Origin of the sequence: Sphingobacterium paucimobilis HER1398 (genome assembly GCF_000416985.1) — a bacterium.
Taxonomy (GTDB): domain Bacteria; phylum Bacteroidota; class Bacteroidia; order Sphingobacteriales; family Sphingobacteriaceae; genus Sphingobacterium; species Sphingobacterium paucimobilis.
On the sequence record NZ_ATDL01000006.1, the window covers coordinates 1 to 57,671 of the forward strand.

At 40.8% G+C, this 57,671-nt stretch carries 59 protein-coding genes, 3 tRNA genes and 1 other RNA gene (1 of these 63 running past the window's edge); 41 read left to right on the top strand and 22 right to left on the bottom strand.

Annotated features, from left to right (window positions below; translation table 11 throughout):
- The coding region (locus M472_RS45865; RefSeq protein ID WP_200859600.1) for a LuxR C-terminal-related transcriptional regulator at window positions 1–172 on the bottom strand (172 nt) is incomplete at its 3' end.
- A gap of 114 nt (window positions 173–286) precedes the next feature.
- Between M472_RS45865 and M472_RS28350 the strand changes: the two genes are divergently transcribed.
- Window positions 287–652, top strand: a complete 366-nt coding sequence (locus tag M472_RS28350; protein ID WP_144062642.1) for a site-specific integrase — start codon at window positions 287–289, stop codon at window positions 650–652.
- A gap of 47 nt (window positions 653–699) precedes the next feature.
- Here the strand turns inward: M472_RS28350 and M472_RS28355 are convergent, their stop codons facing one another.
- On the bottom strand, window positions 700–2,553 hold the full coding sequence (locus M472_RS28355; protein ID WP_021069229.1) for a hypothetical protein: 1,854 nt from the start codon (window positions 2,551–2,553) through the stop codon (window positions 700–702).
- A 422-nt stretch (window positions 2,554–2,975) separates the two neighbouring features.
- Between M472_RS28355 and M472_RS28360 the strand changes: the two genes are divergently transcribed.
- The 5 genes from M472_RS28360 to M472_RS28385 all read left to right on the top strand — a co-directional run bounded on the left by M472_RS28360 (window position 2,976) and on the right by M472_RS28385 (window position 7,159).
- Window positions 2,976–3,320, top strand: coding sequence for a hypothetical protein (locus M472_RS28360; protein WP_021069230.1), 345 nt, complete (start codon window positions 2,976–2,978; stop codon window positions 3,318–3,320).
- Between the two features lie 800 nt (window positions 3,321–4,120).
- Window positions 4,121–4,732, top strand: a complete 612-nt coding sequence (locus M472_RS28370) for a hypothetical protein (protein WP_144062643.1) — start codon at window positions 4,121–4,123, stop codon at window positions 4,730–4,732.
- Between the two features lie 127 nt (window positions 4,733–4,859).
- Window positions 4,860–5,615, top strand: coding sequence for a hypothetical protein (locus M472_RS28375; RefSeq protein ID WP_021069233.1), 756 nt, complete (start codon window positions 4,860–4,862; stop codon window positions 5,613–5,615).
- Between the two features lie 408 nt (window positions 5,616–6,023).
- Window positions 6,024–6,632: a DUF3885 domain-containing protein gene (locus tag M472_RS28380; RefSeq protein ID WP_021069234.1), complete on the top strand. Its 609-nt coding sequence runs from the start codon at window positions 6,024–6,026 to the stop codon at window positions 6,630–6,632.
- Between the two features lie 149 nt (window positions 6,633–6,781).
- On the top strand, window positions 6,782–7,159 hold the full coding sequence (locus tag M472_RS28385; RefSeq protein ID WP_081643102.1) for a JAB domain-containing protein: 378 nt from the start codon (window positions 6,782–6,784) through the stop codon (window positions 7,157–7,159).
- 156 nt (window positions 7,160–7,315) lie between these two features.
- Here M472_RS28385 and M472_RS28390 read toward each other — a convergent pair.
- A tRNA-Ile gene (locus M472_RS28390) sits at window positions 7,316–7,389 on the bottom strand.
- Between the two features lie 86 nt (window positions 7,390–7,475).
- Here M472_RS28390 and M472_RS0122440 point away from each other — a divergent pair.
- The 3 genes from M472_RS0122440 (at window position 7,476) to M472_RS28400 (ending at window position 8,643) form a co-directional block, all read left to right on the top strand.
- Window positions 7,476–8,108, top strand: a complete 633-nt coding sequence (locus tag M472_RS0122440; RefSeq protein WP_031301424.1) for an HAD family hydrolase — start codon at window positions 7,476–7,478, stop codon at window positions 8,106–8,108.
- Between the two features lie 80 nt (window positions 8,109–8,188).
- Complete coding sequence (gene rpsU / locus M472_RS28395) at window positions 8,189–8,380, top strand: 30S ribosomal protein S21 (RefSeq protein ID WP_021069236.1); 192 nt, start codon at window positions 8,189–8,191, stop codon at window positions 8,378–8,380.
- A gap of 175 nt (window positions 8,381–8,555) precedes the next feature.
- Window positions 8,556–8,643: transfer RNA gene (locus M472_RS28400), tRNA-Ser, on the top strand.
- A 262-nt stretch (window positions 8,644–8,905) separates the two neighbouring features.
- Here the strand turns inward: M472_RS28400 and M472_RS28405 are convergent.
- Window positions 8,906–9,943 (bottom strand): hypothetical protein, encoded by a 1,038-nt coding sequence (locus M472_RS28405; RefSeq protein WP_021069237.1) that lies wholly within the window; start codon window positions 9,941–9,943, stop codon window positions 8,906–8,908.
- Between the two features lie 136 nt (window positions 9,944–10,079).
- On the opposite strand from M472_RS28405, the gene M472_RS28410 reads away from it, so the two are divergent.
- The 3 genes from M472_RS28410 to M472_RS28420 all read left to right on the top strand — a co-directional run bounded on the left by M472_RS28410 (window position 10,080) and on the right by M472_RS28420 (window position 15,469).
- Complete coding sequence (locus tag M472_RS28410) at window positions 10,080–11,213, top strand: NAD(P)-binding domain-containing protein (protein WP_021069238.1); 1,134 nt, start codon at window positions 10,080–10,082, stop codon at window positions 11,211–11,213.
- A 170-nt stretch (window positions 11,214–11,383) separates the two neighbouring features.
- Entirely contained in the window at window positions 11,384–12,832 is a 1,449-nt protein-coding gene (locus tag M472_RS28415) for an FAD-dependent oxidoreductase (RefSeq protein ID WP_021069239.1), read from the top strand.
- A gap of 138 nt (window positions 12,833–12,970) precedes the next feature.
- Window positions 12,971–15,469: a cation-translocating P-type ATPase gene (locus M472_RS28420; protein ID WP_021069240.1), complete on the top strand. Its 2,499-nt coding sequence runs from the start codon at window positions 12,971–12,973 to the stop codon at window positions 15,467–15,469.
- 43 nt (window positions 15,470–15,512) lie between these two features.
- Here M472_RS28420 and M472_RS28425 read toward each other — a convergent pair whose 3' ends face one another.
- From M472_RS28425 to M472_RS45150, 3 genes are all read right to left on the bottom strand, one after another.
- A complete protein-coding gene (locus tag M472_RS28425; RefSeq protein WP_021069241.1) occupies window positions 15,513–16,079 on the bottom strand; it encodes a dihydrofolate reductase family protein in 567 nt (188 codons plus the stop codon).
- A 77-nt stretch (window positions 16,080–16,156) separates the two neighbouring features.
- Window positions 16,157–16,524: a transfer-messenger RNA gene (gene ssrA, locus M472_RS44875) on the bottom strand.
- A gap of 126 nt (window positions 16,525–16,650) precedes the next feature.
- Complete coding sequence (locus tag M472_RS45150; protein ID WP_144062644.1) at window positions 16,651–17,076, bottom strand: hypothetical protein; 426 nt, start codon at window positions 17,074–17,076, stop codon at window positions 16,651–16,653.
- Between the two features lie 4 nt (window positions 17,077–17,080).
- Here M472_RS45150 and M472_RS45155 point away from each other — a divergent pair, with 4 nt between their 5' ends.
- Window positions 17,081–17,527, top strand: coding sequence for a hypothetical protein (locus tag M472_RS45155; RefSeq protein ID WP_144062645.1), 447 nt, complete (start codon window positions 17,081–17,083; stop codon window positions 17,525–17,527).
- Between the two features lie 123 nt (window positions 17,528–17,650).
- Window positions 17,651–18,379: a nitroreductase family protein gene (locus M472_RS28435; protein WP_021069244.1), complete on the top strand. Its 729-nt coding sequence runs from the start codon at window positions 17,651–17,653 to the stop codon at window positions 18,377–18,379.
- Between the two features lie 39 nt (window positions 18,380–18,418).
- On the opposite strand, the gene M472_RS28440 is transcribed toward M472_RS28435, so the two are convergent.
- Window positions 18,419–19,417: a beta-ketoacyl-ACP synthase III gene (locus M472_RS28440; RefSeq protein ID WP_021069245.1), complete on the bottom strand. Its 999-nt coding sequence runs from the start codon at window positions 19,415–19,417 to the stop codon at window positions 18,419–18,421.
- A gap of 341 nt (window positions 19,418–19,758) precedes the next feature.
- On the opposite strand from M472_RS28440, the gene M472_RS28445 reads away from it, so the two are divergent.
- From M472_RS28445 to M472_RS28455, 3 genes are all read left to right on the top strand, one after another.
- A tRNA-Pro gene (locus tag M472_RS28445) sits at window positions 19,759–19,832 on the top strand.
- A 98-nt stretch (window positions 19,833–19,930) separates the two neighbouring features.
- Complete coding sequence (locus tag M472_RS28450) at window positions 19,931–20,347, top strand: hypothetical protein (RefSeq protein ID WP_021069246.1); 417 nt, start codon at window positions 19,931–19,933, stop codon at window positions 20,345–20,347.
- Window positions 20,348–20,412: 65 nt separating this feature from the next.
- Window positions 20,413–20,607, top strand: coding sequence for a hypothetical protein (locus M472_RS28455; RefSeq protein WP_021069247.1), 195 nt, complete (start codon window positions 20,413–20,415; stop codon window positions 20,605–20,607).
- Window positions 20,608–20,672: 65 nt separating this feature from the next.
- Here the strand turns inward: M472_RS28455 and M472_RS28460 are convergent, their stop codons facing one another.
- Together M472_RS28460 and M472_RS28465 are read right to left on the bottom strand one after the other, a co-directional pair.
- Entirely contained in the window at window positions 20,673–22,436 is a 1,764-nt protein-coding gene (locus M472_RS28460) for a DKNYY domain-containing protein (protein WP_021069248.1), read from the bottom strand.
- A 13-nt stretch (window positions 22,437–22,449) separates the two neighbouring features.
- Window positions 22,450–23,247 carry a hypothetical protein gene (locus tag M472_RS28465; protein WP_144062646.1) on the bottom strand — a complete coding sequence of 266 codons (798 nt, stop codon included), beginning with the start codon at window positions 23,245–23,247 and terminating at the stop codon, window positions 22,450–22,452.
- Window positions 23,248–23,466: 219 nt separating this feature from the next.
- Between M472_RS28465 and M472_RS28470 the strand changes: the two genes are divergently transcribed.
- The 4 genes from M472_RS28470 to M472_RS28480 all read left to right on the top strand — a co-directional run bounded on the left by M472_RS28470 (window position 23,467) and on the right by M472_RS28480 (window position 27,570).
- Window positions 23,467–24,021, top strand: a complete 555-nt coding sequence (locus M472_RS28470) for a hypothetical protein (protein WP_021069250.1) — start codon at window positions 23,467–23,469, stop codon at window positions 24,019–24,021.
- Window positions 24,022–24,218: 197 nt separating this feature from the next.
- A complete protein-coding gene (locus M472_RS0122450) occupies window positions 24,219–24,764 on the top strand; it encodes a hypothetical protein (RefSeq protein WP_021069251.1) in 546 nt (181 codons plus the stop codon).
- A 149-nt stretch (window positions 24,765–24,913) separates the two neighbouring features.
- Window positions 24,914–25,660 (top strand): LytR/AlgR family response regulator transcription factor, encoded by a 747-nt coding sequence (locus M472_RS28475; RefSeq protein WP_021069252.1) that lies wholly within the window; start codon window positions 24,914–24,916, stop codon window positions 25,658–25,660.
- Complete coding sequence (locus M472_RS28480) at window positions 25,657–27,570, top strand: sensor histidine kinase (RefSeq protein WP_021069253.1); 1,914 nt, start codon at window positions 25,657–25,659, stop codon at window positions 27,568–27,570. The genes M472_RS28475 and M472_RS28480 overlap by 4 nt, the downstream gene beginning before the upstream one ends.
- A 35-nt stretch (window positions 27,571–27,605) precedes the next feature.
- Here M472_RS28480 and M472_RS28485 read toward each other — a convergent pair whose 3' ends face one another.
- Window positions 27,606–27,980: a hypothetical protein gene (locus M472_RS28485; protein WP_021069254.1), complete on the bottom strand. Its 375-nt coding sequence runs from the start codon at window positions 27,978–27,980 to the stop codon at window positions 27,606–27,608.
- A 179-nt stretch (window positions 27,981–28,159) separates the two neighbouring features.
- Between M472_RS28485 and M472_RS28490 the strand changes: the two genes are divergently transcribed.
- A complete protein-coding gene (locus tag M472_RS28490; protein ID WP_031301431.1) occupies window positions 28,160–28,540 on the top strand; it encodes a single-stranded DNA-binding protein in 381 nt (126 codons plus the stop codon).
- Between the two features lie 90 nt (window positions 28,541–28,630).
- Here M472_RS28490 and M472_RS28495 read toward each other — a convergent pair whose 3' ends face one another.
- Window positions 28,631–30,040 carry an alkaline phosphatase gene (locus M472_RS28495; protein ID WP_144062647.1) on the bottom strand — a complete coding sequence of 470 codons (1,410 nt, stop codon included), beginning with the start codon at window positions 30,038–30,040 and terminating at the stop codon, window positions 28,631–28,633.
- Window positions 30,041–30,173: 133 nt separating this feature from the next.
- Between M472_RS28495 and M472_RS28500 the strand changes: the two genes are divergently transcribed.
- Both M472_RS28500 and M472_RS28505 read left to right on the top strand, forming a co-directional pair.
- Entirely contained in the window at window positions 30,174–31,445 is a 1,272-nt protein-coding gene (locus M472_RS28500; RefSeq protein WP_021069257.1) for an OmpA family protein, read from the top strand.
- 115 nt (window positions 31,446–31,560) lie between these two features.
- Entirely contained in the window at window positions 31,561–31,863 is a 303-nt protein-coding gene (locus tag M472_RS28505) for a hypothetical protein (RefSeq protein WP_021069258.1), read from the top strand.
- Here M472_RS28505 and M472_RS28510 read toward each other — a convergent pair.
- Window positions 31,855–32,412 carry a lipocalin family protein gene (locus M472_RS28510; RefSeq protein ID WP_021069259.1) on the bottom strand — a complete coding sequence of 186 codons (558 nt, stop codon included), beginning with the start codon at window positions 32,410–32,412 and terminating at the stop codon, window positions 31,855–31,857. The two genes, M472_RS28505 and M472_RS28510, sit on opposite strands and share 9 nt — an antisense overlap.
- Before the next feature lie 68 nt (window positions 32,413–32,480).
- Here M472_RS28510 and M472_RS28515 point away from each other — a divergent pair, with 68 nt between their 5' ends.
- The 5 genes from M472_RS28515 (at window position 32,481) to M472_RS28535 (ending at window position 37,925) form a co-directional block, all read left to right on the top strand.
- Window positions 32,481–32,942, top strand: a complete 462-nt coding sequence (locus M472_RS28515; protein ID WP_021069260.1) for a DUF4268 domain-containing protein — start codon at window positions 32,481–32,483, stop codon at window positions 32,940–32,942.
- Window positions 32,943–32,953: 11 nt separating this feature from the next.
- Window positions 32,954–33,760, top strand: coding sequence for a S1/P1 nuclease (locus M472_RS28520; RefSeq protein WP_021069261.1), 807 nt, complete (start codon window positions 32,954–32,956; stop codon window positions 33,758–33,760).
- Between the two features lie 154 nt (window positions 33,761–33,914).
- Window positions 33,915–35,465 (top strand): glutamine-hydrolyzing GMP synthase, encoded by a 1,551-nt coding sequence (guaA, locus tag M472_RS28525; protein ID WP_021069262.1) that lies wholly within the window; start codon window positions 33,915–33,917, stop codon window positions 35,463–35,465.
- A 4-nt stretch (window positions 35,466–35,469) separates the two neighbouring features.
- Complete coding sequence (locus M472_RS28530; protein WP_031301433.1) at window positions 35,470–36,732, top strand: ABC transporter substrate-binding protein; 1,263 nt, start codon at window positions 35,470–35,472, stop codon at window positions 36,730–36,732.
- 11 nt (window positions 36,733–36,743) lie between these two features.
- Window positions 36,744–37,925, top strand: a complete 1,182-nt coding sequence (locus M472_RS28535) for an RsmB/NOP family class I SAM-dependent RNA methyltransferase (protein WP_021069264.1) — start codon at window positions 36,744–36,746, stop codon at window positions 37,923–37,925.
- An 11-nt stretch (window positions 37,926–37,936) separates the two neighbouring features.
- Here the strand turns inward: M472_RS28535 and M472_RS28540 are convergent, their stop codons facing one another.
- Complete coding sequence (locus M472_RS28540) at window positions 37,937–38,404, bottom strand: universal stress protein (protein ID WP_021069265.1); 468 nt, start codon at window positions 38,402–38,404, stop codon at window positions 37,937–37,939.
- A gap of 80 nt (window positions 38,405–38,484) precedes the next feature.
- Here M472_RS28540 and M472_RS28545 point away from each other — a divergent pair, with 80 nt between their 5' ends.
- From M472_RS28545 to M472_RS28560, 4 genes are read left to right on the top strand one after another with little or no spacing between them, the layout of a single operon-like run.
- Window positions 38,485–39,231 (top strand): C40 family peptidase, encoded by a 747-nt coding sequence (locus tag M472_RS28545; RefSeq protein ID WP_021069266.1) that lies wholly within the window; start codon window positions 38,485–38,487, stop codon window positions 39,229–39,231.
- An 18-nt stretch (window positions 39,232–39,249) separates the two neighbouring features.
- Complete coding sequence (locus M472_RS28550) at window positions 39,250–40,248, top strand: tetratricopeptide repeat protein (protein WP_021069267.1); 999 nt, start codon at window positions 39,250–39,252, stop codon at window positions 40,246–40,248.
- Window positions 40,249–40,251: 3 nt separating this feature from the next.
- On the top strand, window positions 40,252–40,686 hold the full coding sequence (locus M472_RS28555; RefSeq protein ID WP_021069268.1) for an FKBP-type peptidyl-prolyl cis-trans isomerase: 435 nt from the start codon (window positions 40,252–40,254) through the stop codon (window positions 40,684–40,686).
- Between the two features lie 3 nt (window positions 40,687–40,689).
- Entirely contained in the window at window positions 40,690–41,793 is a 1,104-nt protein-coding gene (locus M472_RS28560) for a serine hydrolase domain-containing protein (RefSeq protein WP_081643100.1), read from the top strand.
- 4 nt (window positions 41,794–41,797) lie between these two features.
- Here M472_RS28560 and M472_RS28565 read toward each other — a convergent pair whose 3' ends face one another.
- Genes M472_RS28565 through M472_RS28580 form a run of 4 tightly spaced genes read right to left on the bottom strand, consistent with a single transcriptional unit; the run spans window position 41,798 to window position 46,302 of the window.
- A complete protein-coding gene (locus M472_RS28565) occupies window positions 41,798–42,631 on the bottom strand; it encodes an MBL fold metallo-hydrolase (RefSeq protein WP_021069270.1) in 834 nt (277 codons plus the stop codon).
- A gap of 51 nt (window positions 42,632–42,682) precedes the next feature.
- On the bottom strand, window positions 42,683–43,687 hold the full coding sequence (locus M472_RS28570) for an ATP-grasp domain-containing protein (protein ID WP_021069271.1): 1,005 nt from the start codon (window positions 43,685–43,687) through the stop codon (window positions 42,683–42,685).
- A gap of 10 nt (window positions 43,688–43,697) precedes the next feature.
- Window positions 43,698–45,530: a flavohemoglobin expression-modulating QEGLA motif protein gene (locus tag M472_RS28575; RefSeq protein WP_021069272.1), complete on the bottom strand. Its 1,833-nt coding sequence runs from the start codon at window positions 45,528–45,530 to the stop codon at window positions 43,698–43,700.
- Window positions 45,520–46,302 carry an N-formylglutamate amidohydrolase gene (locus tag M472_RS28580; protein WP_021069273.1) on the bottom strand — a complete coding sequence of 261 codons (783 nt, stop codon included), beginning with the start codon at window positions 46,300–46,302 and terminating at the stop codon, window positions 45,520–45,522. The genes M472_RS28575 and M472_RS28580 overlap by 11 nt, the downstream gene beginning before the upstream one ends.
- Window positions 46,303–46,421: 119 nt before the next feature.
- Between M472_RS28580 and M472_RS28585 the strand changes: the two genes are divergently transcribed.
- From M472_RS28585 to M472_RS28595, 3 genes are read left to right on the top strand one after another with little or no spacing between them, the layout of a single operon-like run.
- Window positions 46,422–46,745, top strand: coding sequence for a hypothetical protein (locus tag M472_RS28585; protein ID WP_022829279.1), 324 nt, complete (start codon window positions 46,422–46,424; stop codon window positions 46,743–46,745).
- A gap of 2 nt (window positions 46,746–46,747) precedes the next feature.
- Window positions 46,748–47,299, top strand: a complete 552-nt coding sequence (locus M472_RS28590) for an RNA polymerase sigma factor (protein ID WP_021069275.1) — start codon at window positions 46,748–46,750, stop codon at window positions 47,297–47,299.
- Window positions 47,289–47,645, top strand: a complete 357-nt coding sequence (locus tag M472_RS28595) for a hypothetical protein (RefSeq protein ID WP_021069276.1) — start codon at window positions 47,289–47,291, stop codon at window positions 47,643–47,645. The genes M472_RS28590 and M472_RS28595 overlap by 11 nt, the downstream gene beginning before the upstream one ends.
- On the opposite strand, the gene M472_RS28600 is transcribed toward M472_RS28595, so the two are convergent.
- Entirely contained in the window at window positions 47,629–49,704 is a 2,076-nt protein-coding gene (locus tag M472_RS28600) for a TonB-dependent receptor (RefSeq protein WP_021069277.1), read from the bottom strand. The two genes, M472_RS28595 and M472_RS28600, sit on opposite strands and share 17 nt — an antisense overlap.
- 27 nt (window positions 49,705–49,731) lie before the next feature.
- Window positions 49,732–51,027: a BamA/TamA family outer membrane protein gene (locus M472_RS28605; RefSeq protein ID WP_021069278.1), complete on the bottom strand. Its 1,296-nt coding sequence runs from the start codon at window positions 51,025–51,027 to the stop codon at window positions 49,732–49,734.
- 170 nt (window positions 51,028–51,197) lie between these two features.
- Between M472_RS28605 and M472_RS28610 the strand changes: the two genes are divergently transcribed.
- The gene (locus M472_RS28610) at window positions 51,198–51,479 is read left to right on the top strand and encodes a GNAT family N-acetyltransferase (protein ID WP_021069279.1); all 282 of its coding nucleotides are present in this window, start codon (window positions 51,198–51,200) and stop codon (window positions 51,477–51,479) included.
- A 54-nt stretch (window positions 51,480–51,533) separates the two neighbouring features.
- Here the strand turns inward: M472_RS28610 and M472_RS28615 are convergent, their stop codons facing one another.
- A complete protein-coding gene (locus tag M472_RS28615; RefSeq protein WP_022829280.1) occupies window positions 51,534–52,412 on the bottom strand; it encodes a 1-aminocyclopropane-1-carboxylate deaminase/D-cysteine desulfhydrase in 879 nt (292 codons plus the stop codon).
- Window positions 52,413–52,503: 91 nt separating this feature from the next.
- Here M472_RS28615 and M472_RS28620 point away from each other — a divergent pair, with 91 nt between their 5' ends.
- From M472_RS28620 to mnmE, 3 genes are all read left to right on the top strand, one after another.
- On the top strand, window positions 52,504–53,541 hold the full coding sequence (locus tag M472_RS28620) for an RluA family pseudouridine synthase (RefSeq protein WP_021069281.1): 1,038 nt from the start codon (window positions 52,504–52,506) through the stop codon (window positions 53,539–53,541).
- 35 nt (window positions 53,542–53,576) lie between these two features.
- The gene (locus tag M472_RS28625; protein ID WP_031301437.1) at window positions 53,577–54,440 is read left to right on the top strand and encodes an aminotransferase class IV; all 864 of its coding nucleotides are present in this window, start codon (window positions 53,577–53,579) and stop codon (window positions 54,438–54,440) included.
- Between the two features lie 81 nt (window positions 54,441–54,521).
- Window positions 54,522–55,901, top strand: coding sequence for a tRNA uridine-5-carboxymethylaminomethyl(34) synthesis GTPase MnmE (gene mnmE / locus M472_RS28630; protein WP_021069283.1), 1,380 nt, complete (start codon window positions 54,522–54,524; stop codon window positions 55,899–55,901).
- Window positions 55,902–55,978: 77 nt separating this feature from the next.
- On the opposite strand, the gene M472_RS28635 is transcribed toward mnmE, so the two are convergent.
- Window positions 55,979–56,965, bottom strand: a complete 987-nt coding sequence (locus M472_RS28635; protein WP_021069284.1) for a lipoate--protein ligase — start codon at window positions 56,963–56,965, stop codon at window positions 55,979–55,981.
- Between the two features lie 173 nt (window positions 56,966–57,138).
- On the opposite strand from M472_RS28635, the gene M472_RS0122460 reads away from it, so the two are divergent.
- Window positions 57,139–57,671 carry the 5' portion of an RNA polymerase sigma-70 factor gene (locus tag M472_RS0122460; RefSeq protein WP_021069285.1) on the top strand. The gene runs 52 nt beyond the window's last position, so only the first 533 of its 585 coding nucleotides appear in the window; it begins with the start codon at window positions 57,139–57,141; its stop codon lies beyond the right edge, outside the window.

A 57,671-nucleotide genomic window follows, 5' to 3' on the forward strand; every position in this document is an offset into this window, starting at 1 on the left:
CGAAGCCCAGAAGTTCCTGAAAGGAGTATTCGCTGCCTGCAAACAGCTGCATATAGGTATTGACCGTATTGCGGGAAATACCCAGAACGGAACCTATTTTACGGTTACTGTAACCGTCCAGATGTAATGTGAGTATTTGTTTTAAGTCCATCGGATCAAGTTTGTTGGCCATATCGCTGTATTTAGAGCGACAAGGTAATTCTTTCCCGATCTTTTTGAAGTGGCACAATTCGAACCGTAAAAAACGGAGCGATGGAAGAAAACTAAACCACTAAAGTGGCATCATTTGAACCGTAATAGCTGGCACCATCCGACCGAAATGACTGGCACAAATCAAACCGTAATATCCAAAAGTATAGATGAAAATCAAAATATCTTCTCTAAAGACTTAATTCCCTTTAATGAGGCATACTTTAGTACAGCTTGGAAGAGGATGTGGTCAAAAATGTCTAAAATTAATCTAGTAGAAGATAACCATACTATTTATTCATTCAGGCATACATCTGCTGTGAAAATCTATAGACAGACCAAAGACTTACATCTGCTTCAACAGCTTATGGGACATTCTGATATGGTGGTTACTTTGAAATATTTACGAGGTTTGGGTGTTAATAATGTAGATGAGTTAAAGTTGGTTGTTCCATCTTTATAAGAGATTATCCCCCTGAAAATATGGGGGGATAATCAATTTAATCAAACTTAATTTCTACCATGTAGAAAATAACCTTTTACAGGTTTTCCTTCAAGGCGATAAGTTACTTCTTGAGCATCAAAATACTTCTTTATATCACTAGCATTAACATTTTTTGGCACATTAAACTGGTTGTAGATTTTAGAAAGCTCACATTTTATATACAGAGAAGGATATTTATTACCACAATGAAAAGTAGAATGTACATAGTTTCTGAGATTTTTTGATACCTCCAAAATATTACGTGTTTTTAGTAGATACATTTTTTCCATTTTAGGAGTACTGAAATTTAGTTCTTCCATTTTGTCATAACCCAATTTAATATAAAGCTCATAAAGACGAGGGTTTTCTTGCTTAAGTTTTTGATATTCTGAAAGTCCCGAAAAATTAATAGTCAAGCGTCCATTATCATCTTTTGAGTGAAATTCTTTACTATCATAGAATCTAATTTTATCTATAATCAATTTGTTTTTAATAGATCTGCCAATTCTTGTACTATGCAAAACACGCCTATCTTCCTTTGAGACTTGAAAACCCGACTCTATAATCTTAACATTAAATCCAGTTTTTTTCCAACAATCAGTTATAGACTGTTTGTTATTGTATTTATAGTTTGCCAATGCCACATATACACCAGAGTCAACTTTACTATGGTTAATAACAGCCTTACCAGTTGTACTTTCAATATCAGCATATTTACTAACTTCCACTTTCATGTTTTCTATAAATTCAGCCCCATCATTAGTGAAAACAAGATTCTCATTAATATAATTTAATGCTAAAACACTATTCTGGGCATTAATTTTTCTGTCAGCTATGATGTTATTTGGATTTACAGTTGCTAAATTTCTACAATTTGTAATATGGTAAACCTCTTTAGCTTTGTTCCTTAAACGCCCAATTGCTTGAGTACCTTTAATCTCGATATCAAAACAAGTCTGCTGTAAGTTTGCATCGGAAATTAAGACAATGATTGCATTTTCATCATTCAAATCCCAACCCTCATTATATTTTGCCGTGTAAAAGTTGAGCTTTTTAAAATCCTGTTGACCTAACTCTGCAAATAACCCTCTTAAATCTCCTAATTTTCCAATATTCTCTTTTGTATTAGCACAAAATATATTAACATCATCTTTCTTCTTTAGCAAACTTACGACCTCCACAATTGATCTAACACTATTGTAGAATAAATGTACATTTGAATTTTGAATCAATCTTGCATCCTCGATAAAATTGATCAACACTCCATAGATGTCTTTTGAAAAAACCACATTAACATCTTTATTCAAATGTTCAGAGACAATTTTTACTCTAGTAAATTGATCAAACCTAGGGTCACTCAAACTAAATGGAGTAGCAGAAATGAGCGCCTTATTCTCAAACTCAAATAAAAACTCCAATGGCTTTATCATATTCTCCCGATAACCTAATTCTGTTGCGATAGTATGATATTCGTCCAACAGTAAAAAGCACTCTTTATATGGATCAAATCCCAAATCTAGGCATGCATCTACCAATTTAGGGAAACTATCCGGAGTACTTAATACCTTAATGTACTTCCCTGAATCCAAGCAGCTTGCAATTTCTTTCTTCAATCTGTTTTTTGTAATTCCGCCGTACACACCAATTATATCTTGATTAGCACGCTTCTTGCTTTCAATTGTAGGAATATTTGGAACAACTATGATACTATGTCTTTGACTATTCAACTCTAATGTAGTTCCTCCGATACCACATCTTCCTTTATTAATAATCGTATTTGAGGGGGTTAAGTCAAACGCTTTATCTAAATATTCATTATTACGCAAATTTATAACTTTCTCTTTCCTTGCTTCATCTACTTCATTCTCAATGTTATCCATAACATAATATATTCACTGTCAGAGATGTAAATCTAACTGTTACTTTTTTCTATTTTTTTTACATATGTATATAGTAAGATGCATTTTTTACAATAAAAAGTTACATCCATCTTAATAGATACTATTAAACAAATTTTTAATAAAACTTTCTTGGGGCTATAGGATTATGTTTGATTCTATTACTGCGTACCCATTCATCACTCTTACCAAAAAATCAACCAACTGCAAAGGAAAGTAAAATATATGAGAAAAACAAATTTATTTTTTAAAATATTTTGTTTTATGAAATAAATTCTGTATAGACACAACTGAAAGCCTCCCTACCAACAATTCCCCCGACTAAATCTTAGGACTGGAACACCCCCAGTTATTAAGTTGTACTAATTAATTTCTAACTCTACTAAATTAAAAAAGAAAAGATTATGGTCACTATTACAGGTTATGAAAAAAGGACAGGAGACAACGGCGAATTCTTTCTATTAGAGCTTCAAGGAGACTTGGAGTTTGCCTATTCCAAGAAAACAGGACAACCCTATGCTACGGCTAAAAAATGTCTTATACCAAGTACATTTAATGAGGCTGTATGTCAGGCTTCAATTGGTAAACAGATGCGAGGTTCAATAATCAAGACTTCTGTAGAGCCATACGAGTATACTATAGAAGAGACAGGAGAGATTGTAACTCTAGCTTATAGGTATACTTATTCTCCACAAGAGAATGTCACAGAAGAGCTTAAACCCCAAGAGGCAGAGCCCGTTCTTATCTAGACGATTAAACCAAAAGGGTAGTGCAATAGAAGTATTACCCTTTCACCTTTTACTAATTCAAAATAATACTCTAATGATGAGCCAACATATGGTCTTACAAAACTATAAGGAAAAAAGTTTGTTGGTAGTCAAAACTAATGGACAACTAATCAGAATATATTGCCCATTTCCTGTAAAGAATCAGGAGGGAGTTTTTTTGACGGTCACAGCAATTATCCATCAAAATAAAGGTTTTCCGTATTTTGCCATTGATGGCACATATTATATTTATAGCTTATTTGTGATTTTGGCTTATTAAATGACACTAGCTAAAGCACACACTAAGACGAGCTTTTGCCTTTACGTCAAAAATATGTAATTTGCACCATTAAACGTTTTACAAAAACAGGAGGTATGCACATCAAAAAATAATAGAATCATCAAAAAAATAAAATAATTAGCGTTAGCTTAAAAGTTCTTGTGAAAGAAGAAAACCTGAGAAATTTTCAAACTACACAACAAGGACAGTTAGAGTTAGCGTCTTACGTCATTATATATCTATATAAGAGCGTGGGGCGTAACCTATCTGTTTGTTTGTGTAAGGCCTTCTCAGGTGCCTCTTTCAGCAATCAGCTCTAGGTTATAGTCTCACGCTTTTGTATTTATCATACCAAAAAAAACCTTAGAGACAAGGTTCATTTTACCCCATGGACGTTACATATTTAAAACTTTTGTCTTACATTACAATCGGAGCATTATCCCAATATTCTTGCCTTAATCAAGGAAGTCACAATGAAGTTTCACTTAAAACTGAAAGCCATATGGTACAATCTAATTTAAGTCCATATTTAACAGGTGATTTTAGTGACCCCAATGATCCAAAAAACAAATATTCTAAAGAAGAACAAGCCAAAGCTTATAAAACAGTGTACTTGGGCATGACAAAAAAGATGTTTGAAAAGGTTATGCCACAAAATATTGAAGTAATAAATGGCAACAAATACGAAATTAAAACCAAATTTACATACGACGGAAAACTAATATGGATACAATTTAGGAGCAAGTTTGTTCAGGATGATAAAGAGATAGACTTAAAAAAGGATCTCATAGATATAATTACCACTAGATATGGAGAATGTACAAGGCGATATAAGCCCTTTATGGTGCCAGCAGATGACTTTATCAGTAAACGTGAAGTTCTTTCAAATGTTGAGACATACTTCTGGGACATAGGAGATAAAAAAGTCAAGATAGCAGGAATTCCTAAATGGGATCAAGATGTGTCTGGTACAGACCAATATTTGGTATATCCAACATTAACTATTTACAGTGATTCGCTAAAAGAGGTACATATAAAGGAAGTTGAGGGATTCGTAGATGCTGTAATTAAAGAAATTAATGACAAGAAAAAAGATGAATCTAACAACTTTTAATAGTTAATCCTAGGTTGGTTATAGTAATAGGTCATTTCTTGCTATTACCAGTTTGTTATTGCAGCTATTGATCGGAGTCGTTCCAGTTAACCAAATACTAATAGAAGGCATTTTTATGTGAAATATTATGAATATATATATTAACTTTTTAAACAGTTATAAAAAAATAATGAAAACCAGATTGTTAATTATTTTCCTTGCTATAACAAATACAGCTCTAGCACAAAATCCTTGGAAAACAGCAGTAGAACAGACGCTACCAGAATATATTCCTCTACCAATGGATAGGTTATTCCAAGCAGGGCAAATTTTCCAAAACAAACACAATACAGAAATAAAAGAACTATTAGCTAGAGATGCTGAAAGTATTCGTGCGCACAGAGAGCTACACCTTGAAACAAAATATTTCAAAAATCTTTTTAATGGCACCCATGAAGTTACTACAATTATTCAAGGAAAAAGAATAACAAAAGCAAAGGTGGTTGTATCTAACAATCTTATTCAAAAATTCATTCTTGGAAATGAAATTTACACTGCTCCAGAAAAACTTAAAGTGCCATCCGAAATAATAAATGGTTACTGTAAAGTGTTTGCTGAATATAATGCCAGCTTAATCCCAATTGAATTTTATTTTACTGATTTATATTCTAGTTCTTCTGTAACGGCTTTATCACCAAGCGATTCAGAAGATCTTTTATATTCACTCGGTGAAAAATCAATCATCCCTGTTTATGAAACACCTAGCTCTATATCTCCAATTTTTCATATAACCAAAAAAAATCAAAGTCAAGTTACTGTATTGGAAAAAAATAACAATACAGGATATGCAAAGGTAAAAATTGGAGCTCTGCTAGGCTACATAGTAAATAGAAGAATTAAATAAATGTTTACTTGTTTAAAATAACATAATGAATTTTAGCGATTTATCTTCTGTTTTGAATGTTTTGGAGAAATTCTCGAACACTAAGATCACAATTTTTCCAGAGTCGAGTTGGCGACCAGGAGACCATTCTACCTCTTGGGATGAAGTGTTTATAGAAAATTTGCCTAGTGACGAGTGTCTTGTTGAATTGTTGGTGAGTTTTTTAAAAATTTATCCCTCCCATGGTTTTGTTTGTTACAATAGAGACTATGAAAGGATTCAATTTATTGCCCACTTTAAAAAATCAATGTCGGTTATACAACGTCCACCCTTTTCAGAGTCAAGTTTTAAGGAGAGTTCAAACCTCTACCATTCTTTTCTCCTATATTTAGGAAATACTTATCACACACTAAGAAACAAAGAATAATTTTGAAGTCAAAGTGCTTTTCAACCACGGGGGTAACTTATTCAAGTTTTCCAAAGGGTAATCCAAAAGCTATCTTTTTTGAGATTGAAACCAAATACCAATTAGTTATTTCTACATGGCTAGGTTATGGACAACAAACCCAACAGAAGCTATCTAGGATGTTAGAACTAGCTATAAATGTTTTTGAGGATATTTTTGAAGCCCCAACAACCCCTGTTGTAGCAATGATCAACCATTGGGATACAACGAAGGATGTATATATGCTTAATCAATTTGAAGCCTATAGGATAGGGGATTTTATGTCTGAAACCTTTGTAGACGAAACACAGGAAGTAGAAAAGGTGCAAATTTACTTCCAAACAACAGCAGGAGATATAAATTACAAGAATATCTTTAATAGGTTTTTTCTGCGTGATTATCACTTATCTAATGAAGTAAATAGTAGAATCTTTTTTGTCCATCCAACAAAGCAAGTTTACTTACTGTATTTTGATAGTGAGATCATAGTCGGTAGCAATGATTTAAATCAGCTTATACCATATTTTGATAAGTATCAACCCCATATAGAGACGGCAAGAAGAAAGCAGTTTTTAGAGCAATTTAAACACTAACTAATCATGAATAGTCTTTCCATATTGGAGAGACTATTTTATTTATTAACCTTTTTATTAAAGAAAAAATAACAGTGAATAATCTATCTAAAGTATCAGAAATTGAAGTCTTTTTTAGACCTAAGTATAAGGCTTCTGAGCGACCTAAAATGACAAGCTCAAAGGATGCCTATCTTATATTAATAGACGTCTGGAAGGAGGGACTAATGCAGTTTACAGAGGAGTTCAAAGTCATACTCCTAAATAGTGCCAATAGAGTGCTAGGGATAGTGGATATTGCTAAAGGAGGGAAGGATTATGTGCCTGTGGATATGAAACTGATATTTTCAATTGCACTAAAAGCTTCTGCTTCTAAAATTATACTAGCCCACAATCATCCGTCAGGATCTTTAGTTCCAAGTTCAGCAGATAAACAGTTAACTCAAAAATCAATTGAAGCATCAAAGGTGTTGGATATTGAAATTTGTGACCATATAATCGTATCTAATGAGGGATATTTTAGCTTTAGAGATGATGGTTTAATGTGAGTAAAATAATGAGTAAAATTGAGGCAAATGATGTCTCTTAGATTGTTATAAAAGAATAAATGTAAACACTTACTAGTTGAATAAAAAACAATGCTTAAAAGGCTTCTAAAATGGTTTAAAACAAAAAATCCCCATATTACTATGAGGATTTTTCTGTGCGCCCACCTGGGCTCGAACCAGGGACCAAAAGATTATGAGTCTTCTACTCTAACCGACTGAGCTATAGGCGCAGCTTTTTTTGTTTACCAAAAGTGTAACATTGTTCCCTTTTGGTGATGCAATTATCGATATTTGTATCGAGAAAACAAAATTTTCTATGCAAAAAATTGAAAATATTATTTTGGATTACGGCAATGTAATCTTTATGATTGACTTTATTAAGTCACAAGATGCTTTTACTCAATTGGGTATCTCCAATGCTGGAGAAATATTCGCTCATCATGGTCAAATTACATTATTTGATGATTTTGATAAAGGAAATATAACTCCTGATGAATTTCGAGATGGAATCCGAGAATTAACCAATAATTCTGGATTGACAGATTCGGAGATTGATAATGCTTGGAATGCTTTGTTGATTGGAGTTCCGCCGGGAAAGCACGAACTGTTACTCGGGTTGCAAGCTAAATTTAGAACGTTTCTTTTAAGCAATAACAATGCTATTCACTATGCTTACTGCATGCGGCATATACAAGAAGAGTACGGGATAAAAGACAATACTATTTTCTTCGAGAGAGCATACTATTCTCATTTGATGGGAATGCGTAAGCCTGAAGCGAATATTTTTAATGCAGTGCTGGACGAAAACAGATTGATCGCTGGCAATACTTTATTTGTGGACGATAGTCCTCAACATCTAGAGACAGCCTCTTTGCTAGGTATGCATACGGCATTATGTACTAAAGAAAACCCCTTAGATAAAATTATAAAAGATTGGAATTTGCTTTAAAAAATATTTCACAATATAAGATATAATTTCTACCTTTGCAGCCACAAGAATTTTTCAACGGAAGGAGGTATACAGGAACTATGATTATTATTAATGTTAAAGAGGGAGAATCTCTAGATAGAGCATTGAAACGCTTCAAGAAGAAATTTGAGAAGACGGGTGTAGTACGTGAGCTTCGTGCTCGTCAAGCATTCGAGAAAAAATCTGTATCACGTCGCATCCAAGTTAAAAAAGCGATTTACAAACAAGGATTACAGCAAGAGCAAGCGTAGTTGTTGTTTACAGTATAGAAGAGATCAACTGAATAAGTTGGTCTTTTTTATTTTGTACAATTTTGCAATAAAGAGATTATTTTTTTATTGCAGAGCTAGTTAGAAGAAAACATTTAAAATAAGTTGATTTTCTTTTTTTAAACTGACTATAAATTGTATCTTCGTGCTCGCTTAGGGAGAGATGTCTGAGTGGTTGAAAGAGCAGACCTGGAAAGTCTGTATACGGGATGACTGTATCGTGGGTTCGAATCCCACTCTCTCCGCAAAAACAAAGACCTTCATCGAAAGATGGAGGTCTTTGCGTTTAAGAGGTATGAGAACTAGAAGAACTGGGTTCGATGATGGCTTACACGTGGCTAGCTGTACTTCTCCTGTAATTCGAGCTTTTTTATTCTAACTCTTATCACACTAGGAGTGTGTTAGTGTATTTTAGTCAACTTATTGGTGGAGGCACTCACACAAATTTAGAAATATGAAAAATCCAGTGAAAGTAAGTTGTATATTATAAGTTTGTTATAAAGAACTTTAAAAATCAATCAAGTTTTCTTTCAGATTAGAAGATTCATGTTCTAATAATTCTTTGTAAAACAGATTAGCCTGTTTTTTGCTTAGCATCTGATGTTTTATATAATGCTCTTTACGATAACGTGCTGCCCTTAAAAAGTAGGCTTGAAATTCTTTTAGATCATAGCGGCCATAGAGATTGAAATAAGTACACATATCACCTAAAAATTCCACAACATAATCCGATGTCTTTTCATCTAGAGTCTGAGACCAACCTATAACTTCACAGTAGTTTGGGTGCGGTGTGGTGCCGATAAACTCTCTGTACTCTTCAGGAGTGCTGTCAAAGAGCAATTCCAGTTCTCGTTTGTTGATAGTAATAGTTTGTTTAAAGTCTGTCGTGTCACTCATCAACTGACCTATGAGTTCATACTGTGTGTCCTGATCGACAAAAAAGTCCGCTGTGATGACGAGCCAACCAGGTTCCAATATTAATGTTCGAAGACCATGCGTTCTTAGCAAAGCTTTACAGGCAGAATTATAATCCACACCATCTTTCCGATTGTAGACAAAAACCCGTATCTGAGTGTTGTTTTCCTCTTCATGATAGTACATTTTACAGTCATTGTACACACCTACTTCCCATAGAACCTCCGAAATCTTATAATAATTAGGTTGATTGTCTAACGATGTGTCTTTTTCCTTATAGCTATTAAAAGAAAGATAGTCTCCATTCATCATTCGACCATCCACTTCGTATACGGTATTACCATGTTTATACTCCATACTCAAAAAAGAAAGATAATCTTTGCCGAATCCCTCTTTATACTGTGATGTCATTACCGGAGCACTGTCATCTTGGGTATATAAAATAATAGAAGTGTCGCCATTGCTATAGATATGATAAGCCAAGCGATCTTTAAAGTTATACCGAACTACCATCGAGCTGTCCACTGTTATTCTACTGGCAACTTTAGTAGGTGAGGAGTAAGAGAGGCCATATACAAGATTACCAATCAAAAGTACAAACAAAGTACACACAAGTTTTTTTGTTTTCATTTTTATTATTTAATACCTCAAAAGTAAAAACGATTCCTCGTTCCATATTAGCGAATTTACAATTCGTTGATAAACTTTATAATTCGTATTTTGAAATAATATCGGTCTGCCGGTAGGTTAATTTGGGATAAGAAATATGGATAAGAACTCAAATCGTACAGAGAATAAGAAAGTGAATTTTTTGGAATCTAATATAGCCGTATTTTACAAAGTTGATATTGTAGTGATAGGAGCAGGGCAAGCCGGTTTATCAGCGGCCTATTATCTTAAAAAAGCAGGTTTAGTATCAGGCAAAGGTTTTGTTGTCTTAGATGATGAGTTTGGAGCTGGTGGTGCATGGCAGCACCGTTGGGACTCATTGACTTTGCAGAATGTAAATGGAATAAATGATTTGCCAGGAATGAGCTTCTCCGACACGGTGGATATAACAGACAAAGAGCTGCAGGCCAATGTTGCGTTACCTAAGTACTACGAGCAGTACGAGCGAGCGTTTAATTTACCAATAATACGTCCTGTAAAAGTTAATCGTGTAACGGAACGCAACGGACGTTTTTTAGTACATACCAATGGGACGCAGTTTAATGCCAGAGGTATAATTAACGCAACAGGAACATGGAAGACGCCTTATTGTCCGAAATACCCCGGCTGGGAGCTATTTAAAGGCTTACAATTGCACACGGGGGATTACAAGACTGCAGAAGAGTTTGCTGGAAAGCGAGTTGTTATAGTAGGAGGAGGGATTTCAGCAGTCCAATTACTTGGCGAAATATCAAAGGTTGCTAAGACGACATGGGTAACCCGCAGACCTCCTGATTTTAGAAACTATAAATTCAGTCCCGAGCTCGGACGGGAAGCTGTCGCTATGGTAGACCAACGCGTGCGTGAGGGATTACCTCCCAATTCGGTAGTATCGGTTACTGGCCTTCCTATTACTCCTGCTATTCAATGGATGCTCGATCGAGGAGTATTAGAACGAAAGCCTATGTTTAAAGAATTTACCGAGACGGGGGTGCGCTGGGAAGACGGAACCACGCTGGATGCAGATATTGTTTTTTGGAATACAGGCTTTCGGCATTCGCTAGGTCATTTAATCCCACTTCAACTAATGAACGAAGAGGGAGGCATAACAATGTCAGGTCAGCTCGCGACTCAGGTTGCTGACGATCATCGGATTCATCTCACAGGTTACGGCCCCTCAGCCTCTACTATCGGAGCCAATCGTGCGGGTAGAGCCGCTGCGCGCGAACTTATGGATTATCTGGGGTTGTAACACTTCTTAACTTGAGTAAAGAAAAGCCTACATGTTTTCAAGGATAAGTTACAAAATGACTCCTTTTTTTAGGAAGAAAACGTGCTTTTTTGGAGAGATTGCTTTAAATTTGTGCGTCCGTATAGGGTAGCCGTTCAGAGACTTGTTTCTCCTGACAGAATTGAAAAGAATTGAAAGAACAAATAACACCGATCAAGACGTATTGGACTGCTTGTAAAGACTGTCGCGGACGTGGAAAAAAACGGCGTAAGTTAACTAAGAAAGTAAAACTACGCTACCAACATGAACTAGAGCGCTTCGAAAATTCTGATCGGAGCGGGGTTGCTCCTGAGCGTCCGCGCGGGCATCTATCTATCTGTATGAGTTGCGATGGTTCAGGTCTACAACAGACAGATCACCCTCCGATTGCAGATACAGAGCATTATCCACATGTAGCCATCATTGGCGGAGGTATAGGGGGCATGGCTTTAGCTGTCGCCTGCTACCATAGAAGCATTCCGTTTACACTTTACGAACGCGACAATGACTTTGAAGCACGGTCCCAGGGTTATGGGCTTACATTGCAACAAGCGAGTAAAGCAATGAAAGGTTTAGGTGTTTTCTTGGGTAATAGTGGAGTTGTATCTATACGTCATCTGGTACATGCCACAGATGGACGGGTATTAGGTCAATGGGGAGGAGGGATACCTGCTCCTAGATCGGAAGGAACTTCCGTCAAGCGGTCCAACATACATATAGCACGACAGTCTTTACGAAGCAGCATCTTAGAACAGCTTGGAGAGAGCAACGTTATACAGTGGGGACATCAGCTGATTGATGTCCAAGAAACCGCAGATCAACATTTAGAAATGTCTTTTTCTGTGAATGGAGCAATTAAGAGAGCCTCGGCCGATTTATTGGTTGGAGCAGATGGGATTCGTAGTACAGTACGTCGATTATTTATCGGCGAGGAGAGTAGTCCTTTACGTTATTTGGATTGTATGGTTATACTGGGCATCTGCCCTTTAGTGGAGCTTAAAAACCTTGAGAGCCCTTTGTTAGATTCCGAAACAGTATTTCAAACTGCCAATGGTAAGGAGCGGCTTTACGTGATGCCTTATACGGAAGACTCTGTGATGTGGCAACTTAGTTTTCCTATCTCCGAATCCGAGGCCCAGCAACTTAGCGGGTTAGGATCTCATGCACTAAAAGAAGAAGCTTGCCGACGCACACATTGGCATAGCCCTATCCCAGAGCTTATGGCTGCCACTCCTGTACCTAAAGTATCCGGATACCCCGTGTATGACCGCCGACAATTAACTCCGTTGGATTTTACTCCCGTTGGAAATATGACAGTATTGGGAGATGCAGCTCATCCTATGAGTCCATTTAAGGGGCAAGGAGCTAACCAAGCGCTGTTAGATGCATTATCCTTAGCTCGATTTATAGCGCAGGAATGTCCATTTGTCGATTGGAAAAATATAGGCCTACGAGACACCGTGTTAAAAGAGTTTGAAAAAGAGATGCTGATACGTAGCGCTTCCAAAGTCCAGGGCTCTGCTGATGCTGCACAGTTCTTGCATTCCGATATTGTTTTAGACGAGAGCAATCAACCAAGAGGCAAGTGTCGCCTAAGGTAATTAATAATCATGCTATTTCTTCCTTTCCCTTAAGTTTCGATATTTTTCTGACTTGTGTGAGATGAAGATAAATATGAACGTTATTTTGTGTAGATTTAGCTGGTGTCTAATACCTGGAAAACAATATATTGACAAGTCATGGGCTATAATATACCTGAACATCTTAAAGGACTTACAGAGCAAGAAGTGAAGCGCTCACAAGAACTTTCTGGCTACAATCAAATGGATGGACTGCATAAGAGCAATTGGCTCGAAATGCTGTTAGATATCCTAAAAGAACCGATGCTGATATTATTGTTCGCTATTTCCATAATCTATCTGATTGTAGGTGATTATGGCGAAGCGACTTTTATGTTGGTTGCTATTGCTCTAGTCTCTGCAATTTCCTTTTATCAGGACAATAGAAGCAAGAAAGCGCTGGAAGCGCTTGAAAAATTAAATGAGCCACTCAGTACTGTAATTCGACATGGGAAAGTGATACAGATTCCTACACACGAGGTCGCTGTTGGAGATTTATGCGTTACCGAGGAAGGTCAGATGATCAATGCCGATGGAAAGATTGTCCATAGTAACGACTTTTCAGTGAATGAATCCTCACTTACAGGAGAGAGTATGTCCATATTTAAAAATGTGGACAGTGACGATAAAAATCTCTACAGCGGTACTGTTACAGTCTCCGGTCTCGCCGTTTTCAAAGTCGATAAAATTGGGAAAGAAACCCGTATCGGCAAAATAGGCTCATCCATTGCTAACATACAAGAAGAAGCGTCTCCATTGCAACTGCAAATCACAAAGTTTGTAAAGACTATGGCTATAGCTGGTATTGCCATATTTGTGATGGTATGTACTGTCAACTATTATCAGAGCAGAAACCTCTTGGACAGTTTGCTGAATGGCCTAACATTAGCCATGTCGATACTTCCAGAAGAAATCCCTGTAGCGTTTACAACCTTCATGGCATTAGGTTCATGGAAGTTGATGCAGCAAGGGATTATCATCAAGCGCAGTTCCATTGTAGAAACATTGGGGAGTACTACGGTGATATGTACAGACAAGACTGGTACGATAACAGAAAACAGCATGCAGCTCAAATATCTCTATGACTACCAGACCGATCATACGTATGACAGTAGTTCATTTAACAGTCCATCAATAGATAGGCTCGTGAGTTATGCTATGTGGAGCAGCGAACCTATTCCGTTCGATCCGATGGAAAAAACCTTACACCAAGTGTACCAAAATACACAAAAACAGGACCTCAGAAAGACTTATAGTCTTTTTCACGAGTATCCTTTGGAAGGCAAACCTCCAATGATGACGCATCTCTTTGAGAATAAAAATCAAGAACGTATTATTGCTGCAAAGGGTGCTCCGGAGGCCATTCTTCAAGTATCGAGGCTTACCGATGCTGCGAAAGACAAGGTTCGTACTCTAATAGCAGAACTAGGCAAGCAAGGATACCGTATTCTTGGGGTTGCCAAATCTACCTTCGAAGGTTACAAGTTCCCAGTTAAACAGCAAGACTTTGAATTTGAGTTCTTGGGACTAGTAGTTTTTTATGATCCACCCAAAGCAGGTATCAGCGAAGTGTTCCAACAGATCTATGATGCGGGGATACAGGTGAAGGTTATCACGGGAGACAACGCGGATACCACGCGAAGTATAGCGAGTCAGGCAGGAATCCAACATACGGAGAAGGTGATCGGAGGTAAAGAGATTATGGATTACTCTGATCAGGATATGGAACAGGTAGCAGAAAACAATGTATTGTTTACCCGTATGTTTCCAGAAGCAAAACTAGCTGTGGTCAATGCCTTAAAAAGAAAAGGAGAGGTAGTCGCTATGCTGGGCGATGGTGTAAATGATGGGCCAGCACTCAAGGCTGCTCATATTGGCGTAGCGATGGGCGATAAAGGAACAGAGATTGCTAAAGCTGCGGCTTCATTAGTGTTGACAAATGACGATTTGTCGAAGCTGATCACTGGCATAGCTGCTGGAAGAAGAATATACAGTAATATAAAGAAGGCTATTCAATACATCATATCAATTCATATACCTATTATATTGACCGTATCGTTACCACTGTTTTTAGGATGGGTATTTCCACAGATTTTCACACCCGTACATGTTATATTTCTAGAATTGGTAATGGGCCCTACCTGTTCTATCGTTTATGAAAATGAGCCTATGGAAAAGAATACCATGAAAGTTCCCCCACGACTCATGACCGATACGTTCCTGAATTGGAAGGAGCTAGGAATTAGTATCGTACAGGGAATTGTGATTACAATAGGCGTACTTTTGGCTTACCAGATTACTGTACAGCATGGGGGGACAGAAGAGAAAACCCGTGCTATGGTGTTTACCACACTTATTTTTGCTAATATTCTGTTGAGTCTTGTCAATAGATCCTTCTACTACAGCATATTCCAAACGATGAAATACCGGAATAATTTGTTAACAGGGGTAACTATAATCACCTTAGCCATGTTGTTTTCTATTTTGTTTTTTAAACCTTTCTCCGATTTTTTCGCGGTAACAAGCTTGACGATGTTCGAATTAGCACTAGCTTTAGGAATAGGTGCGGTGTCGGTTTTATGGTTTGAAGTCTATAAGTTTGTAAAGAGAAAAAAGTAACTGTTTATTGGTCCCGCTGCGATACAGACCAATATATTATTGCTTAATGCATCTGAACAACTGAGGACGGATCGTTAGGTAACTTCTTTCGATAATGTAATTGTACCAACCCCGTATCAAAGGTTTTAGCATTAATGAGTTCCAAAAGCAACTCCTGTCTGCCATCTTTAAATAACCTCGTGCCTCCCCCCAGTAGTACAGGTATGATCGATAAAATCAGTTCATCGATCAGCTCTTCTTTTAAGAAAGCGTCGATTATCTCAGCACCACCGTCACAATATATATTCTTTCCGGGTTGGGATCGCAAGGTTTGCAAGAGCTCACCAACACTCCCCGAATAAAAAGTTGTACGACCTGTATTCGCCCTGGGCGTCTTTGTGATTACGTATACATTTCTTTCACCGTTATCGTAATGCGAAGCACCTAACTCTCTAACGACATAGTCATAGGTTTTTCTACCAATGATCAAGGTGTCTATAGTGGCTGTAAAATCAGCGTAGCCATAATCTTCACCCTCTTTTTCTACGATTTGAAGAAAACTCAGATCATCATTGGGTTTTGCGATGTAACCATCCAGACTAGCAGCGATGTAGATAGATAATTTTCTCATTGTTGTGGTTTTTATCTAATAAATTTCAATCATAGTAAAAAAAGGAATAGCTCAACTGATCAGTTGAGCTATTCGCCTTGTGGAGCCGGAGGGATTCGAACCCTCGTCCAAACGTAGTATGATTTACGCTTTCTACATGCTTAGCTTCTCTTTATTTGTCGGGAGAGGGAAGGTGAGTCGCTTACCTATACCTTTCTCCTTATCTGCTGTTTCTCGCCATTGCTTAGCAAAATCACAACGGCCAGTTCTATAGTTCGATGCCCCTAATGTTAAGCCGAAGAACATGACTTAACGGGACAAATAGCTATGCTAAGTCTAACTTAGGCAGCTAAGGCGTAGTTTTCTTCGCCAGTTAAAAGTGTGAAAGTTCAGATTAAAGTGCTAGACTCACAATGCACTGCATGCTTACATAACCATCGCTACCCTGTCAATTCCGGTCGACCCCTTAGTTATGTCTTGCAAATTTACATATATTATCCGAATGTACCGCGGTAAAAGCCGTAAATCTTTTTGATTGAAAACATTTTTCGTTATATTGTGTTATTCAATTTATTAATTAGTCAATTAAAATTTAGACACATATGTCAGTAGAAAGCCAAGCGGAAACTGTTGCCGACAACAAACAGGAAACAAAGAAGGAGCCTGCGAAAGCTCCAGCAATACCGAAAGCGGCAACTGCTGCTTCTAAAAAAACTACATCAACTGGTGTTATAGCTAAAAAAACACCTACAAAATCGACAAGCGTGAGTAAGCCTGCAGTAGCAAAAGCAGCAACTACATCGGCTAAAGCGGCTGCACCTGCAAAATCGACAAGTGCGAGTAAGCCTGCTGCTACAAAATCAGCACCAGCGTCGCTTAAAGCGGCTACACCTACAAAAGCGACGAGCGCGAGTAAACCTGCAGTAGCAAAAGCAGCAACTTCGTCGGCTAAAGCGGCTACACCTTCAAAATCGTCGAGCACGAGTAAGCCTGCAGTAGCAAAAGCTGCGATAAGCAAACCAGTGGTAGCGAAGAAGAACAGTACAAAGTCTGCGGATACTGAAATGCCAAAGTCAACTCCGGCACAAGTTTCTAATGATATATTAGTTCCTAGCAAAAAAGAGAAGACAGAAAAAAATATCGTCAAAAAGGAGAAAAAGAACGATAAGGAGAAAAAAGAGACTAAAGATAAAAGTAATATGAAGAAAAAAGATTCCAAAGCGGAGATAGCAAAAACCAACAAGAAAAAGGAAGCTGAAAAACCGAAATCAAAAGATGTTAAGTCCGCAAAAGATCTGAAGAAGAATAAGAAAGCAGATATTAAGGTCAAAGCAAAGAAAGTTTCTAAGAAATCTGAAAGCAAAAAAGATAAGAAGAAGAAAGAAGCTTTGAGCAAATTAAAATCAGTAATTAAAAACTTCTATGAAAAAGTTATGAAAGACCAGAAAAAAAAGTCAAAGAAAAAATAGTCACTGCTGGACTTGAAAGATAATATATATGGAAGATGTAAACGCCGCTTGGTCTCTGCTAAGCGGCATTTTATATTTCTTATTTTAATTACATAATACATATCTGCTTCTATCAAAATCTCTATGAATTTAGACGAGATACTACACTTTCGCCGCTCTGTTCGTGTATATGACAAAAATAAACCTCTTGATACTCCTAGGGTGCGACACTGCCTCGAGCTAGCTGCATTGGCACCCAATAGCTCCAACATGCAGCTCTGGGAGTTCTATCATATCACCGATCCAACGCTAATGCGAAAGATCTCCCACGCCTGTCTCGATCAGACAGCGACTTCTACCGCTGATCAAATCGTTGTTTTCGTAACCCGGCAAGATCTACATCGCAAACGAGCTCAGTATGTGCTTGACTTTGAAATAGGTAATATCCGGAGGAATAGCCCAGAGGATCGTCAGGCCAAGCGAATCAAAGACAGGCAACTCTACTATGGTAAAATAATGCCATTATTATATTCCCGTTTTTTTGGACTGTTGGGACTATTTCGTCAACTAATAACCAAAACGATAGGCTTATTTCGCTCCATAACCCGACAGGTATCCGAAAGTGACGTACGTGTTGTCGTACACAAATCCTGTGCACTGGCCGCACAAACCTTTATGATAGCTATGGCCAATGAGGGTTACGACACCTGTCCGTTAGAGGGATTCGACAGTCGTATGTTAAGAAAGGTACTACAGCTCCCTAGAGGAGCAGAAGTCAATATGGTTGTGTCCTGCGGGGTCAGAAAAGGTAATGAAGGCATCTGGGGAGAACGCTGCAGAGTTCCTTTTGATCAGATCTATATCGAAAAATAAAGAGAAAAGGCAGATTTCAAATCCGCCTTTTCTTATATATTATATCATCCATTTGAAGAGACTGGCCCCCCAGGAGAATCCGGCGCCAAAAGCTGTCAACATCACTAGATCTCCGGTTTTGATCTGTTTTAGGTTCTGCCAGATACATAATGGGATAGTGGCAGCAATCGTATTGCCCAGATATTCAATATTACTCAATGCGCGCCCTTCTGGTATATCCAGTGCACGTCCCACAGCATCAATAATACGTTGATTCGCTTGGTGTGGAACAAGCCAGTCGACGTCCTCTATGGTCAATCCGTTACGGTTCAAAACCTGAAAACAAGCATCACTCATTGACTGTACAGCATGTTTAAATACCGTCTTTCCATCCTGTTTTAAATAACGTTTGTCGGCTATGGCATCTGCAGCATCAAGTGGATACAGCGACCCGCCTCCTTCAATATTCAAGAAAGAACGTCCTGAACCATTACTTCGTAAATAAGCATCCATAATTCCTCCTTCCATTGAAGGCTCTAACCAAACAACACCTGCGCCATCACCGAAAAGGATATTTGTGGAGCGATCGTGGATGTCCACGTATGTACTAATATTATCGGCCCCTACGACCAGTACATTCTTATATCGTCGTGTCTCGATTAATGAAGCCCCAAGGTCTAAAGCATAAAGAAAACCTGAGCAGGCTGCATTCATGTCGAATGCCCAAACATTATCTATCCCTAATTTGTCAGCTATGATATTAGCTGTTGCAGGCATAGGCATATCTGGGGTCGAGGTAGCTACCAGCAAGGCGTCAATGTCATGTATATTCTTGTTGTATTTAGTAGCAAGGTCTTCAATAGCGCGCACAGCCATATCTGAAGTAGCTAGTTCTTCTTCAAGAATCCGACGTTCTTTGATTCCCGTACGCTTAACAATCCATTCGTCCGAAGTATCACAGATTTTTTCTAAATCGAGATTAGAACGCGTATTCTCTGGAATATATCCTCCAATACCGGTTATCGCTGCATAAAGTCTGTTCGGTACACTTGTACTCATAAAAATTCAGTAATCACAGTATTTGCTTTTCAGCAGTCACGTAAAATATTTTGTTATATCACTTAATGGTTTATTATGTATTAATCCAATTAAGAGGCGTAAAAATAGACTTTTATTCCGCAGTAGAAGAAAATAAGCGCAGATTGTGACAATTAGTTTACCCAAAAACACTCTATTTAGAATTATTCTACACTTATGGTTTACGATTGTATCGATCGGTCTGTTTAATGCCAAATTTTATTTTAAAACATACTTGTTGTCAAGAATTTTAAACTACATTTAGCCATTTAGGAATTACCCTTGCAAAACATTAATAAAAGATTTATTTTTGGTTTCCTTTTCGGGATGTAGCGTAGCCCGGTATCGCGCCAGCATGGGGTGCTGGAGGTCGTCGGTTCAAATCCGGCCATCCCGACTTACAAGATGAAGCTTTCTGTTTCAAACAGAAAGCTTTTTTTTTCGCATTTACAGTTCATTAATACGAATTGTAAATACTAAAAATAGGAATCTCCTTTGTTAATTATCCATATACACAGTGACGGAAACAAACTTCTGCCCTTACTGTTCATAGGGAAAAATCTTTCACAAGTAAAGAGAATCGTAGTAAATCAACAGCACACAATCTCAGTTTCCCTAGATAGCTTAACCCTACGCAACTATCCATTTATAACAAAAGATAGTGTCAATGGCACATATTATGCAAAATATACGGCCGATCAGAATGTCCCTGTCGCACTGAATGAATTGATATACTTTAAAGCACCGATTCTTCAAAACAAAATGAGACTATTACTATTCCTGACCTCTATCCTTGTCATACTCATGTCCTGTCGTGGCCGTGCTAACGACCATTCTTCCACAGCAGCTCGAGAACCTGTAGCAAACGAGAACGACGCTATAACTGACAGTACAAAATCATATACGCTGTAGCTTTTAAATAAAAAATATAAAACAACAGGACAGCAAGAATGCTTCGGTCGAGGTATTTGTTAATTATGGAGGACTCGATTTCAATATTGGTTAAGCTGTGGTTCTTGCTGATAGGGTTTGATCATTCCGAGTTCCATCGGGCTTCAGGAGAGCAGAGCAGTACCAGCATCAATCTTTCTACAGGACAGATAGAAGCTATAACTGGAGAAAACATGTTTGAGGAACAATTTTCCAAACCTCGAAAGACAAAAGGAAAGTGAAAGGCAAACAAGACCTATACCTTAGACAATTGCAACAGAAAAACCTATTTTGAACTATTGAACATCTAATACACTACACGGCTTTTGATGCCATGTTTTGTCAGTAGATGTTGCAAATCTGCTATATACAGTTCCAGCTGCTCCTTGGTATCCGCATGGAGACTTATTTGACTAGAAAACATATATTTAGGGGAGGTGTTACCATTCCTTAGATGTACCCGAAACTTTCCATTATATCCAGGCTGTCGTAATGCAGTTTCTACAAAAAAGACAACTTCATCAATATCGAATAGTTCATATTGTTTTGACCATAGATTATTTATTTTCAACCCCTTGTCTGTTATGGTGAACGGTTGCGGATTAACTCCGACTTTACGTAAAAACCACAGCACAGCTCTCACTCCTAATGTTAAGCTGAGAATAATCCAGATAAACCAGTAGTTGTTTTCCCGGTGCACGGTCTTTGCTCGAAGTACCTCTTTGCCTTTAATGGGTATCATTCTGCCATCCCTGATCAGATCACGTATTGCATCAGTACGGACATCCTTTTCGAGCAGCTTATTAACAGTAGCTTGGTCCGCAATACGGTATATAGTCTTCCGAATACCTTGGTTATTGCCGAGCTGGTCAAAGTAAAAATAATCTAGGCCATTTTTCCACACTGCACCAAAATTATAGTTCACGGGACCAATTCTTTGCCATGCCGCTGGGTCAACAGGCTCATCCATTTGATAGATATGGGTGGACTGGGATTTAAGCCCAGGATCGCGCCGTCCCCCCCAATGTTCGCTCGTTTCTAAATAAAGCAGTCTTTTGTTATCCAAAAAAATCAGAGGTTCGATCTCTTTAAAGTCCGACCCATGGAAAGGATTTTCATCTAAACGCATTACGTCCTTTTTCACTGCATCATAATAGAATACACCGGACTTACTTAAGAAGAAGCTGTGAAAAATGTGTCCACCATGCAACGATAGTTCTTTATAGGGCGCATATCTCTTATCGAACGGTATGGCATTTACATACACCATACCTTCTTTAGGGTCAACTAGGTAGTTCTGTTGATTTTGAGCATCGAAGGCAAGCGCGTGTAGCTCTGTATTTGCCTGTAGAGGGAGAAGGTCGTTCTTATAGTATACATGCTTGTCGTCGGCAAGATAAACGAAGCTAGGACGAATATCACCGTCATTGTATACTAGTGGTAGCTGCTGTAAGGTTAAGGGGTTCGCTTTGTCCAAAAGCTTACCTTGGTAATAAACGAGCTTACCATTGGTAACTGCACGTGCTTTTAACAAGGTCGTGTACATACTGTTACCCTCTTGTAGGAATTGGAGCGGATAGATATCCCTTTGTGGCTTATCGACTAGTCCTGCGCCGTACAATATTTTTTTTAACACAAAAGCAATACCAGATAGATCCATATTGGGAACACTCATAGGCGCGCAATAGCAGGTCGTTTTACCATCCGTAAAATAGCCTTCGCCCAGAGCCCTGGCTGTAGCCGGATCAAAACCCTTAATAATCTGGTTTCCACAATAGGCATTATTCTTATCTACCGCAAATTGGCGGTTGGAAATACGCTCATCTATCTCCCGAAAACTAGCGACATCCGCTTCCTTGATCAGATAGTAGCCACTACTCGGAACCACCGCGTAAATCTGATTATTATAATTGGTAAATACGCCATTGATTTCCTTACCATCACGGTATAGATTACTTAGGCTAGGCTCCGTACCAAACTCACCTATTATCAACAATATCGTTGTTAATAGCAGAAAGACGAGCAATGTAGCACATGTAATTTTTATTGCCTTAATACCTTTTTTATTCATACCTCTCTTTGTCCTATTTGGAATGGATCTTTAATTTGAAAAATCCCAGTCTTTTATCGTCATCCGTTCCAAAGTAAGTGTTTTTGAAATAAAGCTCCGTGTCGTCTCTCCAAAAACTATCTTTTAAGGTACACAGATCAAACCCTTCGGATGTAAGATGTAAAGGGATCTCTGCGACATGCATATAATAATCTCCATCCATGCGTTGAATGAAATATCCAGAGCATTCCTGCCCTGGAAAATAGCCATTTAAACGGAACTGTTTGTTTGGAGTATATAAGATATACGCCGGATTTCCAACTAGCTCCGCACCAACTGCACCTGTTCTCAAATCGATAGCAAAATCTGAAGAGTGTCCTCCTTCGAACAAAAGAATCTCTTCGGTAGGGTAGTACCGATAGAAACCGATATAGCCAAATTCTGTGTTTTCCAAAACGCTGACTGTATGACCATTAAGGGCACGGATTAGGCATAAGTTATCCCCATCAATAAGTGTGTCTACTTGCATCACTCCTTGGCTAAAACTGACGTTTCCAAACACAGCTCGTCCTTTAAGCATAGCTTTAACTTTCTCAAAATCTTCGATATAGGGTATCGTGTCGGTTTTTAAGACAATCTTGGATTTAGCATCGTAAAAAGATATAGAGTCTATCTTATAGAGACTTATGGTGTCATTGCTGAACAAAAGATCTTCGACTACGGTAGGTTTCTGAATAGTATCTACCGCAATGATAGGCTCTCGCATCGTGCTGCTGCGTCGCTGACAGGATAGAAACAAAGTGCACAGGAGTATTGTAAGTAACTGTTTCATGCGTTGATCATATAGGGTTGAACCTCTGTAAAAGTAGCGTTAATAGGGAATAGTCTTCTAAGTCATTTACAATTCGTCTTGTTTTATTTATAATATGACACGGATTGTAAAGCGAATATGCGAATCGTAAACAAAAAAAATAAGTCAAGGCCACTTTTACCATATTTGTCCGAGATTGAAACACACGAACACACACCCTTATAAAAAAAATGATGACAAATGAGTGTATCACCCGTCTTAGAAAAGCTGCAATTTAGAGCCTTGAATAATCTTAATTACCGTTGGGCAATTGTATTAATTGTGGCTTCAATTATTGTACCTGCTGTTGTTTTCATGACCATCGTAGTGCATTATGATTTAAATAACCTGAGTAGAGGGCAGGTTGTTTTAGCTTTAGGGGTAGGTGGCATTACGTCATTTTTCATAGTTGCTTTCATCTTTTCCAAGTTCCTTGCAATGCTGTTTACGATGACTTTTTATGAAGATCATATGAAGGTAAAATCAGGGAATAGCAGTACCCAATATGATTTCAAACAGATGCAGAGCTTAGAAATCTGGAACAACTCGGATTATGCCAAGTTGATCGTACACTATCACGACCAGAAGATTAAATTCCACGTAGGTTTTGCCAATTTACTCAAAGTAAGGCCTATACTCGAAGTAGAAGACAAGTTAGACTTGATATTTAGTCCACAACGTGGTTTTACCAAACGCGTAGTTAATCACAAAGGAATCTGTAAGATTACCTATACACTGCTCCATCCATGTACTTAATAAATAAAGAACGGATTGTAAAGAGGATAAAGCGTATTGTAAACATATAGCAGTATTGCTAGCTTTATTGTATTATTTTGAAATACAAATCGAATTATACAAAAATACGATTTCCAAGAAGAAGAAAATGATAATAATCTCGGGAGGCCTGTTCAGCCCCCTGGTTCTTGTCAATACGTTAATCACAGTGACCTGATATGTTTAGATTTTTTAAAGAATTATTTAAGGCTGGAAAGACAGAAGTAAAAAAAGAGGAGGGGACAAAAAAGAAGAACAATGATCCGGATAATGTGCTTTCGGAGATAGTATGGACTTTCAATCGCAAACCTTATGACTCGCAAATCGACTTTGATGGGGAGATAGCACGTTATCAAAAAGATATCCTTAAATCGAAGGCTCATTGGAACGGAGATGACATCGCTATTCATGCCTCAGAAATAGAGATTACTTATGAAGCCTGGATTTCAGATTTAGACGACCTGAGGTCTAATGAAGAGCTGCTCGAAGCCGAAGAAGATGTGTTTGACGAGGACAATGAAGAAGATGGTCTTTTTCAGGTTGAGATTTCCGCAAGGTTACATGCTGCAAATGGTATGCACTTCACAGCACTAGACCTGTTATACCAAATGGAACATCAGGTTAGCAATAAAGAACTTGGAGATCATATATTTTTTGAAGGTTTTAGACGCGTACAAGATTATGAACGTCCCTTTCCCTTATATTACATGATTTGTGGCAGTTAGAGAAAGAAGTTTTGGTTATGTGCGTATCTAATCACTTGCAGTATAGTTTATTTGAGTTAAAATCTACTGTTCCTAAAAGTTCGGCATGATTATTAGTAGGTAGAAACGTTATTAATTATTGTAAATTCGTACCCGAAAAACATCAGTACATGATAAAAACAGTTATTATCGAAGACGAACCCGCCGTACGGGAAGAAATAATCTACCTGCTACGTGACGAGAAAGATATAGAATTGGTTGGATGGGCCGATAGCGTATCCTCTGCTGCCGATATCATTACCGAGAAGAAACCGGATTTGCTGTTGATGGATATACAGTTGGTTGATGGGACTGCTTTTGATGTTTTGAAAAAGCTAGATCCGGTTCCTGAGAATATTGTATTTATCACGGCTTATAATCAATTTGCGATCAAGGCGATTAAATATGGTGCTTTGGACTACCTCTTAAAACCGATAGACCAAGATGAGTTGACAGAGACATTGAATCGCTACCGTAGCAGAAGAGACAAAAATCCCCAATGGACACAACAGCTTAACTTGGCCCAGGAGTCTTTATCCGCCACCAACTTACTCCCAGAGCATATAACATTGAGTTCTCTGAATAATGTACGGGTCGTAGCTGTAGCTGATATCCTATATTGTAAAGGAGATGGACCGTATACCTTTTTCTTTCTTAGCAATGGAAAAAAGGAGCTCGTGTCCAAACCGTTGAAATATTACGAGGATCTTCTCCCTGCACCTTATTTTTTACGTAGTCACCAGTCCTATCTAGTTAATAAAAACTATGTATCAGGTATCAATCGGTCCGAGTTTCTCGTTCTCAAAAACCAAGAAGAAATTCCTGTATCTTCGAGAAGAAGAAATTATATAATTAACCTACTATCAGCGCAAAAATGAGTTATCCATTACGCTATCTTTTAGTTGTTTTTTTATTTGTACAGTCCTGTCAGAACAAAAATATAGTTGAGGAATCGTCAGGCTTAAGTGAAGAGATTAAAGCACTGAATGACATACCGCCCAATCGAGACAATATTGATTCGTTGATCGTGGTCTGGCATGCGCTGGACAATCGGGCTATTGAAGGAAAAGACACTGTTCAATCCACAGACATCAAATACAATTTGGCACGTCTGTATGCAATGAAGAAAAGTGATTCCGCGCAATACTATGTCGAACAGGCATTAGAGCTTATAGAGCCTACCAAAGGAAATCTAAGACAAAAAGCGCTTATCTATAATGGGATGGGCAATATTTGGTCGGAAAAGGCCAAAGAACACCAGGCTGGCTACTATTATAACAAAGCAGCAAGTATTGTTTTAAGCGACACGACCGTCCCTTTGTCCCTAGATGCAAAAGGAATTATGTTACTTTCGGCAGCACAGAGTAATAGAAATCTATTCCAGTACGATCTAGCACGCAAAATGCACGAAGCGGCCATGCCGATTACAGACAGTCTGCCTGCTGGACATCTTTATAAGCAGCGTGTATTGGTGCAGTCTATACAGCTCATGGCATTAGATAATACGCCTGCCGATACCATGAAGATCTACTTGGATAAGCTCGATAAACTGCACCATGAAAACCCCATGTCTTATGACATCAGTTTCTATTACGAATGCAAAGCCAAATATTTTGATAGAACAAAACAGTTTGACTCACTCTATTACTATCAGGCTAAGAAAAATCAAGTTGACGAGCAGCGCTTTGAATTTTCGGCAACCAATAGCGTATCGGTCAATACCATGTTTATCAGTTATGTGAATATGGCCGCCACTGCGGTATCACTCAAACAACCTGCCCAAGCATGGGAGGCCTTTAAAAAGGCAGGACAGATTATGAAAGAGTATGAAGACCTGATTGACACGAACAACCTTATCTTGTACCAACGTGATCTGGCATCACTATACCAACTTCAAGGTAATAATGAGCTCGCCTTCACATTAATGAACGGCGTATATAAACTTCAACGTGACTTCTATCAGTCCAAAAACAATCAAGCAATTGCCGAAATGAATGCCTTGTACCAGATACAAGCGAAAGAAAGATCCATTAAGGAATTGAATGATGATATTGCGATCAATAAGCTACAATTGCAGAAGAACAAGCTCTTATTGACCATTACCATATTGACCGTAGTATTGTTGATCGGTGGTATTTTCTTCCTGTATTATTTCTTTCAACAACGAAAGGTTAGACAGGAAAAAGAAAGAATACTACTACAACAACAGTTACTACGTACGCAAATGGAACCTCATTTCATCTTCAACACACTTGCTGCTGTTCAGAGTTTTGTTCGATTAGACCGTAAGGAGATTGCGATAAAGTATCTTAATCGTTTCAGTAGATTGTTACGTAGCAGTTTGGAGTTGAGCCGTGAAAAGGAAGTTCCACTGGACGAAGAGATAGAGGCCTTAGAAAACTATATGAGCTTACAGCAGATGCGTTTTGAAGATGCCTTTGCTTACGAGCTTAATATTCCGGATGAACAAGATCTTGGCGCGATAATGATCCCTCCGATGCTTATTCAACCCTATGTGGAGAATGCCGTTTTACACGGCGTGGATTTCAACGATCATACAGGGCGAATCATTGTTGATATGAAGTTACATAAAGACATTCTTGAGGTGACTATAACAGATACAGGCAAGCAACAGGAGCAGAGAGTGAATACACACCGATCCCTTTCCGGAGCAATCAGCCAGGAGCGTATCATGCTATTGGGCAATAAAGCTAAAATAACAAGTGGTCCTGCCGAAGGAGGCCGAGGTACTAGAATCGTATTACTTATCCCTGTTGTCTACGCATAATGCCTCTGATACCATAGATAAGATAGGGGATAGGCTTATTCCGTTTCGTTAAGAAGGTTCTTATTTTTCACAATAAGATACCGTTGTTTTTCCAATGGTAGAAAACCATACTCATAAACGAAATAGTAAGTCTGTCCCTTGGATGTTAGTAAATTATGGGTATGGTATTCCTTGTCGAACCCCAAAGTCAACAACCGGTCTTCATTTACCTGTACCATCTTTTCATCTCTGAGCAACCCTGCTAGTATTTTTCTGTTTTTATAAAGCTGTCTATTGATTTTTCGAACAATATTGCTCTCATCTGTATTCCGACGGTTATTATAGCTACTACGACAAGCATCATTACAGAAACGTTTATCAGAACGTCCTTTAATAGGGGCTAAGCACTCCAAACACTCTTTCTCTTTCATAATTTAACTTTCATTTATCCGTTTGTATCCGATTATAAACGGATATAAACGGATATAAACGATTAACATCCGACTATTCGTTGAGTTGGTTATAATTTTGGTTAAACCTTTGGCAATCAATACGGACATTGCCAAAGGCGAAATTACTTATATTTTTTGATAATTTAAATTTTACGGAAATGAATGCTTTAATGAATCAAGTCCAGCTTATTGGACGCTTAGGTGCCGATGCGGAAATCAAAACTACAAGTCAAGGAGCTAGAGTCTCTAATTTCAGAATTGCCACGAATGAAAGACTGAAAATGAACAACGGACAATGGAGAGAACTTACACAATGGCACAGCTGTGTGGTATGGGGAGATCTCACGAAAATTGTCGAACGATTCGGTCACAAAGGAAACTTATTCATGATATCCGGGGCGTTACAATATCATGAATACACTGATGTGCATGGCATCAAAAGAAATGTTGCCGAAATCAAAGTCAGTCAGATCCTAGTTCTGGATAGCTCCAGATCAGGTATTCCAAGCGATGTGGAAGAACAAGAAGAAGCCATTTAAAAGAATATGCTAGCCTTTATTTAGCAACAAAAGAAAAAGCCGGAATTTTTCATGAAAAATTCCGGCTTTTGTTTAAACTAAATGTACTAATTAAAAATCGAGTCCAGCCACTTCTGCTATCTTTTTAGGGATATCTGTATTGTCTAGTTTTTGATGGAATGTTTCGGCTCCTTGACCAATAGCATATACAGGCACATACGCTGCAGAGTGATTTTTAGAAGACCAAGCTATACTTCCCAACTTATTCAGCAACTCAATGCTGAGTGTTGCAATCTTGTCGTCACTCGCGTATAAACTTTTTTCTGTTTCATTATGATGGTCTATAAAGCTCTTTTTATAAGCCTCAAAGATAGGAGCCTCTGCTTTTTCAGAAACCTTCAGTACTGACCATAATCCCAGGTTATCGCCCAATAGTTTTTTTACTTCATCCCAGCTTGCGTTTGGATTACTTTTTCTCAATTCTCCAATTTTAGCCGATAGTGCACCTTGGGATACTTTCTGATGTGCTAATATCCTCGTGTTTAATGTAGAGCTTCCGTTACCGATTCCCAGGCCGCCCGTCTCATGATCAGCCGTAACGACGATAAGTGTCTCTTTCGGATATTTTTGGTAGAATTCATAAGCAAGCTTTACTGATTCATTAAAATCCAACACTTCTTGTATAGTTGTAGCACCGTCATTTGCATGGGCAGACCAATCGATTTTACCGCCTTCCACCATAAGGAAGAATCCTTTATCATTATTGGTACTTAATGAGGTTATAGCAGCCCGCGTAATGTCCGCCAATTTAAAATCATCCACTTCTTGATCTATGGAGAATTTGAGGGAGCTCGCATCCGTACCATCGACATTCATCAATATTATACGCTGACCTTTGTTTTTCTCCTGGTCAAATGCTGCTTTACCTTTTATAATTTTATACCCTGCTTTTTCCAATTGAGGAACCAATGCGGGCATTTCTTTCTTGTCAAATGAAGTGTTCGGCTTCAAGAATCCCGAGCCCGCAAAGAAATCAAAGTTAGACTTGATAATATCTTTTCCGATCTCGTAATACATATTTCTATGTGCTTGGTTAGCGTAAAAGGAGGCTGGCGTAGCATGGTCAATACTCACACTAGTGGTAACTCCGACTTTCAATCCTTTGGCTTTGGCAGCATAGGCAATACTCTTATAGGCGATAGTCCCGGTACTATCCATACCTATGACACCATTCTTCGTCTTTTTTCCCACCGCTAGTGCTGTACCACCGGCACCAGAGTCAGTCACACCATGTGATAGCGAGTTTGTAGATGCAAAACCCACATAAGGAAACTGTGTAAATGCCAAAGGCTCAGTTCCATTGATGCCTTTCAATTCAGCTTGGTAGATTTCGGCCAGATTAACCTGATTCAATCCCATACCGTCACCGATGAGATAAAAGATGTACTTAGGTTGCTGTCCAAACACATGGACGCTAAAAATAACAGATAGAAACAGTAAAGAAAATCTTTTCAATAGCATAGTCAATTTAAATAGTTTGGTCAAAGATAACATTGGAATATAAAGTTATTGTTAAACTACACAAATAAAACCACTCAAACAAAAACGTTACACCTTTGTTAAGTTATAGGACAACCAATAAAATTGTAATGTTATGGAAAACAATATCTTGCAAAATATTCGATCTTACTTCACAGAAGAGGTTATAGACAAGCTCTCAGGCCACTTAGGAGAAGATAAGGAAAAAGTAGCGAAAGGCGTCAATATCGCAGTTCCTTCACTTTTATTAGGGCTTCAGAACCAATCGAAGGACGGGCTCACTAGCATCTTCCAGTCTGCCAAGCATTTATTCGCTGGTTTTGATCTGCACGACGCCCTTGGGAAATACTTTTCCAAAGACGACCAAGGGGAGAGTGCACACTTTGAGAGTGATAATATTACGAGCGAAATATTCGGAGACAAATTCACTGGTATTACACAATCTATCAGCAAGTACCTTGATATAAGTCCCGAATCTGTGCGCAGCCTGTTTGGTGCTTCCGTACCAGCGGTCATCTCGGGAATAACCCAAAAAGGAGGACATTGGGATGTCGCCGAAGTCGGTCAGTTACTCCAGACCAATCGATCTTCGTTTGCTTCTGCCATTCCTGCTGGACTTGGGCTTGGAATGTTTGGCAGCCTCTTTGCCAAGGCCGATGTTGCAAAAGAAATCGGTGGCCCCAACAATAGTGACGCCAATTCACCAAGCCCGGCTCCTGCCTTGGTACATACCCAAGGTGAAGCCAATAAAGCTAAAAAAGGAACTGGCATGTGGTGGATTCTTATCTTAGTCCTTATTGCACTCCTATGGTTTTTATTTGGCAGAGGCTGTGACAGTGACAAAAAAGCGACTTCCGAAACGGCTAATACTTCCCTGGATAGCAACGAGCATACAAAGCCTGATAGCAGTACAGGTAGCCATCTAGTGGATGTCAAACTTCCAGATGGAGATAGCCTTAAGGCATTTTCTTCCGGCATAGAAGAGCAACTCGTACAATTCCTGCAGTCCGATTACAAAATATGGAGTGATGAACAGCTGAAAGAAAAATGGTTTGACTTTGATAACCTCAATTTTGAAACTGGGACTGCTACTGTTACAGCAGACAGTCAGTTTCAGTTAGTCAATATAGCACGCATCCTTCGTTTATTTCCGGACGCTAAGATCAAAATAGGAGGGTACACCGATAGAACTGGTGATGAGACTGTCAATAAAAAGATATCACAAGAACGGGCTGATGCGGTAAAAAACTACTTGGATAAAGAAGGCTTGAGTACACAGGTTGTCGGAGCTGAAGGCTACGGCTCAGAGTTTGCGCAAGTAGCTTGGGATGCTCCAGATAAGGAACGGGCCAAAGATAGACGCGTTGCTATCAGTGTCAGAAAGTAAAATTTGACGAGGTGTTCCATAATCGGAACACCTCGTTTATTCCTTTGCAACTATATCAAAAGTTTCCTTACTTTTGAACGATGCCTTTTATCAAGGCCTAGTGTCGTCTTCAAGAATGGATATACTTATAAAAAAACAGTTAGAGCAGGAGTTTGAGACTTATATGTTTGGTTTTTTCAACGAATTCAAACGCTTTTCGCTCGAGGACTTTGGAAGCTTTGCTACTACGTTACTCAATTATTACATCAATAATAACAGACTGCCACAGTCCGACAAATCCGAGGCTTCCTATTATTTGGCAACCCTTTACAACAAGGGGATAGGCAACCGTATCACCGAAGAGCATCTACAGGTTATTTCCAGAACCATTGCAGACGATTCCTCCATTGATTTTATGGTTGCGCAGCGCTTACTCTAAGCCCTCTGAAAGATTCGGTTCGTGGAATGTCCATACCAGATCCTTCACTGCGTAGCCTGACAGCTCCGCGTAGCCCAGGTATTTGTCCCTTACTTCTGTAGGTATTGTCTTTGTACGGGATAGTATCCACATATAATCCAAGTTATCGCCAAACACCAAAGCGTACTCGTAGTTACCATCGATATGCATGATATGATAACCTGAGTAGAAAGGTCCAAAAAAAGAAACACGCAAATTTCCTTGGTTCGGTTCTCCCGACAGCTTTGCTTTACCCACGGATTGCTTTAGCTTTTGCGTGCGCATATGAATACCGCTATTCACTACACGTATACTTCCATCTTCATTCGTACTGTATTCCGCCTTCACATCCTTTAGGTTCTTCTCCCAATAGAAATCCATGCGCGCTATTTCATACCACACACCAAGATAGCGATCCAGTTCAAAATCCTGTATAACTGGAAGCTTGCTTTTCACAGGTTTCCATATATTGTAAACTACTGCACCGGCAGCTGCACCGACCAATAACAAAAGTGACTTCTTTTTATCCATATCAATTTAATAACAGACATAAACTATAAAAGTTTAATCTATTTTTTAGTTTTGTAAAAATAAAAGATTTGTATTCTAGAGAAGAAGTAAAAAAACTGAAAGAGGAATTCTGGACCACCTTTGGTCAGTATATGGCAGGAATAACCTCTTCTGATAGCGAGAAAATCAACTGGGTCAACTACAAGACCGGAATCAAACAGCTGTATTTTCGAATGAATGCATCCAATAAGTCCGCGATTATCATGATAGAAATGACACATCCCGACCAAGGTATCCAAGCATTGCTATATGCCCAGTTTGAAGAGCTGCGCCCTATCCTGCACGACACATTAGGAGAGGAGTGGGAATGGTACCCTGAGCACCACGATGACTATGGAAAGCAAACCGCCCGTATAGCCTGCACACTTGATAAGGTGAGTATCTTTAAAAAAGAAGACTGGCCCAAGCTTATTTCTTTTTTAAAACCACGAATCATTGCCTTGGACGAATTCTGGTCCACGGCCAAATATGCATTTGATATTTTTAAATAACTATAGATAGAATGAAAACAAGAACAATACGTTTAGTCACTTTACTATTGGTGTTATTCTCCGTTGGACAACAGCAGCAACTATTTGCCTGGGGCATGACAGGACACCGTGTCATTTCCGAAATTGCCGAGCAGCACCTCAGCAAGAAGGCAAAGAAAAACATTGCAAAGATTATTGGCAAGCAGCCCATTGCTTACTGGTCCAACTGGGCCGATTTCATCAAGTCTGACCCAGATCCTGCTCTCCATAAAACGGGATCATGGCACTTTGTAAATACACAAGGAAACCTGAGTTTCGAGGACTTTACCGCTACATTGAAAGCATCGCCAGAAGACAACCTTTACAAAGCTTACCTTCGTGTCAAAAACGAGACCAAGGGCAATAAAAATCTTACTGCCTTGCAGCAGCAGCAAAACCTCTACTACCTTGTACATCTCTTTGGTGATGCCCACCAACCGATGCACGTCAGTAGAGCCGAAGACTTTGGTGGCAATAAAATAGAAGTTTCTTTCTTCGGTCGCAAGACCAATATCCACCGTGTTTGGGATTCTGATTTGGTAGAAAACGAAAAATACAGCTATACCGAATATGCGCGGGTACTCGATATCTTCGATAGCAAGCATTACCATCAATATCGATGTTCTTTTGAGCAGGCACTTTATGAATCGCACGAACTGGCCAACAGAATATATAAGGATGTCGAGTACAACGCCAACCTGAGCTACAAATATATCTACGACTACAAGTACATCATGGAAGAATGCTTACTTAAAGCAGGCATCCGTCTAGCGTATGAGTTGAACGAGATTTACGGATAAAGGTCTCATTTCTAGCGGATATTATAAAACCCTATGGAGGATTCCCCATGGGGTTTTATATTTATTGAGCCAACAAAGAGAGCCTTATCTATCATGAGTAGAAAGTGTAATATTTTTTTTGTATGTTTTCATCCGTTAATCGTACCTTTGCGCTATGTCTGAAAAAATAATAATCCTTGATTTTGGTTCTCAATACACCCAATTAATCGCACGTCGGGTTCGCGAATTGAGTGTATATTGTGAGATCCATCCTTTTAATAAAGTTCCTGACTTAGATGATACCGTGAAAGGGGTTATCTTTTCAGGCAGTCCTTATTCGGTCCGCCAAGAAGACGCACCACAGATCGACTACAAAAGTATCCAAGAGAAATTCCCGCTATTAGGTGTTTGCTATGGCGCACAGTACCTGGCACAACAAGCTGGTGGCGAAGTCTTACCTTCCGAGATACGCGAGTACGGCAGAGCGAATCTACAATTTGTAGACAATGACAATGCCTTATTAAAAGGAATCCCTGCACAGTCGCAGGTATGGATGTCCCATGGGGACACAATCAAAGAGGTTCCAGCAGGCTTTAATATTATAGCAAGTACAGATAAGGTACGTGTAGCTGCTTATCAGGTAGCTGGCACCAATACCTACGGCATACAGTTCCACCCGGAGGTAACGCATAGTACAGACGGACAGATGTTAGTCAAAAACTTCGTTATCGACATCTGTGGATGTGCGCAGGATTGGACTTCAGAATCTTTCGTAGAGAGCACAGTAGCAGAGCTAAAAGCCGATTTGGGCAATGACCACGTTATTATGGCTTTATCTGGTGGAGTAGACTCTACTGTAGCGGCTGTATTATTACAGCGTGCTATCGGAGACCGTTTACACTGTTTCTTTGTAGACCACGGTTTGTTACGTAAAGGAGAGTTCGAGCAAGTATTGGATTCATACAAAAACATGGGACTTAACATCAAAGGTGTTAATGCCAAAGAACTGTTTTACACCAAACTAGCTGGCGTAACTGAGCCGGAGCAAAAACGTAAAATCATCGGAGGAGCATTTATCGATGTATTCGACCAAGCGTCCAAAGACATACAAAAAGAACTTCCTGAAGGAAGTGAAGCAAAATGGTTAGGTCAAGGAACGATATACCCGGACATCATCGAGTCTATCTCTGTAAAAGGACCATCGGCAACGATTAAGTCACACCACAACGTAGGTGGATTGCCTGACTATATGAAATTAAAAGTTGTAGAACCTTTAAAGACATTATTCAAAGACGAAGTACGTCGTGTAGGAAAAACGCTAGACGTAGATCCTAACATCCTGAATAGACACCCTTTCCCAGGTCCTGGATTAGGAATTCGAATTTTAGGTGATATAAATGAAGAAAAGGTACGGATTTTGCAGGAAGCAGATGACATCTATATACGTAACTTAAAAGAATCAGGTTGGTATGATAAGGTATGGCAGGCTGGAACAATTTTCTTACCTGTTCAATCCGTTGGTGTAATGGGAGACGAACGCACATATGAGCACGTTGTCGCATTACGCGCTGTAGGTTCACTCGATGGAATGACTGCAGATTGGATTCATTTGCCTTATGAATTACTAGCTAAGATATCGAATGAAATAATCAATCATGTTAAAGGAATCAACAGAGTTGTTTACGACATCAGTTCAAAACCACCAGCAACCATTGAGTGGGAGTAAAAAATTGAGAAATTCAAGTTTATTAATAGCTCTTGCATTAGCTTTAGGTGTATCTTCGTGTACACCTAAAGTTGGTGTTTTACGTGCCCCGGATTATAAGGGCAACGTGGGCAACAACAGCTCCAAACCAGGAGATACAAACAAAACACCAGACGGTAGTAGCGAGACCGGCGAGTCAGCCAAAGAAAATGCCACTAAACGCTTTATGGGACGTAACATCTCTTTGGTACTTCCTTTTCAGCTCGACCAGATTTCCGAAAATGCACTCGCTGAGAAAGACATCAAACGCGCTGCTTTAGCATTGGATTATTATCAAGGCTTTCAGCTAGGATTGGAAGAGTTGGCAAAAAAAGGGGCAGACTTCAATCTGAATGTACTGGATTCCCGCGACAATGCCGCCTATAGTGGTAACCTAGCACTCTCGTCGACTGTTGAAGAAGCATCCATTGTAATCGGTCCGGTATATCCGCAAGAGATAAAAGCTTTCGGTAGCAACCTCAAAGACAAAGAAACACTGCAGGTTAACCCTTTGGCTGCTTCAATGCCTACCGAGTTTAACTTACCAAATCTCGTATCGTTAACTCCGCCGATTAAAGCTCACAGCAATGCGATTGCCGCTCGGGCAGCTCGCGAATATAGCGCCGGTGATGTCATTATTATCTTTAACACCACAGATTCGGACGGTAAGCAATTTCTAAATGGTATGTCGACGGCTATCAAGCAGGCTAAAAACAATGTACGTATTGTTTCTGTATCCTCGCTAAGCCAGCTTAATGAGAATCTCTCATTGACAGGCACCAATATCATTGTCACAGGTACAACGGATAAGAATCAGTTGAAAAATCTGTTGACTAATCTGATAAAGAAATACGGCGAAAACACGTACAACTTCAGCCTCTTTGGCCATCCGCTATGGGAGCGCTACGATTTTAGTATGTATGCTGGATTTGCGGACTTAAATCCGACCATCACCACAGAGAGTAATCTAAAAACATGGTCTGCTGCTGTAAAAGCATTTAAAGATACTTATGCTGATACTTATGGTGTACAGCCATCTGACCAATCGTACAAAGGTTATGACTCCGCACTTTACTTCGGCGGACTGATTAACAAGTACGGAGCAGACAGACTAAAAGAAAAATTAACAAAAGAATCCTACAATGGCTTGTTCAGTTCTTATAAATTCAGATACAACGAAGCTTGGGGATATGCAAATGAATCCGTAGCCTATCGCACCTACCGCGGAGGTTCATTTCAGCTGCAATAAAAAAAACGATAATGGAAATTAATGAAAGACGAGTCTCACAACAGCTGAGGAATTTTGAACGTGCCCTTACGGGATATGATAAAAAAGAACCCTTAGCGAGATACCTGACTCGCTTTTTCAAAGAAAACAAACAAATGGGGTCATCTGATAGAAAGATGACCTCTCGTTTTTGTTATAACTATTTCCGCCTGGGCAATGCCTATCCACAGGAAAATCCTATAATGCGACTTGTAGTTGCCGAATACTTATGCGAGCAGCATTCGGACCTGGTCAGTCTACAGCATCCGGAGTTGGCTCCATCCATACAGCAATCCCTATCCGAAAAAGTAGAAATAGCGAGCCAACTGACGGACTTTGATATAGATCAGCTTTTTCCTTTGGATGATGGACTTTCCACGGCCATAGATAGAACGCTATTCCTGCAAAGTCATTTTATACAGCCCGACTTATTCATTCGGGTAAAAAGAGGACAGGAGGAAAAAGTACAGCAAATCCTACAGCGGGAAGGCGCAGTTATAAACTCCGTTTCGGAACAGATCATAGCACTTCCTAACGGCAGTAAACTACAGCATATAAGAGGATTGAATGGATTATATGAAGTACAGGACCGCTCATCGCAGTACACCCTAAATTTTATGGAATCCGGCGCTAATGAAAGCTGGTGGGATGCCTGTGCTGCTTCGGGAGGCAAGTCTTTATTATTCCTGGACAAATACCCGACCACCAAGTTACTGGTATCGGACATCCGGCTTTCCATCCTACGCAATCTAGACGAACGCTTTATACAGGCGAATATCACACAGACCTACCGCAAGAAAGTCGTAGATCTAACTGACGCAGAAAATGTAAAAGCGGCCTTACAGGACGAGCGTTTTGATGGTATCATTGTCGATGCTCCTTGTTCCGGCTCAGGTACCTGGGGCCGTACCCCCGAAATGATGCAATCATTTGATGTTAACAGACTACAGTATTTTACAGATTTACAAAAGCAGATTGTAACTCAGACGATCCCTTTTCTCAAGACCGGAAAGCCCCTTATTTACATCACCTGCTCGGTATATCAAGCTGAGAACGAAGCGGTAATCGACTATATCGTAAATAACTTCGGTATGCGCGTAGAGAAGATGGAGGTTATCAAGGGATACGAGAGTAAGGCGGACAGTATGTTTGCAGCCCGCCTCCTCAAAGTGTAATCAATACAAGCTTAATCACACTTACTAGGGATTACCAAAACAGGGCATTGTGCCTTGCGGATAACCGATTCCGAAACGCTGCCCGAAATAAAATGTTCGAATCCAGTTTTTCCATTGGTCCCTAGTATCAACAAGTCTGCTGCCCACTCGTGAGCTACAGTCAATATCTCCTCGCGGATATTACCCACGCGGGTGAATGTAAATATCTCTTTGACCGAAGTAAAGTCGGCCGCCAATCTATCCAAGTATTCCTGTGCCGCCTGCTGCTGTATCTCCGCCACCTCTGCCACGATAATCGGTTGCTGTCCCAACAAAGGGTCTGCACCGTAAGAGGCCGGAGAGGTAGGAGGGATTACTGTTACCAGCGCCAAGGTGGCTTCTTGTCCTTCCAGTATGCTGTGCGCATACTCCATTACTTTATCTGAACAGGGACTATCATCTAATGCCAATAGTATCCTCTGAAATTTGGAATATCCCATAATAATTTAGTTTTTTAGAAGTATCTTCGTTAGTTTAAGAACAAGAATATATAATTATTGTTTTAAAAATAAAAAGCGAAATGGTTTTATCAGCTTGCAATCTTAATATACTTCCTCTTCGGGCCGAGGCATCGCACCGTAGCGAAATGGTCACCCAGGTTTTATTTGGGGAGGCTTTCGAAATTCTAGAAGAAGGTGTAGACTTCGACCGTATCCGTCTTTTGGACACCTCTTATGAGGGCTGGATTCAAAGGCATCAGTCAGGGCAGCTCGCTACACTGCCACCTACCAAACACATTATTGGCCTAGCAGGCGGCAAGGCTCATTCAACAACACATACGGTACAGCTTCTTCACGGCACACCGGTGCCCAGCAACAGCCTCCAAATCGGAAGCGAACTTTATACCATAGAAGGTGCAGTACGTGAAGGTACTCTAGATGATTTTGATGTCGAATTTCCAAAATTAATCCAACACTACAACAATAGCCCTTACCTATGGGGAGGTCGTTCGCCCTATGGCATAGACTGCTCAGGCTTCAGTCAGGTCGTATACCGTCATTTTGGGATAGCACTAAGAAGAGATGCGTGGCAACAGGCTGAATCTGGCGACACCGTTAATTTTCTTCCCGAAATCAAGGCTGGAGATCTGGCTTTTTTTGACAACGAAGCTGGACGCATTACCCATGTAGGCGTCATGATTGACAATGAGACGATTATACATGCTGCAGGTCGGGTACGTATTGATAAAATGGACACCGAAGGCATATTCAACGACCAGCAGAATAAATACACCCACAAGCTACGCATTGTAAAGCGCTATTTTTAAATCCCCGAATTCCATATTTTGAAAGAGAAAAATCCCTATCTTTATCTTCCCAGCTCACAGCTATTTCCATACAGCACTATTCAAAAACCAATAGAAGAAGATAATTATCTCCTATCGGTTGCCACTGAGGCTTGTGCTCTAATCCGTGCCGGAGACAATGCGCAAGCGTTAGAAATTTACAGCTCTGCCATCGAGCAGTACCCCCAATATCCCTTCTTCCATGCCTGTAGAAGCCTATTGAATCAAGCACTAGGAGATGAAGAAGGCGCCTTTTATGACTATCAGGTTGCCAAAAAATTGGACTTCAACTACCACATATTCCTAGAATGGCAAGAGAATAAAGGCAGCATGCTGCTCGCCCCCGAACTCGAAGAACTGAATCGGGAGCTACAACAAAGCAACCCCCATGCACAGCCTTATATCAATCGCGCAATGCTATGGGTACAACACTTTGATTACGAGCTTGCTATTGCCGACTATCAAAGCGCTTTAGCACGAGATAATAATGCCCAAATACGCGTTTCTATGGCTGCAATATACCTACGTATGTTGCGTTATGATAGCGCTTTAGAACAGCTCCAATTGGCATTGAACAGCGATAATCAGTTGCACAATGCGTACCTGTACCGCGCTAAACTTTATGTATCTATACATGAAAATGAAGCCGCATTGAAGGACTTCGAAAGCGCCTTAGAACTCACACCAGACAGCACAGAGGTATTGGAAGAACGTGCCGGATACTACGAGCGCATCGGGGACTGGCAGTCAGCTATTGCCGACTATACAGAGGTTATAGCGCGAAATCCCACCGATTTCTACTGCTATGTGATGCGTGCCGACGCTCTCGAGCATACTGGAGCCTGGCAGGAAGCCATTGCCGACTATGACGAAGCTATCCGTTTGAATCCACACTATTCGGATCTCTATCAATACCGGGGCGAACTCAAGGAAAAATTAGGGGATGAGCGTGGTGCCGCTATGGATTTTGAAAAATATGAGGAACTGGAAGACGAATAATATATGGCCAAACCTAACGCATATCTCAAGCGCATCAAGGATGCGGCTGCTAAAAATCTCGCAGAAGGGGAGCTCTTTTTAAAGGAAAATAAAGCGAAAGAAGAGATCATCAGTCTTAGCGATACATTGCAATACGAAGTCTTAAAGCAAGGTGAGGGTGTCAAACCTAGTTCTAAGGCCAAAGTACTCTGCCATTATAAAGGTCAGTTACTAAATGGAGACGTATTCGATAGTTCCTACAAAAGAAAACGTCCCGAATCTCTCCATATACCCGAGCTAATCCGTGGCTGGCAACAGGCTTTAGTTCAGATGCCCGTAGGCAGTACATGGCGGCTTTATATACACCCGAGCCTAGCTTATGGTTTTGAACCCTTAACCAAAGAAAGTGGTGGAAATTGTACATTGATATTTGATATTGAATTGATTTCAATCCTATAAGTTATGCGATACGGTCTCTTTTTACTTAGTTTTTTTGTCGGTATGTATAACAGTTCAGCGCAACAGCTCCAATCAGTCATCGCAGCCCATTACCCAAAGGCCGACGAGCCGGGTGGTATTGCTTTTACAGCGTTCCGAGGTCAAGCCGAGTTTTCACCTTTCGGTCGGGCCGAGCTGAACAAAAAAACAGTCATAGGAGCAGAGACCGCATTTCGCATGGCCTCCGTCAGCAAGCAGTTTACCGCTATGGCGACCTATTTATTAATCAAAAAAGGAGCACTCCATTTCGACACCCCGATCCGCAAGATATTGCCCGAATTACCAGAGGCCACCGCATCCATCACGATCGACCAACTGCTACAACATACCTCCGGTATCTGGGATTATGAGGCAGTGATCCCTGAGGGATTACAGCACCAACTGAGCGATACCGATGTACTGCAACTGTTGGTACCTATAGACTCGGTATACTTTCCGGCAGGAAGCACATTTCGCTATAGCAATACCGGATACTGTTTATTAGCGGTCATCGTAGAGCGTGTTTCCAAAACGGATTACGCTACGTTTGTCTCCACCCATATTTTTGAACCTACAGGTTTGAAGCAGGCACAGATCTATACTTCAGAATGCATTATTCCTAATAGGGCATATGGTTATCATCCTACCGCAACAGGTTTCCTATTTGCGGACCAAAGCAACACCAGTGCCACCAAAGGGGACGGAGGAGTATATATTTCTGCACAGGAATATACACGTTGGATGAATAGCAATAATCCACTATGGGACAAGGCATTTTGGGAAACTGTAATCCGCCACAAAGTACCTTTACGAGACGGGATCTACTACAGCATGGGCTTATTTGTGAAAATGGATAAGAAAGACAAAATTCAAGCGGTATTCCATTCGGGAGAGAGCACAGGTTTTCACAATGCGGTCTTGTTCCAACCTCAAGAACAGCGAACTGTCTGTCTATTCACCAATAGAGACGATCTGATTATCAACGAGGCTTACGATGAGATACTGAAAATCTACCAGGCAAAGCCATTGAATACGGAGGAGCCTCTTTTCCAATGGCTGAGCAAGGTATATGCAAACGAGTGGCGATAAATGCCTAGATTTCTGAAAATTTAAAAATATCCTTTACCCGAATCCCCTTTTCGGTATGCTGTAGCGTGCAGCATTCATTGGTCGGGTCGTGTTCGAAAAACAGGATATACTCTTTTTCTACAATTTCCTGCCAATAAGACTGGCGTTCGTCCATCGTAGTAAGCGGACGTACATCATAGCTCATCACATAGGGAAGTGGGATATGTCCGACAGAGGGCAACAGGTCAGCCATGTACAGAATGGTTTTCCCCTTGTACGTAATCTGTGGTAACATCATCGCTTCCGTATGTCCAAAAGCATAGCGTACATCGATATGGGTATCATAAGCTTCACCTTCTTTCAGAAACTTCAACTGTCCACTCTCTTGGATAGGCAGTATATTCTCCTTTAAGAAAGACGCTTTCTCCCTGGGATTCGGTTTTACCGCCCAATCCCAATGTCTTTCGTTGGACCAAAAATGTGCATTCTTGAAGGCCGGCACCAATTGATCACCTTCGCGAGCAATAGCACCTCCACAATGGTCAAAATGTAAGTGAGTCAAGAAAACATCGGTGATATCATCGCGGTGAAATCCATGTTTTGCAAGTGACTTGTCCAAGGTATCGCCGCCATGTAAGTGGTAATGTCCGAAAAACTTATCATCTTGTTTATCACCCAATGCCGTATCCACCAATGTTAATCTTTTTCCATCTTCAATAAGGAGCAGACGGTTGCCCCAGGTACAGAGGTTATTGGAATCCGCAGGATTCGTACGTTGCCATATCGACTTGGGGACAACACCAAACATGGCACCTCCATCCAACTTAAAATATCCGGTATCTATGCTATAAAGCTTCATTTCCTTGATTCTTTGGTTAGAAACAAACCTACATAAAATGAGGGGAATTCACTAACGATAAAACCCTTTTACCTTCATCTCCAGATGTTGGATAATATGTCCCACAAAATCGACTCCTGTCAGTTGACTCGCTAATCCCAATGCTCCGGGGCTATACACATTGATTTCCATAATTTTGTCACCTACAATATCCAAGCCCACAAGATACATCCCATCCTCCTTTATCTTGCCGCTGACCTGTTCCACCAGACGCAACACATTGTTATCCACCTGTGCCTTTACAGCTGTAGCACCTTGATGAATATTACTGCGGATTTCACCTTCTTTTTGCACGCGCTGTACAGCTGCATACTCCCCATCGATGACAATAGGCTCACCTTCTAACAGGAAAAACCGAAGATCACCTTTCGTTGCCTCAGGTAGGTATTCCTGCGCGATGACATAACCATCCCGCGCAATCACTTCTACCGTCTGCTTGAGGTTTTGCGGAGCATCTGCCGCAATCATAAACACATTTTTGCCCCCAGAACCCTTCACGGGTTTTAATATTATCTTATCGCCCTGTGCTTCCATGAAAGTTTGTATATCCGATACGAAGCGAGTGACTAGCGTTTTGGGCCGTACTGCCTTGGGGAAATTCTCCAAATAGAGTTTATTGCTCGCCTGCACCAGATTGTCGGGATCATTAATAACCAAACGTCCCATATACTTGATAAGCTGTGCAAACTGCAATCCCATAGCCGCTGCCCAGGGTCTGTTGTACATATCCATAACGGGGTCGAAGCGGAGCCAGAGCACATCGATATCCGTCATATTATACCGTCGCTTTTCGACACGCCTTAAGCTGCCCAACAGCTCTTCTTTACTGCCGATTGCCCTATCTGCTGTAATAACACGGGCATGTGCCTCTACATGTCGGTCATCGATATAGACAAAATCCGCCAAGCCAATGTAAATAACTGTATGTCCGCGCTGTAGGGCCTCATAGGCCAACAGTGTCGTTGTAAAACCATTCTCTTCTTTATGGGTCTGATTAATCAAAAATGCGATGTTCATATAGATGTTGCTATTGTATCATTTTAAAAATACTTCCTTCGTTTCTTACGGAATCCAATCTCGGCAGATAGGCCTCACTCAGATACCGGGGTCTGACCAATGGTGCATACATATAACCCCGTTGGATCAAGTCCTGAATAATAGGGATATAATCTTCCCGAATCTTACCCACCGTCAATAGGTTGAGATCTTGTCCTTGCTTGATGTAGTCTATAAGTTCCATCAATCCCTGTAGGTACAAGGCGTCCTTAGTCAGTCCGCCACCACGATATACCCGCATCGTGATATTGAAAGCGGTCTCTTCTGCAAAAAGATAATCCTCTAACAATAAAAAGAAGGTATCGATAAAGCTATGCCCCATAAGCATATTACGAACGGCGATGACACGTGCCGCCAATATGCGCAGGCGTTGGTTGGATAACCCACCGATCAGGTATTCGGCAAATACCGCTAGCCCTTCCTGCAATTGCTCATAACCTGGAACCCCAAGACTGAACAGCTGCAGTGGTTGCGCTTTACCGTTAAAGTAGGTGACGATGTGCGTACCAACCTCATGTTGTACCAAAGCCCGCGCCCGTTCGGGAGAAATCTGGTAATCTTCGCCAATATTGAGCACTCCACGGTTGACCATCACACCCGATATATCCGACCGTACACGCACGGTCGTCTTGAAATCTTCCGACTGCTCACTCAGATAAGCAATCTCCTCCCGCGCGAGTTGTGCAAACTCCTTTGCATTGAGCTTTCGCTCCGGTGCCACTGTCTGTGTCGCTGAATTGTGCGATATCACCGTAAGGATAGACTGAGCTACTTGTAGCAGTTCGTCGCTCACATTACCAAAAACCTGTAAGCTACCATGCATAAAATCTTCTGTATTACGATCGGCCAGCATACTCATCATCTCGTCCAGCTCCCGTCGCTTGTCCCGAAATAGATAAGCAATTGTCGGGTCGTAGATATCTTCGATGCGCAGATTGTACAAATTACGCTTCACAATATCAGGATCTATAGGCATCGGCCTATATTGAAATACCGGCGTCTTACGGAATCGTGTTTTCTTGAAGCTCTCCCAAGCCTCAGGGACATTGATAGGGGTGACCAAGAGCAAGAAATCAAAACGCATGCTCTCGGCTGTGAGCGCCTTATCAATAGCAAACACATTCGCTGTTATCTCTTTCTTGAGGTTCAGACGAAATTTGGTCGGATTCTGGTCAGTAAAGAGCCGGACATATTCAAAAAAGACACGTAGCAGGATTTTGCCCAACGACTCACTATAATGTCGCAATAGAATAGGCAAGTAATCACCATTGCTCAAGCGATAGCTTGGCCGCACCGACAGTCCTAGCGTATAAATACTCTTGTCCATAGACTCCTTTAAGGTAAATAGCCGTTCGTAAGATGGATTACAAGGTACCTCTTTTAGCTTTTTGATATCGGTTACGATATCCGAAGCTTCTGTCTTTAGATTTTTGAGCATATACTCGACCAGCGGAAGGATTCCTTTCTGACCGAGTTGAATCTCTACGTCCGCCGCCTGCTCGTTCGCCGCATTCCACACCTCAACCAACAGACAGGAGCCAAACTGCTCTTGGATGCAGAGGGCTATCTTTCGCAGTAGCGCTGCCACCTCCGTATCATGTTCCTGAATAATAACGCTAGCCAGCTGGGACTTCGCTAGATTGGACAACATTTTATCTTTTCCAGCTATATTAGTCCTATAGATAAATATACAGGGTACAATCTTACGGAACACCAATTTGCCCACATTGGGCACCTGTACATGAAAGGGTTCTTTCGCCTTAATGGCGCCCAAAATAAAGTTAAGTCGCTTATCATCCCTCATACGCAAAATACTCTTTTAAGCCCTGTACAGTATTAATAAGTAACTGTTTGCATGCTGCTATCCGTTTTACGTCCGGTTCGCCCGTCCACTCGTTCATGAAATCCTTGCGAAACTCGATAGAAAATACACAGCCTTTGTCCCCAAACCGCTTATTTAGAAACTGCGTGAGGTAACCGCCCTTAAAGCGGACATTCTCCCGTATATCAATAGGCAAGCCATACAGCGTTTGAGAAGTAATGGCATGGATGAAGCTATCCGTTAGTTCCCGCCACTTCGGATCGTTATAGTATGTACCCAGATTAATTTGTGGATTGGCCTCCTCATCTATCGTAGCAGTAGGGGACTCGCGATTGGCATTGTAACTATGTATATCCAGTACCACAAAGAAGCCGTATTTTTGAATAGAGGACTGTATATGTTGCTCAATAAGCCGATAGATATATTGATGCTTTTTATAAAGCTGCTCGAGGAAGGTCTGTGGGAAATTCGTCTTCCATACCTCTAGACCCCAGGCCTGCTCGGGACGAAGGTAAACGGATTCTTCAACCGCGCGGTTTATATCCAGCTGGAAACGCGAAGTACCTATCACAAACTGATTGACAGGCAGTTCAGCAATCAGAGCTGTGTAAGGGTCTTCCTCGCGGAGACGTTGCTTTTCCGACAGCAATAAATAGGGAAGCAAGTTATCATCAATCAGATGGCCATCGTGCAGTGCAAACGACCAAAATGGGCTATCTATGGTATGTATATGGTAATTTATCTGTAGAGACATAGGCGTAAGATTTAGCTCTTTTGAATTAGAACAGTAGGGGAACTAAAAAGTTTTTTCAGAAAGTTGTAACCATTTTCTTTTTGGAGGCGACTAATGGGGAAAGAACAATAAAAAAAGACATGGGAAAAGAAGAAATGCTATCCATAATGTTTGTAGGGCTATTTACAGCTATTACATTATCGATTTACTTTATTATGAAATTCAGGGCAATCCGTATCGCGAACTCAGATGGAGCGTCTGCCAAAAGAGAACCTTATGACTGGCAAAAGCCTGGCATCGTGGTGCTAGGAATAGGAATAGGTATTATTATCGTAGGAATTTTCAAGGAATTAGGTTATTTTCAGTCACAGGATGCCATCCCCATGGGGATCATTACGGTATGTACCGGTATCTCTATGATTATTGCCCACAAACTGGATAAAAAGCAAGAAAACAACAATTAAGAATGGACCAAGTCTACATTGATAAGGTACTAGCGGGAGACCCATATGCTTTTACGTATTTTCTTACGACTTATAAGCATATGGCCTATTCTGTCGCACATTCTATTGTCAAGCAGGAGCACCTGGCCGAAGAAGTGGTTCAGGACGCCTTCATGCGCTGTTATCAGTCGTTGGCAGCTTTCAAAAAGCAATCCAAATTCAGCACCTGGTTCTATCGTATTGTTGTAAACTGTGCTTTCAGCACGGCGCGGCGGCTGAAACCGGAGCCTATCGAATTCAGCGCCGAAGAGCATGATATAGTCTGGGATGAAAATGCCTTCGACAGGTTGCTGAAAAAAGAACAGGAACAGCTCATACAGGAAGCGCTATTAATGATTCCGGCTAATGAGGCGCTGGCACTGCGTCTCTATTACCTCGAAGAGCTGTCTATTCAGGAACTGTGCGATATTACGGGATGGACAGAGTCTAATGCAAAAGTAATCCTATTTAGAGCCCGAAAACACCTCTACGGGACACTCCGTAGATTAATGAAAGAAGAATACTATGGAACATAACGATAAACTATACGACCTGCTCAAGAACAGTAAATTGGAATTGCCTTTTGACGATTTCGAAAGCCGCATGATGCAACAGATTGTCGATTTTGAAAAAGCAAAAGTCCAAATGCACCAAAGTAAGAAGATGGCACTGCTTTTCTTCTTGATAGGTACCGTCTTTGGTATGCTACTCAACTATGGACTAGGCTTAGCACTCGCTTCCTATGGTTTGCCTCAAGCTTCCTTAGACAAAATCTCTTTCTTCTCTCAGCTAATCTACGTTGTCCTGATTGTGCTCTTCAGTGACAAACTCTGGAAACTATTTAAGATGACACGGGAATCCGGCACTAAAAAATCAACTTAAGTCCCCCATAAAAATTACGTGTGGCTGCCGCATTAAAGTAGCGGCCACCAAAAGCATTGATATCATTACCTAAACTGTACCGCTGATTCAGTAGATTGTCACCCCCCGCATATACTTGTACAGATACCCCATAAAAGCGAGGTACCGTATAACTGAGCTTGGCTTGCACCAAATGAAACTTCTTCGCATATATACTATTGGCATCGTCCAAGGGCATGGAGGAAGTAAAGTTGTGATACAGGTTTAAATCAAGCTGATAAGGAAAATCGATTTTAACGTTATTAGTCCATACCCATTGGGGCACTGCCGTCATTCTATTACCCGAATAGTCTTTATCAGCTACCTTGTACTGCCCAAAATGATAGTCATTATAACTTACAGCTGTATGTACGCTCATTCCACGTAACAGGGGCGATTGTGGCGAAACGGGAATCGCCCCCCACAGGGACAGTTCAATTCCTTTCTGTTTCATCTCTCCAGCATTCTGATAATACTCTGCGCCAGCTTCATTCAGGCTACGCACGATACCATTCTCCATACGGTAGGTATAAGCAGCAATATCCAAAATTAGGTTGTTGTTTTTATTCCGTATTTTATATCCTACCTCGTAATTTGTACCGGATTCAGCTTGCAGGTCTGTATTTATACTATTGTCAGAAGAACGTACCTCCGCAAGCGTAGGCGTAGAATAACCTTTGGCTACAGAAACCCGCCAGGACATTAGCTCGTGAAGGGTATACGAACTCGCAATACGGGGCATCCATTGCTTATCAAAGGAGATACGACCATCTGTAGGCGTTACCACTGGGTATTTGCGGGTGTAGTCGATGTGATTACCATTCAGTCCGAGAGCACCTTCCAGGTTCCAGTTTTTCATCAGCTCAATCTGCGCCCGATAGAATAGGTTCCACTGGCTGTTGGTCATGCCATCACGTGCCTGTACAGCACCTGCCACTCCTTTGTTATTGTCGTAATTGTCAATCGTACTGCTTCCTTTTATCCCTTCAAATCCCAACTGCATCTGCCAAGGCAGTGCCGCCTCTGGATTATCCAGCGACAGGTAGGTACGCAGTCCCCAGTTTTTCTCGATGCGCTCTTCGTAATTCGTTATAAAAGGGTTCTTGAAATCCGTGTAGGAACCAAACAAAGAAATTTGGTGCGATAGATACTTGCCGAGTTGTAAACGATGTGAGACTCCACCGAATCCCGTTTTGTTATAGATAGCAGCCTGTTGCTCCTTCGCCCCCGGATTGGGCCCACCTGCAGGGCGTGAGGCTCTCGGATCCGCTTCATACTGCGCCAGGGTAAGTCCGCCTGGCGTTTCGTACCCCAGGTCGGTATATAATATAAAAGCACGTAGCTGCGCTATAGGAGCGTATTGCCATTGATGGGCCGTCTGAACAGTTTTCTTGTTCAAGCCTGCATTGTCCCGATAACCATCGGAACGTAAAAATGACTGGTCAAAAGAGAACTGATAATTGGGAGTCACCTTCTGCTGTAGGGATAGTGACTGTTGGAACAGACCGTAGGCACCAGCCGTAAGTTCGACTTCGCGTCTGTTCTCTAGCATTTCAAACCCCTTAGGGCTGATCTGCACGACTCCACCAGAATTAGCTCCGAACAGCGAGCCATCGGGTCCTTTGACCAGCTGTATCGTCTGTATACCCACCGGAGCAAGTAGATTGAGATAGGTATTGCCACCTGCATCTGTCAACGGAAACTCGTCTACATATACTTTGGTATTACGAATTCCAAACGGTGAACGGATTAAACTTCCCCGCATGGCCAAGCGATAAGAACCTGGCGAACGTTCTTCCATACGTATTCCCGGAACAGTATTAACTGCGGCCAGCAAAGAGGTAGGACTCTGTCGGGAGATAACCTCTGCGGATAGACTCTGAGTAGCTGATGTAACGCCCAAAGAAGACTGTTTGGCAAAGTACACCTTCACATCTATAGGCTGTAAAGCAATATTGGTGCTGTCTTTAGAAACTTGTGCAGAGGCAGTCACTCCCAACAAGGCTAGGAGGAGGGTTAGGTTGGTGGTCAAATATCTCATCTACTGTTAAAGATAGGGCTTTTTCCCTTAGAATGCTTCATTCAATCCCAAAAACAGGCCTTTTTGTCCGAATTTACCAATGGCGTAATCGATACATAGGTTGGTACGGGTCATTTTATTGAAAAGCACCCGCAAACCTGCACCACCTGAAGGTTGCCAGTACTTAAACAGCTTGGTGCCCATCTGGTCATCTACAGTCTGAATATTTCCAAAAACCACACCGCTCAAAAACTGATTACGCAGTATTGGAAAGCGGTACTCGACCTCACCATATGCATAAGAGCGTCCTTTGAAATATCCGTTGGTATAGCCTCTACCGCTTTTTGCATAGGGATCTTTGCCCGTCCCTGGCAAATCAAGATAGGGTAGCTTGCCACTGAGATTGTACGATCCGTAATACCATAAGGCCAATACGTGGTTAGGACGGCCACGCTCTGGGAAAAGCTGAAAATACTTACGAAAATCGGTAAGGAGTTGTATGGCATTCTGCGAACTTCCCATCCAAGTCTGGTTCGTCCGCAAGACCACATCGGAATAGATGCCTTTGTAGGCGCTATTCGGATTGTCCCGGGTCATGTACTGCAGATTAAACATCAACCCATTATTATTGTTGCGCGCGGGATCGAAGCCGTTCCACTTGCTGTAAATCTCATTGGGCGAAGGGGAGACCTCCGTCAGTGTACTGACATTGCGCTTTAACTCGAAATAGGCCCCCGCACCAACAAATAGTCCCGGGCTCAACTTTTTATAAATACGTTCGTTGAATCCGTAGACAGTATATTTATTGACAAAACGGTCGCGGTCCGGATTATTGATGATAGACTCCTCTTCTGTAGGATTGGGCAATGGGTGTCCGATCCCCATACCATAATCGAGTCCCACCATTTTAGCAATATGGAGACTCCCTTTTAGATTCCATTTGTTCTCCCGTGTATACACATCATGAAAAAGATAACCAAACACAATCCCCCTAGTCGTATAGTTCAAAGCAGTAGCAAACACCGACATACTGGTATTCTTTTTCTCGCCAAAATGCAATCCGCCAACAGCCTTGATACCAATCTGGAAGCCGATACTCGGATTGTAATTAAGATTGGGTAAATAGGAGATACCTGAACGCTTCTCGGGAATACCGTCTTTCTTTCTTTTTTTAAAGGGGTTGATATCCTGAAAAAGATTGACCACATCGTAGAGACTGTCTGGAGGCAATGGTTCACCTTTTATCCTTTTCAGGAGTAAACTGTCTGTTTGCTGTTCAAGGTCCTGTGCATACGTATTTAACGCCAACAAGGGGAAAAACAAAAGGATGTACAGGTTTCTCATAGAGGTTTTCTTTCCATATTAGTAAGCACGAAAATAAAGATAAGTTTTGGCTTTTAGGCCTTTTGACGATCACAAAACGTTTTTCAAATTCATTTGTTCTCTTTTTCTACGTATATTACAGGATAGGAATTGTTATAATTTGTATCAAAATATCTTAAATAAAAAATATTATGTTAATTAAAAAAGAAGAAACAGGAAGCAAAGGAGCCTTTGTTGCCTACGAGGAAAATAAGAAAATAGGGGAGATTAGTTATTCGATAGCCGGTACAGACAAGATCATTGTGGACCATACTGAAGTCGATCCCGAACAAAAAGGAAAGAGTATTGGCAAAATTCTATTGCAAAAGGTAGTCGAACACGCTAGGGATAATAATCTGAAAATAATTCCGCTATGTCCTTTTGCAAAAGCCATGTTTGAAAAGAACGTCGATATAAGAGACGTGCTCGCTTAAAATCTGGATTGCTATCTGCTCCTTAAGGCCTCTCAGGCTAGGGGAGCAGGCACATTAATCTTGAAAATGCTTTAGCTGCCCCAGGAGGCCGGTAAGCCCTCCGGTATGAATAAACAATATCTGGCTGCCTTTTTCGAACATGTCCTTTTCCAATAAGTCATGTAATGCAAACAGCGCCTTTCCCGTATAGGTCGGCTCTATCATGATGCCCGTCTGGCGTACAAAACTTTGTACAAACTGTATCAGTTCGGGTTTGACCTTTGCATAACCACCAAAATGGTAGTCCAGATGGAGTCTACTCTGCTGTAGGTTAGCACCCAGCAGCAGCATCTCGTCGGCTATAAAACCTCCTCCTTTCAATACGGGTACCACATGCAACAAGCTTTTTTTATCTTCTTGCGCTATTCCCATTGCAATACCTGCCGCTGTAGTACCGGTTCCGGCCGCCACAAAGATATGATCATACTGCCGCTCGAGCTCGCCCACCAGTTCCGAACAGCCACGAGCACCTTCTGTTCCTGAGCCCCCCTCATCAATCATAAAGCTTCTATCGGCTTCTTGGAGGCCATTAAAGAGCTTTTCCTTGTCTTTGTAATCCTCCCGCGACACGAATAGAAGCTCCATACCAAACAGGCGGCACATATCCAGCACAGTGTTCGAAATCTCCTCGCCCCGTATGAAAGCCTTAGCATAAAAACCAGCCGATGCAGCGGCGCAGGCCACAGCAAGGATATGGTTGGACCAAGCGCCTCCAAAAGTAATTAATGTATCTTTACCTAATTCCTTTGCTTTTAAAAGATTATATTTCAACTTACGCCATTTATTACCAGATATGAACGGATGAATCATATCATCACGTTTCATATAGACTTGAACTGATTTTTGCTGATATAAAGGGTGCGAAAGTAGTTGTTCTGGGCTAAAGAGAAGCATAGATAAAAAGGACGTTGTTAATATTCAGTATATTGAAGTAAGAGTACGTCAAAGTTAGTACTTTTTGGTGTATTTCACTTACTTTTGTGCTATGAACGAAGACTTAGATATACAGGAACAAGACGAGCAGGAATTGTATGAACATATACGGATAGTTGCCGACAAAGGGCAGGCCTTGCTTCGTATTGACAAGTTTTTAATGAATAGAGTAGAGAATACCTCCCGCAACCGCATACAGAATGCGATTGATGCAGGTTCTGTCTTTGTCAATGATAAAGTTATCAAAGCCAGCTACAAGGTAAAACCACTCGATGTCATTACAATGGTCTTACCAGACCCTCCACGCGATACCGAGGTCTATCCCGAGGATATCCCATTGATTATTACTTATGAGGATGACGACCTTCTTATGGTCAATAAAGAGCCTGGCATGGTGGTACATCCCGGGTTCAACAACTATACCGGCACACTGGTAAACGCACTGACGTTTCACCTCAATCAGCTGCCTACACTACCGGGCAATACCGGACGGCCAGGATTGGTACACCGTATAGATAAAGATACCTCCGGACTACTCGTTATCGCCAAGAACGAATGGGCCATGACCTATCTGGCCAAGCAATTCTTTGAACATAGCATAGAGCGTCGCTACGTCGCCCTCGTATGGGGAGATATCCCCGAAGATGGTACTATCACTGGCTATATCGGCCGCGATATGAAAGACCGTCGGATAATGAATATGTACGATGATCCTGAAAAAGGGAAATGGTCGGTCACGCACTATAAGGTAATAGAGCGCCTAGGTTTTGTCACATTGATTGAATGCCAACTGGAAACAGGCCGTACCCACCAGATACGTACACATATGAAATCCATAGGCCATCCTATTTTCAATGATGCCAGTTATGGAGGGGACCGGATACTCAAAGGGACGGCATTTTCAAAATACAAACAGTTTGTAGACAATTGTTTTCAGACAATACCTAGACAGGCACTTCATGCTAGATCACTCGGTTTTATACACCCGAAGACAAAAAAAGAAATGAACTTTGAGGTACCATTGCCTGAGGATTTTCGTTTAGTATTAGAAAAGTGGAGAGGATACGCTGCTGAAAAAACACAGCAATAGGGGTCCGCCAAACGATTACGCTTTAATGCATTTTTATGCCTACACATTACATGAACTACAACGGCACTTTGCTGCCGGAGGACCATACTATATTTTCGGCCAATAACCGGGCATTCCGCTACGGAGACGGCATCTTTGAAACCATGCTCTATAAAGACGGAGAGATCCGTTTTCTGGATTTTCATATCGAACGCCTACAACAGAGTATGCAACGGCTTGAGCTGGAATCGTCAGGCAAGTTCGACACCTATTTCTTTAAGGGAGCAGCAGATGAGTTAATCCGCAAAAACAATATGCTCGGACAGCGCGTGCGCGTGCGCCTTTCGGTATTCAGAGAAGGCGATGGGCTCTATACGCCCGACAGCAACCGACCAAGTTATATCTTTCAGGTGCAACGTCTGGAAGAGCCACAAAGAGATAAGAAAAACGGTCTTATTATCGACCTATACACGGAGAATAAAAAGCCCTTTGGCGACCTCTCAGATCTCAAATCAAACAATGCATTGATATATGTCCTTGCAGGACTGTACAAGAAGAAATTTGATTATGATGATGTACTCATTCTCAATCAGGAAGGCTTCCTCTGTGAAGCGCTAACGTCAAATATTTTCGTGTACTTTGAGAAAGCGCTTTATACACCTGCGCTGAATCAAGGTTGTATCGCTGGGGTGATGCGTCGCGTGGTAATGGATATAGCGGAGGCCGAGGGAATACCGGTCATCGAAGCGCAGATAAGTCCCGAAATCATGAAAAAGGCGGACGAGATATTCTGCACCAACGCCATACAAGGAATACAGTGGGTTATGGGATACAAGCAGAAGCGTTACTTTAATAAAATATCCCGGATATTGCAGGATAGACTGGCAACCTGGACTTATGACAAAGAAGGTAGTCTATAGGATAAGGAGAGCCACAAATTCGCCTTTATATTTCAACGCAATTATATTGCTTGTAAGGGCGAATTTATGTAGGTTTGTCCCATGTCTACAAACGGATTAATATCTCAAGATACTATCGTAGCATTGGCTACATCTCCTGGTGCGCAAGGTGCTATCGCCGTAATACGTGTATCGGGAAACGAAGCGATAAACATCGTCAATGGTGTATTCAAAGGCAAGGATTTGACTGCCCAGGATTCACATACCATACATTTTGGCACCATACGTGAAGGAGAAGAAATCCTCGATGAGGTTTTGGTATCACTATTTGTGGCACCAAACTCATACACGAAAGAAAACTCGGTAGAAATATCGACACACAACTCAAAATATATCATCGAACGGATTATCAGCCTGCTGATAAAGAAAGGAGCAAGAGCCGCACGTGCTGGTGAATTTACCCTACGGGCATTTCTCAATGGAGGGCTGGATCTTTCGCAAGCGGAAGCTGTAGCAGATCTAATCGCATCCAATTCCGCTGCATCCCACCAAGTGGCCATGCAACAGATGCGGGGTGGTTTTTCGAATCAGCTGAAACAGTTACGCGAAGATTTGGTGCATTTTGCTTCTTTGATAGAACTGGAGCTAGACTTCGGGGAGGAGGATGTGGAATTTGCAAACCGGGATCAGCTGAAGTCGCTTATACAAAAGATATATACCGTAATCGGCAAGCTTATCCAATCCTTTGAACAAGGGAATGTGCTCAAAAATGGAGTTCCGGTGGTTATCGCCGGTAAACCTAATGTCGGTAAATCGACATTATTGAACGCCCTGCTGAATGAAGAACGTGCTATTGTATCGGATATCGCAGGTACGACACGAGATACTATCGAGGATGAAATCAATATCCATGGGGTGACCTTTCGATTTATTGACACCGCAGGCTTACGGGATACAGAAGATGTCATCGAAGCAAAAGGGGTGGAGCGTACACGGGAAAAAATGAAACAGGCACGATTGATTATCTACTTATTTGACCCCACCCAAGATAATATCGCGGTGGTACAGCAGCAGATAAGTGAAGTGAGGGATCTGAATATTCCTTTTGTAACGATAATCAATAAGAGTGATTTGCTGGCAGAGGGTGATAGAGCGGAATACAATGTACTGAACCCTTTGTACATATCTGCAAAAAAACAACTGGGAATAGATGAACTGAAGGAGGAATTGTTGAATCAGGTCAATCTTTCGAATATCAATACCGACGATGTCATGGTCACGAATATCAGACACGTGGAGGCGCTACAGCTTACGCAAGCGGCGCTAGAGCGGGTTCTATACGGTATTGACAATCCAGTAACATCCGACTTTTTGGCAATGGATATCCGTCAATCCCTGCACCATCTGGGAGAGATAACTGGCACGGTAACTACCGACGATCTGTTGGAAAACATTTTCTCTAAATTCTGTATCGGAAAGTAGAAGTTCTACCCCTATACGTATTACAAGCCGATATTATCAAATTATAGAATAACGAATAGCTCCTTCGGGAGCTTTCATTATTTAAACAAGGTTATAATCTCATCGACCGTCACCTTACCAAAATAAGCGGAAACATCGACTGTGCTCAATAGTTGACGTATTTCATCCTCATGATGGTCCATTCCAATAAGCAGTCTTTCCAATTCTTCAATAGGTTTTGAGGCGAAAAAGTCACCAAATATCTTGACAGCCTCGATTGATCCTCCTGTTGAAACATCCAGATGAATTTCTATATAACCAGCAGCGATCTTAATCGCATTTTTAAAGTTATATTTCGGAGAGAAACCGAAGTTCCAATCCCAGGTACCATACTTCTCCTTGATTAACTTCTCAACCTCTTGGATATCAAACGCTGTCAATTCATAAATTTCTGTTAGGGAATCTTCAGCTACCATCTGATTAATTAGAGCTTGTTTTAGATGATCGATTGTCACCGTATCAGAAACATATTCTTTGAGATTTACCATGCGCGATCGATTAGACTTTACAGCCTTATCCTTATATTTCAAAGGATTTATCGTTAAGGCATCTGACAACACGCTCATATCCGAATCAAACAATATGGTGCCGTGCTGAATCATTTTACCTGCTTTGGCAAGCTTCGCATTGCCACTGAACTTTCTTCCATCGACCAATAGATCATTTCGTCCTTCCAATTGGCCAGGTATCCCCAACTGATGCAACACTTGTAGTACAGGCTGTGTAAATCTGGCAAAGTCCATAAATTCACTTTCGTTCCATTTCGTATGAAAGGAAAAATTCAAATTCCCCAAATCGTGATACACTGCACCACCACCGGACATTCTGCGTACGACTTTAATCTCATTCTCCTTTACATATTCCAGGTTAACTTCTGCCAAAGTATTCTGAAACTTACCCACGATTATGGAAGGAGCGTTAATATATAGCAAAAAAATGCCCTCAGTAGGAAATTTATACAGCAAATATTCTTCTAGCGCAATATTGAAATAGGCATCATTAGAAGGGGAATCTATAATAAGCATGTTGTTTTATATATAATTCAAAATTACTGAAAATTATTACATTTGAAATCACCTTTTGTATTGGAATCTCTATAAGCAACAAAGCTGTTAGAGTTTTGAATAGTTATTAATCTTTTGTAAAATTGTGGATTAAAACTACCAACCCACATACCAAATAGCACTGATATCAAGAGATGGGAAGAGTTGTATCTTTATTCAAATTAGGGACCGATGAAGCTAGGGAGAGAGGAGATTTCGAGACCTTGTATGATGAATATTGGGAAAAACTGTTTAAACAGATTATCCGAATTCTGCCCGATGAAGATGACGCCATTGATGTCGTCCAACAGACTTTTGTCGACCTATGGGCTATCCGTGAGCGTATACCGCAGATCAAATCCCTAAAATCTTTTCTTTTCATCATGGCACGCAACCTGGCTTTTAGACAGTTGAAAGAACGGCTTAAAAACGAACAATACCGAGCGTATTATGCTTCTCACTACGATACATCTCCACTGGTGACCGAGCAGCAGATGGATTTTAAAGAATTGAACACGATATTGGAGAGTCATATAAACCAGCTACCAGAAAAGATGAAAGAAGTATTCCTGTTGAGCAGGAAATCCAATCTTTCTTATCTCGAAATTGCGAAGCAACTGAATATATCTGATAAAACAGTCAAGAAGCAAATCAATAATGCGCTAAAGATTCTTAAACTTAAAATCGA

Coding starts and splice junctions, on each gene's coding strand:
- M472_RS28610 (WP_021069279.1), top strand. CDS start 51,198: ATGTTAATTAAAAAAGAAGAAACAGGAAGCAAAGGAGCCTTTGTTGCC.
- M472_RS28435 (WP_021069244.1), top strand. CDS start 17,651: ATGAATTTAGACGAGATACTACACTTTCGCCGCTCTGTTCGTGTATAT.
- M472_RS28540 (WP_021069265.1), bottom strand. CDS start 38,404: ATGGGATATTCCAAATTTCAGAGGATACTATTGGCATTAGATGATAGT.
- M472_RS28490 (WP_031301431.1), top strand. CDS start 28,160: ATGAATGCTTTAATGAATCAAGTCCAGCTTATTGGACGCTTAGGTGCC.
- M472_RS28425 (WP_021069241.1), bottom strand. CDS start 16,079: ATGAGAAAATTATCTATCTACATCGCTGCTAGTCTGGATGGTTACATC.
- M472_RS0122450 (WP_021069251.1), top strand. CDS start 24,219: ATGTTTAGATTTTTTAAAGAATTATTTAAGGCTGGAAAGACAGAAGTA.
- M472_RS28520 (WP_021069261.1), top strand. CDS start 32,954: ATGAAAACAAGAACAATACGTTTAGTCACTTTACTATTGGTGTTATTC.
- M472_RS28355 (WP_021069229.1), bottom strand. CDS start 2,553: ATGGATAACATTGAGAATGAAGTAGATGAAGCAAGGAAAGAGAAAGTT.
- M472_RS28560 (WP_081643100.1), top strand. CDS start 40,690: ATGCGATACGGTCTCTTTTTACTTAGTTTTTTTGTCGGTATGTATAAC.
- M472_RS28575 (WP_021069272.1), bottom strand. CDS start 45,530: ATGAGGGATGATAAGCGACTTAACTTTATTTTGGGCGCCATTAAGGCG.
- M472_RS28370 (WP_144062643.1), top strand. CDS start 4,121: ATGGTACAATCTAATTTAAGTCCATATTTAACAGGTGATTTTAGTGAC.
- M472_RS28605 (WP_021069278.1), bottom strand. CDS start 51,027: ATGAGAAACCTGTACATCCTTTTGTTTTTCCCCTTGTTGGCGTTAAAT.
- mnmE (WP_021069283.1), top strand. CDS start 54,522: ATGTCTACAAACGGATTAATATCTCAAGATACTATCGTAGCATTGGCT.
- guaA (WP_021069262.1), top strand. CDS start 33,915: ATGTCTGAAAAAATAATAATCCTTGATTTTGGTTCTCAATACACCCAA.
- M472_RS28485 (WP_021069254.1), bottom strand. CDS start 27,980: ATGAAAGAGAAAGAGTGTTTGGAGTGCTTAGCCCCTATTAAAGGACGT.
- M472_RS28590 (WP_021069275.1), top strand. CDS start 46,748: ATGGACCAAGTCTACATTGATAAGGTACTAGCGGGAGACCCATATGCT.
- M472_RS0122440 (WP_031301424.1), top strand. CDS start 7,476: ATGCAAAAAATTGAAAATATTATTTTGGATTACGGCAATGTAATCTTT.
- M472_RS28580 (WP_021069273.1), bottom strand. CDS start 46,302: ATGTCTCTACAGATAAATTACCATATACATACCATAGATAGCCCATTT.
- M472_RS28405 (WP_021069237.1), bottom strand. CDS start 9,943: ATGAAAACAAAAAAACTTGTGTGTACTTTGTTTGTACTTTTGATTGGT.
- M472_RS28375 (WP_021069233.1), top strand. CDS start 4,860: ATGAATATATATATTAACTTTTTAAACAGTTATAAAAAAATAATGAAA.
- M472_RS28625 (WP_031301437.1), top strand. CDS start 53,577: ATGCCTACACATTACATGAACTACAACGGCACTTTGCTGCCGGAGGAC.
- M472_RS28385 (WP_081643102.1), top strand. CDS start 6,782: ATGACAAGCTCAAAGGATGCCTATCTTATATTAATAGACGTCTGGAAG.
- M472_RS28570 (WP_021069271.1), bottom strand. CDS start 43,687: ATGAACATCGCATTTTTGATTAATCAGACCCATAAAGAAGAGAATGGT.
- M472_RS28495 (WP_144062647.1), bottom strand. CDS start 30,040: ATGCTATTGAAAAGATTTTCTTTACTGTTTCTATCTGTTATTTTTAGC.
- M472_RS28460 (WP_021069248.1), bottom strand. CDS start 22,436: ATGAATAAAAAAGGTATTAAGGCAATAAAAATTACATGTGCTACATTG.
- M472_RS28360 (WP_021069230.1), top strand. CDS start 2,976: ATGGTCACTATTACAGGTTATGAAAAAAGGACAGGAGACAACGGCGAA.
- M472_RS28475 (WP_021069252.1), top strand. CDS start 24,914: ATGATAAAAACAGTTATTATCGAAGACGAACCCGCCGTACGGGAAGAA.
- M472_RS28535 (WP_021069264.1), top strand. CDS start 36,744: ATGGAAATTAATGAAAGACGAGTCTCACAACAGCTGAGGAATTTTGAA.
- M472_RS28635 (WP_021069284.1), bottom strand. CDS start 56,965: ATGCTTATTATAGATTCCCCTTCTAATGATGCCTATTTCAATATTGCG.
- M472_RS28500 (WP_021069257.1), top strand. CDS start 30,174: ATGGAAAACAATATCTTGCAAAATATTCGATCTTACTTCACAGAAGAG.
- M472_RS28615 (WP_022829280.1), bottom strand. CDS start 52,412: ATGCTTCTCTTTAGCCCAGAACAACTACTTTCGCACCCTTTATATCAG.
- M472_RS28470 (WP_021069250.1), top strand. CDS start 23,467: ATGAGTGTATCACCCGTCTTAGAAAAGCTGCAATTTAGAGCCTTGAAT.
- M472_RS28410 (WP_021069238.1), top strand. CDS start 10,080: ATGGATAAGAACTCAAATCGTACAGAGAATAAGAAAGTGAATTTTTTG.
- M472_RS28595 (WP_021069276.1), top strand. CDS start 47,289: ATGGAACATAACGATAAACTATACGACCTGCTCAAGAACAGTAAATTG.
- M472_RS28555 (WP_021069268.1), top strand. CDS start 40,252: ATGGCCAAACCTAACGCATATCTCAAGCGCATCAAGGATGCGGCTGCT.
- M472_RS28480 (WP_021069253.1), top strand. CDS start 25,657: ATGAGTTATCCATTACGCTATCTTTTAGTTGTTTTTTTATTTGTACAG.
- M472_RS28455 (WP_021069247.1), top strand. CDS start 20,413: ATGGAGGACTCGATTTCAATATTGGTTAAGCTGTGGTTCTTGCTGATA.
- M472_RS28510 (WP_021069259.1), bottom strand. CDS start 32,412: ATGGATAAAAAGAAGTCACTTTTGTTATTGGTCGGTGCAGCTGCCGGT.
- M472_RS28600 (WP_021069277.1), bottom strand. CDS start 49,704: ATGAGATATTTGACCACCAACCTAACCCTCCTCCTAGCCTTGTTGGGA.
- M472_RS28505 (WP_021069258.1), top strand. CDS start 31,561: ATGGATATACTTATAAAAAAACAGTTAGAGCAGGAGTTTGAGACTTAT.
- rpsU (WP_021069236.1), top strand. CDS start 8,189: ATGATTATTATTAATGTTAAAGAGGGAGAATCTCTAGATAGAGCATTG.
- M472_RS28545 (WP_021069266.1), top strand. CDS start 38,485: ATGGTTTTATCAGCTTGCAATCTTAATATACTTCCTCTTCGGGCCGAG.
- M472_RS28620 (WP_021069281.1), top strand. CDS start 52,504: ATGAACGAAGACTTAGATATACAGGAACAAGACGAGCAGGAATTGTAT.
- M472_RS28420 (WP_021069240.1), top strand. CDS start 12,971: ATGGGCTATAATATACCTGAACATCTTAAAGGACTTACAGAGCAAGAA.
- M472_RS28465 (WP_144062646.1), bottom strand. CDS start 23,247: ATGAAACAGTTACTTACAATACTCCTGTGCACTTTGTTTCTATCCTGT.
- M472_RS28440 (WP_021069245.1), bottom strand. CDS start 19,417: ATGAGTACAAGTGTACCGAACAGACTTTATGCAGCGATAACCGGTATT.
- M472_RS28565 (WP_021069270.1), bottom strand. CDS start 42,631: ATGAAGCTTTATAGCATAGATACCGGATATTTTAAGTTGGATGGAGGT.
- M472_RS28585 (WP_022829279.1), top strand. CDS start 46,422: ATGGGAAAAGAAGAAATGCTATCCATAATGTTTGTAGGGCTATTTACA.